This window comes from Curtobacterium sp. SL109 (genome assembly GCF_026672405.1).
Classification (GTDB): domain Bacteria; phylum Actinomycetota; class Actinomycetes; order Actinomycetales; family Microbacteriaceae; genus Curtobacterium.
In genome coordinates this window covers 170,251-227,089 of the sequence record NZ_JAPPRB010000002.1, presented here as the reverse complement: position 1 = coordinate 227,089, position 56,839 = coordinate 170,251, and the positions used below count along the sequence as shown (strand labels likewise).

49 protein-coding genes and 2 pseudogenes (2 of these 51 running past the window's edge) are annotated in these 56,839 nt (G+C 71.6%); 34 read left to right on the top strand and 17 right to left on the bottom strand.

Features of this window, described 5'->3' with window-relative positions:
* On the top strand, positions 1-134 hold the final stretch of the coding sequence (locus tag OVA28_RS02375) for a glycerol-3-phosphate dehydrogenase/oxidase (protein ID WP_194663088.1). It extends 1,738 nt beyond the left edge of the window; the window shows 134 of its 1,872 coding nt (coding positions 1,739-1,872); its start codon lies beyond the left edge, outside the window; the stop codon is at positions 132-134.
* A gap of 90 nt (positions 135-224) precedes the next feature.
* Here OVA28_RS02375 and OVA28_RS02370 read toward each other — a convergent pair whose 3' ends face one another.
* Positions 225-728 (bottom strand): hypothetical protein, encoded by a 504-nt coding sequence (locus OVA28_RS02370; protein WP_268095625.1) that lies wholly within the window; start codon positions 726-728, stop codon positions 225-227.
* A 96-nt stretch (positions 729-824) separates the two neighbouring features.
* Between OVA28_RS02370 and OVA28_RS02365 the strand changes: the two genes are divergently transcribed.
* The 5 genes from OVA28_RS02365 to guaA are packed head-to-tail and all read left to right on the top strand — an operon-like array spanning position 825 to position 5,600.
* Positions 825-1,358, top strand: coding sequence for a cation:proton antiporter regulatory subunit (locus OVA28_RS02365; protein ID WP_194663092.1), 534 nt, complete (start codon positions 825-827; stop codon positions 1,356-1,358).
* Between the two features lie 5 nt (positions 1,359-1,363).
* The gene (locus tag OVA28_RS02360) at positions 1,364-2,773 is read left to right on the top strand and encodes a cation:proton antiporter (protein ID WP_194663094.1); all 1,410 of its coding nucleotides are present in this window, start codon (positions 1,364-1,366) and stop codon (positions 2,771-2,773) included.
* 5 nt (positions 2,774-2,778) lie between these two features.
* Entirely contained in the window at positions 2,779-3,558 is a 780-nt protein-coding gene (locus tag OVA28_RS02355) for an SURF1 family cytochrome oxidase biogenesis protein (protein ID WP_268095624.1), read from the top strand.
* 9 nt (positions 3,559-3,567) lie between these two features.
* Complete coding sequence (locus OVA28_RS02350; RefSeq protein ID WP_194626306.1) at positions 3,568-4,014, top strand: DUF3817 domain-containing protein; 447 nt, start codon at positions 3,568-3,570, stop codon at positions 4,012-4,014.
* Positions 4,011-5,600, top strand: a complete 1,590-nt coding sequence (gene guaA, locus OVA28_RS02345) for a glutamine-hydrolyzing GMP synthase (RefSeq protein WP_268095623.1) — start codon at positions 4,011-4,013, stop codon at positions 5,598-5,600. The genes OVA28_RS02350 and guaA overlap by 4 nt, the downstream gene beginning before the upstream one ends.
* 362 nt (positions 5,601-5,962) lie before the next feature.
* Here the strand turns inward: guaA and OVA28_RS02340 are convergent, their stop codons facing one another.
* The gene (locus OVA28_RS02340; RefSeq protein ID WP_268095622.1) at positions 5,963-6,823 is read right to left on the bottom strand and encodes a Bax inhibitor-1/YccA family protein; all 861 of its coding nucleotides are present in this window, start codon (positions 6,821-6,823) and stop codon (positions 5,963-5,965) included.
* Between the two features lie 296 nt (positions 6,824-7,119).
* On the opposite strand from OVA28_RS02340, the gene OVA28_RS02335 reads away from it, so the two are divergent.
* From OVA28_RS02335 to OVA28_RS02320, 4 genes are read left to right on the top strand one after another with little or no spacing between them, the layout of a single operon-like run.
* The gene (locus tag OVA28_RS02335) at positions 7,120-8,364 is read left to right on the top strand and encodes a Gfo/Idh/MocA family protein (RefSeq protein WP_268095621.1); all 1,245 of its coding nucleotides are present in this window, start codon (positions 7,120-7,122) and stop codon (positions 8,362-8,364) included.
* A gap of 7 nt (positions 8,365-8,371) precedes the next feature.
* Entirely contained in the window at positions 8,372-9,412 is a 1,041-nt protein-coding gene (locus OVA28_RS02330; RefSeq protein WP_268095620.1) for a LacI family DNA-binding transcriptional regulator, read from the top strand.
* Positions 9,413-9,422: 10 nt separating this feature from the next.
* Positions 9,423-10,442: a glycerophosphodiester phosphodiesterase family protein gene (locus OVA28_RS02325; protein ID WP_268095619.1), complete on the top strand. Its 1,020-nt coding sequence runs from the start codon at positions 9,423-9,425 to the stop codon at positions 10,440-10,442.
* A gap of 12 nt (positions 10,443-10,454) precedes the next feature.
* Positions 10,455-12,914 carry an ATP-dependent helicase gene (locus tag OVA28_RS02320; RefSeq protein WP_268095618.1) on the top strand — a complete coding sequence of 820 codons (2,460 nt, stop codon included), beginning with the start codon at positions 10,455-10,457 and terminating at the stop codon, positions 12,912-12,914.
* On the opposite strand, the gene OVA28_RS02315 is transcribed toward OVA28_RS02320, so the two are convergent.
* The 9 genes from OVA28_RS02315 to OVA28_RS02275 form a co-directional block, all read right to left on the bottom strand.
* A complete protein-coding gene (locus tag OVA28_RS02315) occupies positions 12,911-13,408 on the bottom strand; it encodes a GNAT family N-acetyltransferase (RefSeq protein ID WP_268095617.1) in 498 nt (165 codons plus the stop codon). The genes OVA28_RS02320 and OVA28_RS02315 overlap by 4 nt on opposite strands.
* Before the next feature lie 195 nt (positions 13,409-13,603).
* Complete coding sequence (aqpZ, locus tag OVA28_RS02310) at positions 13,604-14,389, bottom strand: aquaporin Z (protein WP_268095616.1); 786 nt, start codon at positions 14,387-14,389, stop codon at positions 13,604-13,606.
* A 221-nt stretch (positions 14,390-14,610) separates the two neighbouring features.
* Positions 14,611-15,243, bottom strand: coding sequence for a pyridoxal 5'-phosphate synthase (locus tag OVA28_RS02305; RefSeq protein ID WP_268095615.1), 633 nt, complete (start codon positions 15,241-15,243; stop codon positions 14,611-14,613).
* Between the two features lie 18 nt (positions 15,244-15,261).
* On the bottom strand, positions 15,262-15,954 hold the full coding sequence (locus OVA28_RS02300; protein ID WP_268095614.1) for an NUDIX domain-containing protein: 693 nt from the start codon (positions 15,952-15,954) through the stop codon (positions 15,262-15,264).
* On the bottom strand, positions 15,951-17,552 hold the full coding sequence (locus tag OVA28_RS02295; RefSeq protein ID WP_268095613.1) for a nicotinate phosphoribosyltransferase: 1,602 nt from the start codon (positions 17,550-17,552) through the stop codon (positions 15,951-15,953). Before OVA28_RS02295 ends, OVA28_RS02300 begins: the two co-directional genes overlap by 4 nt.
* Complete coding sequence (locus OVA28_RS02290; RefSeq protein WP_268095612.1) at positions 17,549-18,394, bottom strand: ribose-phosphate pyrophosphokinase-like domain-containing protein; 846 nt, start codon at positions 18,392-18,394, stop codon at positions 17,549-17,551. Before OVA28_RS02290 ends, OVA28_RS02295 begins: the two co-directional genes overlap by 4 nt.
* Before the next feature lie 44 nt (positions 18,395-18,438).
* Entirely contained in the window at positions 18,439-19,260 is an 822-nt protein-coding gene (locus OVA28_RS02285; protein WP_268095611.1) for an oxygenase MpaB family protein, read from the bottom strand.
* Positions 19,261-19,289: 29 nt separating this feature from the next.
* Positions 19,290-19,583 carry a hypothetical protein gene (locus tag OVA28_RS02280; protein ID WP_194663116.1) on the bottom strand — a complete coding sequence of 98 codons (294 nt, stop codon included), beginning with the start codon at positions 19,581-19,583 and terminating at the stop codon, positions 19,290-19,292.
* A 210-nt stretch (positions 19,584-19,793) separates the two neighbouring features.
* Positions 19,794-21,419 carry a RecQ family ATP-dependent DNA helicase gene (locus tag OVA28_RS02275; RefSeq protein ID WP_268095610.1) on the bottom strand — a complete coding sequence of 542 codons (1,626 nt, stop codon included), beginning with the start codon at positions 21,417-21,419 and terminating at the stop codon, positions 19,794-19,796.
* A gap of 230 nt (positions 21,420-21,649) precedes the next feature.
* Here OVA28_RS02275 and sucC point away from each other — a divergent pair, with 230 nt between their 5' ends.
* The 8 genes from sucC to OVA28_RS02235 all read left to right on the top strand — a co-directional run bounded on the left by sucC (position 21,650) and on the right by OVA28_RS02235 (position 32,838).
* A complete protein-coding gene (gene sucC / locus OVA28_RS02270; protein WP_194663119.1) occupies positions 21,650-22,819 on the top strand; it encodes an ADP-forming succinate--CoA ligase subunit beta in 1,170 nt (389 codons plus the stop codon).
* Positions 22,820-22,830: 11 nt separating this feature from the next.
* Positions 22,831-23,718: a succinate--CoA ligase subunit alpha gene (gene sucD / locus OVA28_RS02265; RefSeq protein ID WP_194663120.1), complete on the top strand. Its 888-nt coding sequence runs from the start codon at positions 22,831-22,833 to the stop codon at positions 23,716-23,718.
* Between the two features lie 83 nt (positions 23,719-23,801).
* The gene (locus OVA28_RS02260; protein WP_268095609.1) at positions 23,802-25,754 is read left to right on the top strand and encodes a cell division protein PerM; all 1,953 of its coding nucleotides are present in this window, start codon (positions 23,802-23,804) and stop codon (positions 25,752-25,754) included.
* A 39-nt stretch (positions 25,755-25,793) separates the two neighbouring features.
* Positions 25,794-26,387, top strand: a complete 594-nt coding sequence (gene purN, locus OVA28_RS02255; protein ID WP_194663122.1) for a phosphoribosylglycinamide formyltransferase — start codon at positions 25,794-25,796, stop codon at positions 26,385-26,387.
* Entirely contained in the window at positions 26,384-28,009 is a 1,626-nt protein-coding gene (gene purH / locus OVA28_RS02250) for a bifunctional phosphoribosylaminoimidazolecarboxamide formyltransferase/IMP cyclohydrolase (RefSeq protein WP_268095608.1), read from the top strand. The genes purN and purH overlap by 4 nt, the downstream gene beginning before the upstream one ends.
* Before the next feature lie 535 nt (positions 28,010-28,544).
* Positions 28,545-30,353, top strand: coding sequence for an ABC transporter ATP-binding protein (locus OVA28_RS02245; RefSeq protein WP_268095607.1), 1,809 nt, complete (start codon positions 28,545-28,547; stop codon positions 30,351-30,353).
* A gap of 134 nt (positions 30,354-30,487) precedes the next feature.
* Positions 30,488-32,296 carry an ABC transporter ATP-binding protein gene (locus OVA28_RS02240; protein ID WP_194663141.1) on the top strand — a complete coding sequence of 603 codons (1,809 nt, stop codon included), beginning with the start codon at positions 30,488-30,490 and terminating at the stop codon, positions 32,294-32,296.
* 116 nt (positions 32,297-32,412) lie between these two features.
* Positions 32,413-32,838, top strand: a complete 426-nt coding sequence (locus OVA28_RS02235) for a DUF805 domain-containing protein (RefSeq protein WP_194663125.1) — start codon at positions 32,413-32,415, stop codon at positions 32,836-32,838.
* Positions 32,839-33,289: 451 nt separating this feature from the next.
* On the opposite strand, the gene OVA28_RS02230 is transcribed toward OVA28_RS02235, so the two are convergent.
* From OVA28_RS02230 to OVA28_RS02220, 3 genes are all read right to left on the bottom strand, one after another.
* On the bottom strand, positions 33,290-33,967 hold the full coding sequence (locus tag OVA28_RS02230) for a hypothetical protein (protein WP_194661312.1): 678 nt from the start codon (positions 33,965-33,967) through the stop codon (positions 33,290-33,292).
* Positions 33,968-34,101: 134 nt separating this feature from the next.
* Positions 34,102-34,482: an MGMT family protein gene (locus tag OVA28_RS02225; protein ID WP_268095606.1), complete on the bottom strand. Its 381-nt coding sequence runs from the start codon at positions 34,480-34,482 to the stop codon at positions 34,102-34,104.
* On the bottom strand, positions 34,482-34,934 hold the full coding sequence (locus tag OVA28_RS02220) for a GNAT family N-acetyltransferase (protein WP_071273916.1): 453 nt from the start codon (positions 34,932-34,934) through the stop codon (positions 34,482-34,484). The genes OVA28_RS02225 and OVA28_RS02220 overlap by 1 nt, the downstream gene beginning before the upstream one ends.
* Positions 34,935-35,019: 85 nt before the next feature.
* Here OVA28_RS02220 and OVA28_RS02215 point away from each other — a divergent pair, with 85 nt between their 5' ends.
* The 10 genes and pseudogenes from OVA28_RS02215 to OVA28_RS02170 all read left to right on the top strand — a co-directional run bounded on the left by OVA28_RS02215 (position 35,020) and on the right by OVA28_RS02170 (position 49,178).
* Complete coding sequence (locus tag OVA28_RS02215; RefSeq protein WP_268095605.1) at positions 35,020-36,261, top strand: ROK family transcriptional regulator; 1,242 nt, start codon at positions 35,020-35,022, stop codon at positions 36,259-36,261.
* 182 nt (positions 36,262-36,443) lie between these two features.
* On the top strand, positions 36,444-38,882 hold the full coding sequence (locus OVA28_RS02210; RefSeq protein WP_268095604.1) for a lamin tail domain-containing protein: 2,439 nt from the start codon (positions 36,444-36,446) through the stop codon (positions 38,880-38,882).
* A 134-nt stretch (positions 38,883-39,016) separates the two neighbouring features.
* Entirely contained in the window at positions 39,017-39,877 is an 861-nt protein-coding gene (locus OVA28_RS02205) for a PhzF family phenazine biosynthesis protein (protein WP_268095603.1), read from the top strand.
* Positions 39,878-39,969: 92 nt separating this feature from the next.
* Positions 39,970-41,325: an extracellular solute-binding protein gene (locus OVA28_RS02200; protein ID WP_194661542.1), complete on the top strand. Its 1,356-nt coding sequence runs from the start codon at positions 39,970-39,972 to the stop codon at positions 41,323-41,325.
* Positions 41,326-41,435: 110 nt separating this feature from the next.
* On the top strand, positions 41,436-42,386 hold the full coding sequence (locus OVA28_RS02195; RefSeq protein WP_442780754.1) for a carbohydrate ABC transporter permease: 951 nt from the start codon (positions 41,436-41,438) through the stop codon (positions 42,384-42,386).
* Between the two features lie 68 nt (positions 42,387-42,454).
* Positions 42,455-43,285: a carbohydrate ABC transporter permease gene (locus OVA28_RS02190; protein ID WP_194661806.1), complete on the top strand. Its 831-nt coding sequence runs from the start codon at positions 42,455-42,457 to the stop codon at positions 43,283-43,285.
* 33 nt (positions 43,286-43,318) lie between these two features.
* Positions 43,319-46,328: pseudogene (locus OVA28_RS02185) on the top strand (alpha-mannosidase).
* Positions 46,329-46,585: 257 nt separating this feature from the next.
* Positions 46,586-47,551, top strand: a complete 966-nt coding sequence (locus tag OVA28_RS02180; RefSeq protein ID WP_268095601.1) for a hypothetical protein — start codon at positions 46,586-46,588, stop codon at positions 47,549-47,551.
* Between the two features lie 24 nt (positions 47,552-47,575).
* Entirely contained in the window at positions 47,576-48,322 is a 747-nt protein-coding gene (locus OVA28_RS02175; RefSeq protein WP_268095600.1) for a histidine phosphatase family protein, read from the top strand.
* Entirely contained in the window at positions 48,315-49,178 is an 864-nt protein-coding gene (locus OVA28_RS02170; protein ID WP_194661538.1) for an NAD(P)H-hydrate dehydratase, read from the top strand. Before OVA28_RS02175 ends, OVA28_RS02170 begins: the two co-directional genes overlap by 8 nt.
* A gap of 189 nt (positions 49,179-49,367) precedes the next feature.
* Here the strand turns inward: OVA28_RS02170 and OVA28_RS02165 are convergent, their stop codons facing one another.
* Positions 49,368-49,805 (bottom strand): YdeI/OmpD-associated family protein, encoded by a 438-nt coding sequence (locus OVA28_RS02165; RefSeq protein ID WP_268095599.1) that lies wholly within the window; start codon positions 49,803-49,805, stop codon positions 49,368-49,370.
* 194 nt (positions 49,806-49,999) lie between these two features.
* Between OVA28_RS02165 and OVA28_RS02160 the strand changes: the two genes are divergently transcribed.
* The 4 genes and pseudogenes from OVA28_RS02160 (at position 50,000) to OVA28_RS02145 (ending at position 54,078) form a co-directional block, all read left to right on the top strand.
* The gene (locus OVA28_RS02160; RefSeq protein ID WP_268095598.1) at positions 50,000-51,154 is read left to right on the top strand and encodes an ABC transporter substrate-binding protein; all 1,155 of its coding nucleotides are present in this window, start codon (positions 50,000-50,002) and stop codon (positions 51,152-51,154) included.
* A 5-nt stretch (positions 51,155-51,159) separates the two neighbouring features.
* Complete coding sequence (locus OVA28_RS02155) at positions 51,160-52,128, top strand: ABC transporter permease (protein ID WP_268095597.1); 969 nt, start codon at positions 51,160-51,162, stop codon at positions 52,126-52,128.
* Entirely contained in the window at positions 52,125-53,012 is an 888-nt protein-coding gene (locus OVA28_RS02150; protein ID WP_268095596.1) for an ABC transporter permease, read from the top strand. The genes OVA28_RS02155 and OVA28_RS02150 overlap by 4 nt, the downstream gene beginning before the upstream one ends.
* A pseudogene (locus OVA28_RS02145) lies at positions 53,009-54,078 on the top strand (ABC transporter ATP-binding protein). Before OVA28_RS02150 ends, OVA28_RS02145 begins: the two are co-directional and overlap by 4 nt.
* Positions 54,079-54,242: 164 nt before the next feature.
* On the opposite strand, the gene OVA28_RS02140 reads toward OVA28_RS02145, so the two are convergent.
* Positions 54,243-54,722 (bottom strand): NUDIX hydrolase, encoded by a 480-nt coding sequence (locus tag OVA28_RS02140; protein WP_268095595.1) that lies wholly within the window; start codon positions 54,720-54,722, stop codon positions 54,243-54,245.
* A 36-nt stretch (positions 54,723-54,758) separates the two neighbouring features.
* Between OVA28_RS02140 and OVA28_RS02135 the strand changes: the two genes are divergently transcribed.
* Entirely contained in the window at positions 54,759-55,388 is a 630-nt protein-coding gene (locus OVA28_RS02135) for a hypothetical protein (RefSeq protein WP_194661532.1), read from the top strand.
* A 74-nt stretch (positions 55,389-55,462) separates the two neighbouring features.
* Positions 55,463-56,248 carry a glucosamine-6-phosphate deaminase gene (gene nagB, locus OVA28_RS02130; protein ID WP_194661531.1) on the top strand — a complete coding sequence of 262 codons (786 nt, stop codon included), beginning with the start codon at positions 55,463-55,465 and terminating at the stop codon, positions 56,246-56,248.
* A gap of 9 nt (positions 56,249-56,257) precedes the next feature.
* Here nagB and OVA28_RS02125 read toward each other — a convergent pair whose 3' ends face one another.
* Positions 56,258-56,839, bottom strand: the final stretch of a protein-coding gene (locus tag OVA28_RS02125) for a MalY/PatB family protein (protein ID WP_268095594.1). 588 nt of this gene lie beyond the right edge of the window; the window shows 582 of its 1,170 coding nt (coding positions 589-1,170); its start codon lies beyond the right edge, outside the window; it ends in the stop codon at positions 56,258-56,260.

Below are 56,839 nucleotides of genomic sequence, written 5' to 3'. Positions count from 1 at the left end.
TCGAGGCCCCGGACATCGCCTTCGGCTTCGACGAGGACGACGTCGTCCCCGGTGGCGGCCGCAGCGACGGCGCCGAGGGCGCCAAGGCGTCCGACGAGCAGGTCATCGGCGAGAAGACGAGCGAACCGGAGTAGACCCGGCCCCGGTCGGACGCGACGAGCGTCGACGAGGGGAGTCGCGCCTCCCGGCTGGTGCTGCCGGGCTGGAGGCGCGACCCGCGTCCGTCAGGCGACCAGCGTCGTCGACGTGGTGCGGAGGGCGCGGCGTCGCTCGCCGAACACGAGCACCACCGGGATCGCGACCAGCGCGACCGCACTCGTGACGAAGAGGACACCGGCCCAGACGGTGTGGGCGCCGCCGCTGACGCCGTAGCCGTCGGCGACGTCCATGCCGAGCTGGAAGCCGGCGACGAAGAAGGGGACCGCGCCCGCGGCGATGATCCCGAGCATCCAGGCGATGACGAAGTGCGGCTCCACGCGCCTGCGCAGCGTCACCGTGGCGACCACGATCGCCAGGGCGACGCCGATCGACGCGGTGACGAGGACGGCCACGACGTCACCGCGGACGTCGAACCCCTGCCGTTCGAGGTGCGCGTGGATCGCGCCGAGCGAGGTGCCGGGCACCGCCGCGAGCGGATCCAGCACGAGCTGCTGCACGGCCAGCAGCGCCGCGTACACCGTGACGACCAGCACCCCGACGACGGCCACGACGATCCGAGTTCTCCCCATGCACAGAACAGTAGACGGCCTCCACAGAAGAGCAGACGGCGGAATGGACGGACCCCTTCGGTGGTTAGCATGGGAGTCCTGGGAAAGGGAGCCATCATGGTCGACGTTCATCGCGTCAAACTCCCCGGAGTCGGCGTACTGCACAGCTTCTACACCGACGACGGTGGCAAGTGCGGGGTCATCACGCACCGGTCGGGTCACTCCGACCTCATCTCCTTCGCCGACGTCTCGGACGGCGCCGACAAGTCGGAGAAGGTCTCGCTGCGCCTCAGCGACGACGAGGCCCACACGCTCGCCGAGCTCCTCGGCGGCACCCGGATCACGGAGGGCCTCGACAAGCTCGACGAGATCCCCGGCCTGTCCATCGACTGGTTCTCCGTCGACTACGACGACGCCATCGCCGGCAAGCCGCTCGGCGACCTGCACGACTCGGGCTTCATCGGCCTGACCGTCGTCGCGGTGGTCCGTGGCGACAGCGCCAACCCGGCCCCCTCGGCCGACTTCGTGGTCTTCCCCGGCGACACCATCGTCGTGGCCGGTTCCCCCGAGAAGGTCACCAAGGCCTTCTCCTTCTACCGCAGCGGTGAGCTCGCGGCGGCTGCTGCTGCCGAGGCGCCGCCCGGAAGGTAACCGGCATGCACCTCGGTGGTGAGCTGCTCACCATCGGTGCCCTGTTCCTCATCGCCTACGTCCTCGGACGCCTGGGCAAGCTGATCGGCCTGCCCGCCATCCCGATCTACATGGTCGTCGGGCTCATCGCGAGCCCGCACACGCCGTGGATCGGGCTGAGTGTCGAGTCGCACACGATCGAGCTGATCGCGACCTTCGGCCTGATCCTGCTGCTGTTCAACCTCGGGCTCGAGTTCGACCAAGAGGAGTTCTACGGCAACGCCGGCAAGCTCCTGGTCTCCGGCGGCACGTACGTCGCGATCAACATGGCCGTCGGCTTCGCGTTCGGGTTCTCCCTCGGCTGGGGCACCCGCGAAGCCCTGGTGATCGCGGGCATGACGGCCACCTCGTCGAGCGCGATCGTCACGAAGCTCCTCATCGAGCTCCGGCGGCTCGCCAACGACGAGACCCCGATGATCCTCGGCGTCACCGTGATCGAGGACGTCTTCATCGCGATCTACCTCGCGATCGTGTCCGTCGTGCTCTCCGGTGACACGAACATCTGGGGCGTGATCGGCAAGCTCGCGCTCGCGTTCGGCTTCCTCATCGTGATGTTCAGCCTGGCGCGGTGGGGCGGCAAGCAGGTCTCCAAGCTGTTCGCCACCCGCGACGACGAGCTCTTCACGGTGCTGTTCTTCGGCCTCGCGGTGATGTTCGGCGGCATCGGCGACCTGCTCGGCGTGACCGACGCCATCGGGGCGTTCGTCATCGGCCTGCTCTGCGGTGCGACGCGCTACCGCGACCGCATCGAGCAGCTCGCGCTCCCGATGCGCGACGTCTTCGCGGCGTTCTTCTTCGTCAACTTCGGCCTCGGGCTCGACATCGCGACCTTCGGCGAGGTGGTCTGGCCGGTGCTCGCCGCGATCGGCATGACCGTGGTGCTGAACGCCGTCGCAGGTCAGCTCGTCGCCCGGATGAACGGCTTCAACGTCCAGCAGGGCATCAACACCGCGGTCATCCTGGTGAACCGTGGCGAGTTCGCGCTGATCCTCGCGACGCTCTCGGCCGCCGCCGGGCTGGAGGACCGGATCACCGCGTTCGCGGGCCTCTACGTCCTGATCATGGCCGTCCTGGGCCCCGTGCTCGCCATCAACTCGGACCGCATCGGGCGCCTCGTGATCCGCCCGGCGCGGGTCCGCAAGCTGCGGGGGCGCGAGCGCGCCGCCGCCGAGGCCGCAGCCGCCCGCAAGGCCGAGCGGGACCGCCGTTTCGCCGACGAGATCGCGCTCGTGGAGGCGGCTGGCAGGGACGAGCGGGAGAATGGGCAGCCTGCGGCGACGCCGGAGCCCGAGACCGTGAGCACCGGGACGTCGTCGATCGAGACCCCCGCCGAGCGCCCCGAACGCCCGGCCCGTCCGCGCGATCCGGAGTACTGATACAGATGTGGGCAGTCGCCCGACGACCGAGGTGGATCGCGCTGCTGTTGCTCGCGCTGGTCCTCGCTGCGGTGTTCGCCTTCCTGGGCAAGTGGCAGCTCGAGCGGAGCATCGAGAACGGCAAGCCGCTGCCCGCCACCACGGAGACCCGCAAGGTGCTCTCCGACGTCTCGAAGCCCGAGCGTGGGGTGGGCGACAGCCTGGCCGGCCAGCGAGTGACCGTCACCGGCCGCTTCGTCGCCGGCGACACGACCGTGCTGACGGGCCGCAGTGGGGGTGGCCGCTACCAGACCGTGGGACACATGGTCGACACGACCACGGGGGCGAGCCTCCCGGTCGTCCTCGGGTGGTCCGACCAGCGGTCAGCCGCCGTCGCCGGTGGTGACCGCATGGCGCACGGCGCGACCGTCACCGTGCAGGGTCGGTACTACCCGTCCGAGTCCCCGGACCAGGACGCCTTCCAGCGGGACGAGTACTCGGCGGTCGCCCCCGCCCGGTTCGTGAACACGTGGAAGGCCTTCGACGACCGGATGTACGGCGGGTACGTCGTCGCCGACGGCACCACCGCATCCGCAGCCGACCTCGGCACCGTCGCCGACCGGGCGCCCACACGCGAGGTCCAGTTCGACTGGCTCAACCTGTTCTACGCGGTCGAGTGGGTCGTCTTCGCCGGCTTCGCCGTGTTCCTGTGGTGGCGCTTCGTGAAGGACACCTGGGAACGAGAAGAGGACGAGCGTCAGCAGGCCGACCTCGCCCCCTCCGGCCTGACCACCGAGCGACGATAGGCTCTCCACATGGCTCTGACCGTCCGTACCCGCGACGTCCCCAAGATCCCGGGGGCCGTCCGGTTCTACCGCGTCTCCGCGTACGTCACGGGCGTGCTCCTGCTCGCCCTGGTCGTCGAGGTCGTCATCAAGTACACGCCGATCCAGCGTGAGATGCAGCTCGGCGGCGGCGCCTTCTTCGTGCCGAACGGCACCGCCGGAGAGGCCCCCGGCACCTTCAACCTGTCGATCGCGATCCTCATCGCACACGGCTGGCTGTACGTCGTGTACCTGTTCGCCGACTTCCGCCTGTGGAGCATCATGCGCTGGCGGCCGTCGCGCTTCCTGCTCATCGCGCTCGGCGGTGTCATCCCGTTCATGTCCTTCGTGGTCGAGCACCGCATGCAGCAGGCCGCCATGACCACCTACCACGAGCTGACCGCTGCCCAGCAGCGTGAGAAAGAGAGCGCTCGGTGAGCGAGACCGACCAGCGACCCGTCCTCGTCGTCGACTTCGGTGCGCAGTACGCGCAGCTGATCGCACGACGCGTCCGTGAGGCCAACGTCTACAGCGAGATCGTCCCGCACTCGATGTCGGCGGAGGAGATCCGCGCGAAGGACCCCGCAGCCATCGTGCTGTCCGGCGGTCCGTCGTCCGTGTACGAGGACGGTGCCCCGGCACTCGACGGCGCCATCCTCGAGCTCGGCGTCCCCGTGCTCGGCATCTGCTACGGCTTCCAGGCGATGGCGACCGCCCTCGGTGGCACGGTCGCGAACACCGGGCTCCGCGAGTACGGCGCGACCGCGGTCGACGTGACCGGCACCGACTCGGTGCTGCTCGGGGGCCAGCCGGCGGCGCAGACCACCTGGATGTCCCACGGCGACTCGGTGTCCGAGGCACCCGAGGGCTTCGAGGTCCTCGCGTCGAGCTCCTCCACACCGGTGGCGGCCTTCGCGTCCGACGAGCGGAAGCTCTACGGCGTGCAGTGGCACCCCGAGGTCAAGCACTCCGCGTTCGGGCAGGCCGTGCTCGAGAACTTCCTGCACCGCGCCGCCGGGCTGCCGGGTGACTGGAACTCCGCGAACGTGATCGAGGAGCAGGTCGAGCGCATCCGTGCGCAGGTCGGTTCTGCCCGCGTCATCGCGGGGCTGTCCGGCGGCGTCGACTCGGCCGTGGCTGCTGCCCTGGTGCACAAGGCCGTCGGTGACCAGCTCACGTGCGTGTTCGTCGACCACGGGCTGCTGCGCGCGGACGAGCGCAAGCAGGTGGAGGAGGACTACGTCGCCTCCACCGGTGTGCGGCTCGTCACGGTCGACGCCGAGCAGCAGTTCCTCGACGCCCTGGCCGGTGTCAGCGACCCCGAGCAGAAGCGCAAGATCATCGGGCGCGAGTTCATCCGCACGTTCGAGGCGGCGGCAGAGGCCCTGGTGCTCGAGGCGAAGTCCGAGTCGTCCGACGACGGCTCCGGCGAGGTCGAGTTCCTCGTCCAGGGGACGCTCTACCCCGACGTCGTCGAGTCCGGTGGCGGTGCCGGCACCGCGAACATCAAGTCGCACCACAACGTGGGCGGTCTGCCCGAGGACATGACGTTCAAGCTCGTCGAGCCGCTGCGCACGCTGTTCAAGGACGAGGTCCGTGCGGTCGGGCGTGAGCTCGGGCTGCCCGAGGTCATCGTCGGTCGCCAGCCGTTCCCCGGTCCCGGGCTGGGCATCCGCATCGTGGGAGAGGTCACCGCCGAGCGCCTGGCGATCCTGCGCGCGGCCGACGCCATCGCCCGCGCCGAGCTCAGCGCCGCCGGCCTGGACGACGAGATCTGGCAGTGCCCGGTCGTGCTCCTCGCCGACGTCCGCTCCGTGGGCGTGCAGGGTGACGGTCGCACGTACGGGCACCCGATCGTGCTCCGTCCCGTGTCGTCCGAGGACGCCATGACCGCCGACTGGACCCGCCTGCCGTACGACGTGCTCGCGAAGATCTCCAACCGCATCACGAACGAGGTCCGCGACGTCAACCGCGTCGTGCTCGACGTCACGTCGAAGCCGCCGGGGACGATCGAGTGGGAGTGAGTCTCCCGTCCTGAAGGGGTCCGACGCGTGAGGCGTCGGGCCCCTTCGTCGTTCCGGGGCTCTCGAGTCGCCGGTGGCCCTCGGTGGGATCGCACTTCGTGTCGGCTCCGCCGGCGCCGAGCCGACACGAAGTGCGATCTCAGCGGGGATGGGGGGCGCGGGCGTCGGGTGCCCGGCGCCGAGTGGTCACGACTTCCCGTCTGCGTGTCGCCGGACGGTCGGAGATCGTCGGACGCGGCATCGTCGAGCGACGGTTCGTGGCCGGTGGACGAACGTGAGCGGGGTGTTGCGACCGGTCGGCGGGCGTGGGGCGGGAACGACGAAGGGCCCCGGCGAGTGCCGGGGCCCTTCGGGTGTGCGTGCTAGTTGCGGGAGCTGCTCGCGATGATGGCGAGGATGCGCAGGATCTCGAGGTAGAGCCAGACGAGCGTCACGATGAGGCCGAACGCGGCGGTCCACCCGTAGATGCGCGGAGCGCCACGCTGGACGCCGGTCTTGATCTGGTCGAAGTCGAGGACCAGCGAGTACGCGGCCATGAGGACCACGAAGATGCCGATCAGGACGCCCCACGGGATGCCGAACAGGAAGCTCGGCTGGCCCATGATGCCGAACGGGGTCTGCACGATCCCGGTGGCGCTCAGGACGAGGTTGATGAGCTGGAACACCATGTAGCCGACGATCGCGATCAGGAAGAAGCGCGTCGCCTTGGGGGTGGCGCGGACCTTGCCGGAGGCGAACAGCGCCAGCGTGATGCCGAAGACGCCGAGCGTGCCGAAGACGGCCTGCGGGACGATGCCGCCGAACGCCTGCTGGTAGTAGCCGGAGATGCCACCGACGAACAGGCCCTCGAAGAACGCGTACGCGAGCACCAGCCCGGCGGACGGCTTCTTCTTGAAGGTGTTCACCAGCGCCAGGACGAACCCGATGACCGCGCCGGCGATCCAGACGATCGGGGGGAGGTTCCACCCGGCCACGGCGCCGACGACGAGCACGCCGAACGCCATGAGCGTCTTGACGATGGTGTCCTCGTACGACATGCGGTCCGTGTCGACGGTGTTCGCCGCCGGACGGTCGTACATGTACTGCAGCTGCTCGGGCGTCATGCCGGCGGACTGCTGCGGCGTCGCGCCCCAGCGGTTCTGCTGCTGCGAGCCGGCGCTCCAAGCGTTCCGGCCCGCGTCGTTGAAGGCGGGGGACTGATCGAAACCGGGCTTGAAAGCCATGGTGTCCTCGTGATTCCTCTGGTCGGATCGTGAGCGGGAACGGCGGATGCGTTCCTTCGCGTCCTCTCAGCCTAGGTGTGCGGCGCAACGAAAGGCTGAGGATTCGCGGCAAGCGGACGGCGGAGGTGCTGCCGTCGCGAGCACTCTACGGGCGCGTGCTGCGGGACCCCCTCGCGATCGACGGGAGTTCGCCGAGAGCGCGGTCGTGACCGCCGACGCAGCAGGGGTTGACACGAGTAAACCCGGGCGCGACGATGGGACCTGCAACGACGCACACCCGCCAGCAAGGAGCCAGCATGACGTTCACCCTCGGCATGGTCGGAGCCGGCCAGTTCTCCAGCCACTTCGCCACCCTCTTCGAGAAGCACCCGGGCATCTCCGCCGTCTACGCCACCGACGTGCTCCCAGAGCGTGCGGACCAGCTCGCCGAGGAACTCCACCTCGCCGGCACGTTCCCGTCGTTCGAGGACATGCTCGCCAGCCCCGACGTCGACGCCGTCGCGATCTTCACGCAGCGCTGGACGCACGGTCCGCTCGTCCTGCAGGCCCTCCGTGCCGGCAAGCACGTGTACTCGGCCGTCCCGATGGCCACGGCGCTGACGGAGATCGAGTCGATCATCGCGGCCGTCGAGGAGACGGGCCTCACGTACATGATGGGCGAGACCAGCCAGTACAACCCGGCGACGGTCTTCGCCCGCCAGAAGGCCGAGCAGGGTGCGTTCGGCCGGGTCTTCTACGCCGAGGGCGACTACGTCCACGACATGGACCTCGGCTTCTACGACGCCTACAGGTACAGCGGCGGCGACGAGTGGAAGGCCACGGCCAGCTACCCGCCCATGTGGTACCCGACGCACGCGATCGGCGGCGTCCTCGGCGCGGTCCCGCGGCACGCCACGAGCGTCAGCTGCATCGGCGTCCACGACGACCGCGGCGACGGGGTCTTCGACACCGAGGTCAGCATGTTCGACAACGACTTCTCGAACATGACCGCGCTGTTCGAGCTCGACGGCGGCGGGTCCATGCGCATCAACGAGTTCCGTCGCGTGGGCTTCCCCTCGTACATCCGCGAGAGCCGCTTCCGCTGGTTCGGCACCGACGGCAGCTTCGAGCAGCTCGTGACGAACTCCGTCTGGCAGGACCGCGAGGGCGTGACCGACGTCTCCGACCAGCTCGAGAACCGTCCGACCATGGAGGACGACGACCCCCGCCTGGCCGACGTGTCCCCGGCGCTCCGCAGCTCGTTCGTCTCCGGACACGCGCCCGTGCACGACGCCCTGACGGACCGCCTGCCCGCGGAGTTCGACTTCGCGCCGAACGGGCACGAGGGCTCGCACCAGCTCCTCGTCGACGACTTCGTCCGCGCCGTGAACGACGGCGTGCTGCCGCCGGTCAACGCCTGGCAGGCCTCGCGGTACACGCTGCCCGGCCTCGTCGCACTCGAGTCCGCCCGTCGTGACGGCGAGCGGCTCCCGATTCCCGACCAGGGTGACGCGCCCGTGGCCGTCGGGGAAGCCCTCCCGGTGGCGCACCGGGTGTCATGATCAGGGCGTGAGCGAAGCACCGGAGCGGCCGACCCGCAAGCCGACCCGGCGCGACGTCGCCCGGCTCGCCGGGGTCTCGGACGCGGTGGTGAGCTACGCCCTCAACGGTGGAGCACCCGTCGCCCCGGACACCCGGCGCCGGGTGCTCGCCGCGGTGGCTGAGCTCGGCTACCGACCGAACCAGGCTGCGCGGGCACTCCGCTCGGGGTCGGCCCGCACCCTGGTGCTCGCGGTCCCCGACCGGGACGACCCTGTGTTCGCGAACCCGTTCTTCGCCGAGTACGCCGCTGCCATCGAGTCAGCAGCACGCGAGCGCGGGTACGCCCTGTACTCCACGGCGACGAGCTTCGAGCCGGACGGTCTCCGCGCGCGGTTCGAGGAGTTCGCCGCCCGCATGGTCGACGGCGTGCTCGTGCTCTCCAGCGGAGCCGCCGACCGATCCGCGATCGACCCGGTCGGGCTGCCGTGGGTCGACCTCAACGCCCCGGCGGCGCGGGACGGCGTCGCGAGCGTCGGGACCGACCTCCGCGCCGGTGCCGAGCGCGCGACGGAGCACCTGCTCGACCACGGGCGGACCCGGGTGGCCTTCGTCGGCCAGCTCGACGACCGCGAACCCCGCCACAGCGGATGGCGAGCGGCGTGCGTGAGCCGGGGCGTGCCTCCCGGCCGGGTGTACGACGGCGGGTACACGCGTGACGGCGGCTACGTGTCCGGACTGCGGATCGCCGACGAGGGCGACCGACCCGACGCGGTGTTCGCCGCGTCCGACCGGACCGCCGTCGGTGTGCTCCGCGCCTTCCACGAGCGCGGGGTGCGCGTGCCCGAGGACATCGCCCTGGTGGCCTTCGACGGCTCGTGGGAGGCCGAGTACACCTGGCCGCCCCTGACGACGGTCCGGCAACCGATCGAGGCGATGGCGGACGCGGCCGTCACCCGCGTGCTCGACCCCACCGGGTCGCGGGCGCACGCCGAGTTCGACGCGGAGCTGGTGCTGCGTGCCTCCTGTGGTCCGCACGACGTCCACGGAGCGGCAACCGGCGGTCAGTAGGGTCGCCCGCATGACCTCGACCCCGACGGTGATCGCCCACCGAGGTGCCTCCGGGTACCGGCCCGAGCACTCGCGGAGCGCGTACGAACTCGCGATCGAGCTCGGTGCCGACGCCATCGAACCGGACCTCGTGCCCACGAAGGACGGCGTCCTGGTGCTCCGGCACGAGAACGAGATCTCGGGCACGACCGACGTCGCTGCGCACACCGAGTTCGCCGACCGGCGGACCACCAGAACGGTCGAGGGGCAGCGGCTGACCGGCTGGTTCACCGAGGACTTCACCTGGGACGAGCTCCGCACCCTCCGCACCCGAGAGCGGCTGCCGCAGCTCCGCCCTGGGTCGGCGGCGCACGACGGGGAGGACCCCGTCCTCCGACTGGAGGACCTGCTCACCCTGTTGGACGATGCCCCTCGTCCGGTCGGGCTGGTCGCCGAGGTCAAGCACGCCACGTACTTCGGCCAGGCCGGGCTGCCGATGGCGCCGCTGGTCGCCGAGGCGCTCGCCGCAGCCGGGTGGCGCGGTGACGACCGGCTCACCGTCGAGAGCTTCGAGAAGACCGTCCTCCGCGACCTCGGCTCGCGGGGCGTGGGCGGCCGGCTCGTCTACCTCCAGGAGGCCCGTGGCAGCGCCGCGGACGAGGTCGCCGCCCACGGGTCGGCCGCCCCGACCTTCGCGGACGAGCGCACGGACGTCGCGCTCCGGACGCTGGCCGAGCAGTTCAACGGGATCAGCGTCGACCTGCGGACGCTGATGGCCGGCGTGGACGCGGTGGCGCTCGACGACCCGCGGCCCGTCCGGTCGGACGTCGTCGATCGGGCGCACGCCGCCGGGCTCCAGGTCTTCACGTGGACCCTGCGGCCGGAGAACCGGTTCCTGCCGGCGCCGCTGCGCCGAGGCGGGGAGGTCGCCGGCCTCGGGGACTGGGAGCGGTGGTACACGTCGGTCATCCGCACCGGTGTCGACGGGGTGTTCGCCGACCATGCGGACCTCGCCGTCCGGGCGCGGGCGGCTGTCGGGGGCCGCGCCTAGACTGTCCCGGACATGACGATCGTGCTCGACCCATTCGACTCGACGCCCGAGCCGGGCGCCGGGGCCCGCTCCTACGAGGACCCGTTCACCGCCGGTCTGAACCCCCAGCAGAAGGAAGCCGTCGAGTACCGCGGCGAATCGCTGCTCATCGTCGCCGGTGCCGGTTCCGGCAAGACGAGCGTGCTCACGCGGCGCATCGCGCTGCTGCTGGCGAACCGCGAGGCCTGGCCGTCGCAGATCCTCGCGATCACCTTCACGAACAAGGCCGCCGCCGAGATGCGCGAGCGTGTCCGTGCGCTCGTCGGGCAGGCGTCGGAGGGCATGTGGATCTCCACGTTCCACTCCGCCTGTGTCCGGATCCTGCGGCGTGAAGCCGAGCGCTTCGGGTTCCCGCAGTCGTTCACGATCTACGACTCCGCCGACTCGCGGGCCCTGCTCAAGCGGATCATCAAGGACCTCGAAGCGGACACCCTCGGGCTGACCGTGGGGGCAGCGGCGTCGAAGATCTCGAAGCTCAAGAACGAGCTGCAGGACGTCGACTCGTACGCGCGCAACATCAACGCGAACGACCCGCAGGAAGTCATGTTCACCGAGGTCTTCCGTCGGTACACGAACGGCCTGCGGCGCGCGAACGCCTTCGACTTCGACGACCTCATCGGGCAGACGGTGTTCCTGTTCCGGGCCTTCCCCGAGGTCGCCGCGCTCTACCAGCGCCGCTTCCGCTTCATCCTGGTCGACGAGTACCAGGACACCAACCACGCGCAGTACTCCCTGATCCGCGAGCTCACCCGACCGGTCCCGGTGGAGCAGGTCGACCGGCTCGAGGACGAGGGCCAGCACGTCGCCAGGATGCGCGAGACCGACGGCTCGATCGCCGGGGCGTCCCTGACCGTCGTCGGCGACTCGGACCAGTCGATCTACGCGTTCCGCGGGGCCGACATCCGCAACATCGTCGAGTTCGAGCGGGACTTCCCGAACTCGAAGGTCATCCTGCTCGAGCAGAACTACCGCTCGACGCAGAACATCCTCGACGCCGCCAACGCCGTGATCGCGAACAACTTCGACCGCCAGGTGAAGAACCTGTTCACCGAGGTCGGTGCCGGCGACAAGATCGTCGGGTTCACGGGCTACACCGGGCACGACGAGGCCCAGTTCGTCGCCGACGAGATCCAGCGGCTGCACGACGACGGCACCGACTACCGCGACATGGCGGTGTTCTACCGGACGAACTCGCAGACGCGTGCGCTGGAGGAGATCTTCATCCGTGCGGCGATCCCGTACCGGGTGCTGGGTGGCACGAAGTTCTACGAGCGCGCGGAGATCAAGGACGCCATGGCGTACCTGATCACCGTCGCCAACCCCGCCGACCCGCTCGCGCTCCGTCGTGTGCTGAACGTGCCGAAGCGCGGCATCGGCTCGGTCACCGAGACCACGCTGCAGCGCTACGCCGACGACCACGACGTCTCCATGCGCGAGTCGCTGCGGCACGCCGACGAACTCGGCTTCGGGCCGAAGGTGCGGAACGCGATCACGGCGTTCGCGGCGCTCCTCGACGAGGTCTCCGCGAAGGCCACCGAGCAGCCGGTCGTCGACACCCTGACCCAGCTCATGGACGGCTCCGGGCTCCTCGAGCAGCTCCGGAAGTCGCCGGACGCGCAGGACTCCGCCCGTGCGGACAACATCGACGAACTCGTGGCCGTGACCCGGGAGTTCCAGAAGAACAACCCGGACGGCACACTGAGTGACTTCCTGACCGAGGTCTCCCTGGTCGCCGCGGCGGACGAGCTGGACGACTCCTCGGGGACGGTGTCCCTCATGACGCTGCACACGGCGAAGGGCCTGGAGTACGACGCCGTCTTCCTGACCGGCATCGAAGAGGACCTGCTGCCGCACCGGATGTCCGCCAACGAGCCCGGTGGGCCGGCCGAGGAACGCCGACTGTTCTACGTCGGGATCACCCGCGCCAAGAAGTCGCTGTTCCTCTCGCTCGCGATGACCCGCGCACAGTTCGGCGACGTCAACGTGGCGATGCCGTCCCGCTTCCTGCAGGAGATCCCCGAGGGGCTCATCGAGTGGAAGCAGTCGCCGGGCATGGCGAACAGCCGCGGCGGGACGCAGCCGCGCGCCCTGAACGCCAAGCGTGACGGTTCCAGCGGTGGTGGCGGAGCCGGCGGAGCCGGCGGTGGCGGGTACCGCGGTGGCGGCGGCTGGGGCAGCGGCTCCTACGACCGCGCAGCCGCAGCGGCGAAGACCCGCCCGAAGACCGAGTGGGCGAACCGGGTGTCCGGGCAGGTCCGCGACAACGGCGACATGGAACTGGCGGCGGGTGACCGCATCAAGCACGTCGACTTCGGCGAGGGCACCGTCGGGGCAGTGACCGGCCAGGGCGCCAAGCGCATCGCCGAGATCGCGTTCGACGCCGCGGGGCGCAAGAAGCTGCTCATCAAGATCGCCCCGATCGAGAAGCTCTAGCGCACCATCCGCACGGCCGTGATCGTGTGCGGCCCGATGGCCTCCACCTTGACCGAGCCGTCGCGGCGGAACCCGTTGCGGCGGTAGAACGCCTCGGCGCGCGGGTTGTGCTCGGCCACCCAGAGGAACGCCGGACAGTCGCCGAGCGAGGCGTCGAGGAGCGCTTGCCCCGCACCCGAACCGTGGGCGGCCGCGAGGACGTAGATGCCCTCGAGCTCCAGCGGGCGGACGGCGTCGGCCTCGCGTCCTGGGCCCGCGGTCGCCCACCCGACGACGGCCGCGTCCACCTCGGCGACGTGCACGGCGACGGTCGGGTCGTCGATGATCCGCCGCCACCGCTCCAGGCGGTCGCGCGGGTCGAGGGCCGCCAGGAACGCCGCCGGGAGCAGGTGTGCGTAGGCCTCCTGCCAGGCGCGGACGTGCACGGTGGCGATCGCCTCGGCGTCCTCGGGCACGGCGGCTCTGACGGTCACGGACGCAGACGGTTCCCCCATGCGCCGACCCTACGACACAGGGCGGGGAGCGGCTGTGGCGCGAGTCGGCGTCGCACAACGCCGAACGGCTCGCGCCACGGACGACCGCGGCTCGAGCCGACTTCGGTTGTGCGAGTCCGAACGCCGACCGCCGAACGCCGACCGCCGCCGACCGCCGCCGACCGCCGCCGCCGGCCGCCGCCGCCGCCGACCGCGCTAGCGGACCGCGCGCCCGCTGCCGAACCGCACGACGACACCGGCGATGGCCGCACCCACGAGCGGCGCGACGATGAACAGCCACAGCTGCCCGAGCGGCTGCGCACCGCCGTAGACCGCCGCGGCGATCGACCGCGCCGGGTTCACCGACGTGTTGCTGACGGGGATCGACACGAGGTGGATCAGCGTCAGCGTCAGGCCGATCGCGATCGGGGCGAGCGCGCGGTACTCCGGCTTCGCGGTCACGGACAGGATCACGCCGAGGAACACCGCCGTCAGCACGACCTCGACGAGCAGGACGGACCACAGCCCGTAGCCGCCGGGCGAGCCCGACCCGAAGCCGTTCGACGCGAAGCCGCTGTCCCTGGCGGCGGAGAGGGCTCCCGGCTTGCCGGCGAGGACCGCCGCCAGGATGCTCGTCGCGACGACGCCGCCGAGGACCTGCGCCACCCAGTACCCGACCAGGTGCTTCGCGTCGGTGCGGCCCGCGACCCACAGCCCGAGCGTCACCGCGGGGTTGAAGTGCCCGCCGGAGATGTGCCCGACGGCGCTGATGCCCGCCACGAGCGTGAGGCCGAACGCGAGCGCCACCCCGAGGTACCCGACGCCGAGGGCGTTGTCCGCGTCGGGGAACGCCGCGGCGAACAGCGCGGTGCCGACCCCGCCGAAGACGAGCAGGAACGTCCCGAAGAACTCCGCGCCGTACAGCTGCAGCACGGGGCGTGCCGGGGCGTCCTCCTCGCGCTGTTCAGAGGTGGAGTCGTCGACGTCGCGGTCGTCTCGCATGGTGCTCCTCGGGACTGGCGGGCGGCGACCGCCCGCTGTGGTCCACTCAGAGAACCAGCGGGGTCGAGTCCTGTCCGCAGAACGCGCCTCCCGACGAACCGACGAACAGACGACCCGCCGAACCGACGACCCGCCGCAACGACGACCCGCCGCAACGACGACCCGCCGCAACGCCGACCCGACGCAACGACGACCCGACCGGCCAGCGACCCGCGTCAGCGTCAGGGCTGCAGCACGCCCGACGACCACCCGTCGTCGGTCAGCCGGTACTGCAGCCGCCGGTGCATCCGGTCGCGGCTGCCGTGCCAGAACTCGACCGACACCGGCTCGAGGCGCCACGCCGCCCAGGACGCCGGCCGCGGGACGTCGTCGCCGGCGTCGTCGAGCAGGGCGTTCGCGTCGTCGATGAGGTCCTGCACGGAGCCGTCGAGCGGTGCCGACTGCGCGGCCACGGCGGTCGCCGCCCGGGACTTCGGCGAACGGGCGGCGAAGAGCTCGTCCGACTCGGCGTCCGACAGGCGCACGACGACCCCCTCGAAGCGGAGCTGCTGCATCGTCTCGCGCCAGTAGACCTGGAGTGCGGCGGCGGGGTTCGCGGCGAGCTGGCGGCCCTTGGGGCTCTCGGTCGAGGTCCCGAACAGCAGGCCACGGTCGTCGATCGTCTTCACGTCGACGGTCCGGGCGGTGACGATCCCGTCGGCGGCGGTGGCGAGGGTCATCGAGAGGGGTTCGGCGACGTCGTCCTGCTCGGCCCCGGCGAGCCAGGCACGGGCCACGTCGAAGGGGGAGGCGGGCGGGTCGTCGAACTCGGGGAACGCGAACGAGGTGTCACCGGAGAGCGGAGCAGAAGCCATGCCCCCAGCCAACGCCCGTCAGTCCGTCCACGTCCAGACGGCCGGGGGACGTCCACCGCGCGAGCCGGTCGACGCCGGTTCCGCCAGGCGCTCCAGCGCCGGGTTCGTCCGCAGCGCCCGGTTGAGGTTGCCGGGGTCCGGCGCGGCACCGGACAGCGCGGTCTGCAGCCGCGACGCGTCCGCCGTCGTGAACCGCGGCCCGAGGAGCGCGCGGGTCAGCGGCAGGTCGCGCCACAGCCGGGTCCGCACGTCGTCGACGGCGGCCTCGATGATCCGGTCGTGGTCGAACGGGAGGCTCGGCTCGGCCCCGGTTGCCTCGCGCCAGACCGGCGAGGGGCCACCGGCAGGGCCGTCGGTCGCCGCGCGCGTGTCCGTCGCGTCGGCGCCGGCGACGTCCACCACGGCGACGAACGCGATGCTGATCGCCGCGCTGCGGGGGTCGCGGTCGGGTCCGTCGAACGCCCCGACCTGCGCGAGGTGCCGGACCGCCGGCCGGCTGATCCCGGTCTTGGTCTCGAGCGCGCGCCGTGCCCCGTCGACCAGGAGTTCCGTGGGCTGCAGGAGCACGCCGGGGAGGGCCTCCCGGCCGGCGTACGGGTCGTACAGCCGACGCGCGGTGGCGACCCGCAACCCGCCGCTCGCCGTGAACGACATCGGGACGACGTCGATCGCGATGAGCGGCTGGTCGCGGGTCAGGGACGGGTCGGTCACGCCGACGCCGCCGCCCGTCGTGCCGCGCGCTCCGTGCGCTCGCGCCGGAGCGTCGCGCGGACGTCGGCAAAGGACTGGTGCACGAGGAACCGGCCGTCGACCCAGACGGGCTGGAGGAGGCTCGTGTCCTCGTCCGCGGTGCTCGCCTGGTCGGACTGGCGGATCTCGCCGGTCGCGTCCCGGTGCAGGGCGATGCGGCCCTTCGCGCTCTTCTTGCCGCTGCCGGTCTTCGGGTCCTTCTGGATGTCGACGGGTTCGCCGTCCACCAGGGCCCAGGTCGCCTTGACCGCGCTGCCGAGGTTGTCGCGGGTCATGTACTGGTACGTGTACGACCCGATGCCGAGCACGATGTTGTCGCTCGAGTACCCCTTGGCGGCCAGGCGTTCGTAGATGCGACGGGCCCGGTCGAGGGTGATGCTGTCGCCGTAGATGACCCCGATGTGCTGGTCGAGGACCTTGAAGCCCTGCGCGTTGACGGTGTGGCCGAACAGCTCGTCGAGCAGCTCGACGACGCCCTTCTCCTCGTGGCTGCGCGCCGGGTCGGTGAGGGCGGTCTCGTCGACGTCGTGCACGGTGCCGGTGACGATGTCGACCGGGTCGCCGGAGTCGGGGCGGATGACGAGCTTGCCGTCGCGGGCCATGATGCGGTCCTTGAGCTGGGGGAGCGTCTCGGTGAGGACCTTGAACAGGTCGAAGCCGTCGCTGACCGCGGAGACGATGCCCGTCGGGTACACGTCGAGGATCTGCTCGAAGGTCGCGAGCTCCCCCTCGGCCCCGCGGACGCACATCACGCTGTGCTCGGTGGCGGGGACGCTGGCGGCGACCATCCCGTTGTCGCCCGGGTAGTAGCGGTCGACGAAGTCCAGCGTCGGCATCGAGTCGGTGCCGAGGAACGAGAGGAGGTGGCCGGCGCCGCCGGCGGCGGCCGACTCGATGCTCGACTGCCCGCGGAACGAGAAGTCATGGGCCGCGAAGTCGATGCCCTCGGGGACGGCGCCGGTGCGGGCTGCCCAGTCCTCCATCAGGTCGCGGTACTCGAGCGCCTTCGTGGCGACGGTGGACGGGTGCCAGATCGACGCCGACAGCGCGGTCTCGATGTAGTTCGGCAGCCAGAAGAACTCGTCGACGGTGTTCTCGACGGTCAGGGTCGCGACGCCGATCGGGGCGAGGGTGCCCTCGGGGAGCGCCCGGATCACGAGCGGCAGGTACCCCAGGCGGTGCAGGGCGCGGACGTGGTCGACGCCGATGTGGTTCGGGCCGAAGTACCCCTGCAGCGCCTGCGCGAACAGGTCGCAGACGAGGTCCTCGTCCGCCGCGAAGAACGGCGCCCAGGACTCGACGAGCGTGCGCTGGATGAAGGCCTGCAGCCCGAAGACCACGGCGTGCGTCGACTCGGGCATGTGCGCGTTCGAGCGGTTCGTCCAGTTGATCAGGATGCGGGTGGTGCCCTCGGGGTAGACCTGCCGGTGCGAGTGCTTGTAGCCGTCGACGGCGAGCAGCGGGGCGATGGGGCTCGGCGCGGTCATGCGGGGCGCGATGCCCGCGGCGGTCGTGCCGGTGTCGGTCGTGGTGCCGATGGTGGTGGTCTGGTCGGTCATCGGATCTGCTCCGTCAGGAAGGGGGTGAGGGGGACGGTCACGAGGCCGGGGACCTCGGACTGCGCCGGGTAGGAGTCGGTGGTGACGATCTCGCCGAAGTGCTCCGCGAGCGCCGTGGCCCGGCCGGAGAAGACCCCGTGCGAGACCCAGAGGCCCAGGCGGTCCTTGCGCAGGCCGGTCGAGCCGGCGAGGCCCATGAAGGTGCCGCCGCCGTCGCAGATGTCGTCGACCACCAGGAAGCGGCCGGTGTCGGGCAGCGGCTCACAGCTGAACCCGTCGAGCTTGCCGGTGTCGGGGTTGCGGTGCTTCTCGGCCTTGTACACGGGCAGGTCGCACGCCTCGGCGACGGCGGTGGCCCGGGCGACGGCGCCCTTGTCCGGGGCGATGATGCCCTGGTATCGCTGCTCGGTGCCGGGAGCGCCGACCACGGCGTCACGCACGACCCGCTCGCTGGTGACCACGGTCAGGTGCTCGACGAGCCCGACGATGACCGGGGAGTGCGGGTCGAACGCGATGACCTGGTCGATGCCGAAGCCGTTGAGGACGTCGGCGTAGACCTTCGCCCCGAAGGGGATGCCGCGGTCCTGTCGTGCGCCGGGCAGGTACGGGACGAGTGCGACGGACTTCGAGCCGCGCTGTCGCACGGCGTCGGCCCACATGCCGAGCATCATCAGGTCGTCGCCGCTCGCGCCACGGAGGGTCGCGATCTCGATGAGGTCCCCCGCGTCGGCGTGGTCGTCCGACACCTTGACGTGGGCTTCACCCGCGGGGAACCGCATCGTGGAGAACGTCGGTGTCGTCTGGGTGCCCCGGCTGTCCCGGGTGCTGAGTTCGACTGCCATGACCCGACCGTAGCACGGTACTTGTCAGACTGACAAGAACTTGGTCAGTGTCGGTCGGCCATCCGCCGCATCGCGCGGAGCAGCAGCGGTCCCGGCAGGCGCAGGAGCGCACCCGGCACGACCGCACGCACCCGGCGCAGCCCGGTCGTCACCCGGCGGAAGCGGCGTTCCTCCCGAGGGCCCCAGGCGAAGCCGTACTGCACACGCACGGGGTCCGGCAGCAGCCCGACGGTGACGATCCGGACGAGGGGCATCGCGGCGCGCACCCAGAACGGTGCGAACCGCGGGTGCAGCAGGTCGCGGACGACCCCGCGGGCGTCGTCCGTGACGCGGAGTCCCGCCAGGGTGCGGTCCCAGTAGGCCTCGAAGGCGGAGACTGAGTCGGGCCAGCGGTCCGCGGGGACACGCAGCGCGACGCCGAGGGGTGCGTAGGCATCGAGCACCCGCTGGGCCAGGTCGGCGGGGACCTGGTCGCCGAAGGCGTCGTGCGCACGGAGCGCCGAGTCGTAGAGCGTCGCCGCGACCCAGAGCTGCCGGTCGACGTCGTCCGCGCCGGCGACGGGCACGTGCGCCCGGTCCACGAACGCGGTCGCCATGGCCGCGTCCACCGACGAGCCGATCACCACCGCGTACACGTACATCAGCGTGTGGGCGAGCCGCTGCTGCGGGCGCCTGGCGAAGTCGGAGTGCCGGCGGACGCCGGCTGCGACCACCGGGTCCGCGATCTGCAGCAGGATCGCGCGCCCGCCGGCGAGGACGGGCGTGCTGTCGGCGAGGAAGCGGGCGAGGGCGTGGTCCCGGCCACGCACCGGACGGGAGGCTCGGTGCGCGTCCGGCACCGAGCCTCCCGACTGGTCTTTGCTCACGGCACCGTCATCACGTGCCGGGGTGGCGCTCAGAGCGGCTTCGTGCCGAGGTCGTTCCCGAGGTCGGGGCGCTCGGAGTCGTCGTCGTGCTCCCACAGGTCGGCCGAGGCCTCGCGCGGTGCACCACCGGTGGGGCCGTCGTCGGTGCCGTCACCCGGCTGCGGCTCGACGGTCTCGCCCGCGACGGCGTCGTTCGTGACGGTCTCGAGGGACTCCTCGGTCTCGTCGACCTCGTACGGGCCGACGTGTTCGCGGTCGATGTCGTCGTCGCGGCGTGCCTGGGAGTCGAAGTCGTCGACGGGGCTGATGCCGGGGTCGCTCATGGTGGTTCTCCTTCGGTCGGGCTTCCTGGATACGCCCCGGGCACTGGACGCACCCCGAACGCCGCGGACCCGGGTGCGTCGTCGCCCGGCGTTCACCGGCGCGTCACCGGGTGGTCATGACGACCGGGCACACTCGCCTCTGCTCGGGGGAGTGGAGCGCGGTCGCCGCCGTCTGGTGGAGCGACCGCGCGTCCCCCCGTGGGCGTCGTCTCAGACCCGTTCGAGCAGCCCGCGCTCCTCGACGTCCGCCAGGGCGAGGGTGCGGTAGCCGGCCGACTCGAAGAAGACCGTCAGTCGGTCGTCCTCGGTGCTCATGACGGTGCCGTGGCCCCACTGCGAGTGCTCCACCGCGGCGTCCGGCGGCCACTCGGCGTCGTGGCTGCCGTCGGCCGCGTGCGTCTGCTCCGCCGTGCCGGACGTGCACGTGTCGCAGTTGCCGCAGGGCTCGGGCAGCTCGTCGCCGAAGTACCCGAGCAGGAACTGGCGACGGCAGCCGTTCGTCTCGGCGAACTGGCGCATCATCGCGATCCGGGACTCCTCGATCTGCTCCCGCTCCCGGGCGCGCTCCTTCGCGGCGCTGACGGCGGCGTCGGCGCTCGCCGGTGCGTCGTCGGCACGGGCGATGCCGTCGTGCCCGTCGACCAGGACGCCGGCGTCGATGAGGGCGTTCGCGGCGCGGCCGGCGGTGCGGGCGGCCATGCCGGACGCGTCCGGCAGTGCCGAGCGGGCGATCGCGCCGTCCTCGGGCACCGCGTCGAACACCGCGCGCAGGGACTTCGGCGCGGGGCTGCCGGAAGCGAAGAACCGGCGCAGGCCGAGGTCCTCGGCGCGGTAGTGCAGGGTCGCGAGGGCGGCGTCGCCGTCACGGCCGGCGCGACCGACTTCCTGGTAGTAGGCGTCGACCGACTCGGGCACGTCCGCGTGCACGACGAAGCGGACGTCGGCCTTGTCGATCCCCATGCCGAACGCGCTCGTCGCGACGACGACCTCGACGGACCCGTCGCGGAACCCGGCGAGGACGCGCTCGCGGTCCTTCACCCGGAGACCCGCGTGGTACGGCTGGGCGACCCGCCCGCTCTCCACGAGCTCGTCCGCGTAGACGAGGGTCTCGGCCCGGGTGGCGACGTAGACGATGCCGACGCCCTGGAGACCGGCGACCTGGTCGACGACGGCCTCGCGCTTGGCGTCCTCGTCCTGGTGACGGCGCACCTCGAGCCGCAGCTCCGGCCGGTCGAACCCGGCGGCGAGCACCAGCGGGTCCCGCATGCCGAGCCGGGCGACGACGTCGTCCCGCACGGGGGCGGAACCCGTCGCGGTGAGCGCGAGGACCGGCGGGCGTCCGAGACGCTCGATCGCCTCGCCGAGCCCGAGGTAGTCCGGGCGGAAGTCGTGCCCCCACGAGGACACGCAGTGTGCCTCGTCGACGGCGACCAGAGCGACCCCGGCTGCGCGGAGCCGCTCCTGCACGTCCTCCTTCGCCAGCTGCTCGGGTGCGAGGAACACGTAGCGGACCTCGCCCGCCGTGACCGCGTCCCACGCCTCGGTCAGGTCGCGGGAGCGCTTCGTGGCGTTCACCGTGACGGCCCGCGGGGCGTCGGGGTGCTCCGCGAGGCCGACCACCTGGTCCTCCTGCAGGGCGACGAGCGGCGAGACGACGAGCACGAGCCCGTCGAGCGCCAGACCGGCCACCTGGTAGGTGGCGGACTTGCCGGAGCCGGTCGGCATCACGGCCAGGGCGTCGCGCCCCTCGAGGACGGCGTCGATGACCGTCTGCTGGTCCGGGCGGAGCTGCCAGCCGAAGACGTCGGCGGCCTGGGAGCGGAGTGCGTCGTGCATCGGTCCACCGTGCCGAGCGGCTGCTTGCGGTCTGCTCGGCAGTGCGCGACACGGCCACGGGTGCGCGTCGTGGCCATCGGACGGCTCGGGTCCGGGCGCACCCGGCGTTCACCCGCCACCGCTAGGCTCGGTCACGGCCGTTGTCTCGACATCGAGCGACCCTCGATGCTGAGCGCTGCGACCGGATGACCGATGCCGATCGCACGACACCGTGCGGGAAGAAGAACAGCGTGGATCTTTTCGAGTACCAGGCCAGGGACCTCTTCGAGTCCTACGGCGTCCCTGTGCTGCAGGGCATCATCGCCGACACCCCAGAGCAGGCGAAGGCAGCAGCCGAGCAGATCGGCGGCGTGGTCGTCGTCAAGGCGCAGGTGAAGGTCGGTGGCCGCGGCAAGGCCGGCGGCGTCAAGGTCGCGAAGACCCCGGACGAGGCCTTCGAGCACGCGCAGGCGATCCTCGGCCTCGACATCAAGGGCCACACCGTGCAGCGCGTCATGGTCGCCCAGGGCGCGGACATCGCCGAGGAGTTCTACTTCTCCGTGCTCCTCGACCGCGCCAACCGCTCCTACCTGTCGCTCGTGAGCGTCGAGGGCGGCATGGAGATCGAGCAGCTCGCGGTGGAGAAGCCCGAGGCGCTCGCCCGCGTCGAGGTCAACCCGCTGACCGGCATCAACCAGGAAGCAGGCGAGGCCATCGCCCGCCAGGCCGGCTTCCCCGACGAGCTCGTCGAGCAGGTCGCGAGCGTCTTCGTGAAGCTCTACGACGTCTTCGCCGGCGAGGACGCCACCCTCGTCGAGGTCAACCCCCTCGTCCGCACGGGTGACGGCCAGATCGTCGCGCTCGACGGCAAGGTCACCCTCGACGAGAACGCCGACTTCCGGCACGCGAACCACCAGGCGCTCGAGGACACCGCGAGCGAGGACCCGCTCGAGGCCAAGGCGAAGGCCCACGGCCTCAACTACGTCAAGCTCGACGGCCAGGTCGGCGTGATCGGCAACGGCGCGGGGCTCGTCATGTCGACGCTCGACGTCGTCGCCTACGCCGGTGAGCGCCACGGCGGCGTGAAGCCCGCCAACTTCCTCGACATCGGCGGCGGCGCCTCGGCCGAGGTCATGGCCAACGGCCTCGACGTCATCCTCGGCGACCCGCAGGTCAAGAGCGTCTTCGTGAACGTCTTCGGCGGCATCACCGCCTGCGACGCCGTCGCGAACGGCATCGTCGCCGCGCTGGGCATCCTCGGCGACGCGGCCACCAAGCCGCTCGTCGTCCGCCTGGACGGCAACAACGTGGAAGAGGGCCGACGGATCCTGGCGGAGGCAGCGCACCCGCTCGTCACCGTCGCCGCGACCATGGACGACGCGGCCGAGAAGGCCGCCGAACTCGCCGCTGCCGCGGCCTGAAGGGACTGACCATGTCGATCTTCCTCACCAAGGACTCCAAGGTCATCGTCCAGGGCATCACCGGCGGCGAGGGCACCAAGCACACCGCCCTGATGCTCAAGGCCGGCACGCAGGTCGTGGGCGGCGTCAACGCCCGCAAGGCCGGCACGACCGTCACCCACGGCGACGTCGAGCTGCCCGTCTTCGGCTCGGTGCGCGAGGCCGTCGACACCACCGGTGCCGACGTCTCGATCGTCTTCGTCCCGCCGGCGTTCGCGAAGGACGCCGTGATGGAGGCCATCGACGCCGAGGTCCCCCTCGTCGTCGTCATCACCGAGGGCATCCCCGTGCAGGACTCCGCGGAGTTCTGGGCACACGCCAAGGCGCTCGGCGAGAAGACCCGCATCATCGGGCCGAACTGCCCCGGCATCATCACCCCGGGGGAGTCGCTCGTCGGCATCACCCCGGCGACGATCACCGGCAAGGGCCCGATCGGCCTCGTCTCGAAGTCGGGCACCCTGACCTACCAGATGATGTACGAGCTGCGTGACCTGGGCTTCTCGACCGCCATCGGCATCGGCGGCGACCCGGTCGTCGGGACGACGCACATCGACGCGCTCGCCGCGTTCGAGGCCGACCCCGAGACCGAGGCCATCGTGATGATCGGCGAGATCGGTGGCGACGCCGAGGAGCGCGCGGCCGAGTACATCAAGGCGCACGTCACCAAGCCGGTCGTCGGCTACGTCGCGGGCTTCACCGCGCCGGAGGGCAAGACGATGGGCCACGCCGGAGCGATCGTGTCCGGTTCCGCCGGCACGGCCGAGGCGAAGAAGCAGGCCCTCGAGGCCGCTGGCGTCAAGGTCGGCAAGACGCCGTCCGAGACCGCCGCGCTGCTGCGCGAGGTGGTCGCCGCTCGCTGAGCGGTGTGCTGCCGGGAGGCTCGGTGCGGGTTCCGCGCCGAGCCTCCCGTCGTTCCCGTGGCCGGGCACGTATCCTCGCTGCGATGAACCGCCTGGGAACCGCTCTGCTCGCCGCCGTCGAGGCGCTCGTGACGGTCGGCGTGGGCGTCGGCATCGCGCTGGTGCCGCTGACCCTGCTCTGGGGCTTCGAGTACGGCCTGCAGGTCGACTGGGACGTCTTCTGGAAGGCCGCCGGCAGCGTGTGGCTCGTCGGGCACGGCGTCGACGTGACGTTCCTGCTCGGCTCGGCGGTCGCGAAGGCCTCCGGCGTGAACGGCGCCGCGGCCCCGATCCCGGTGACGCTCGCGGCGCTCGGCTTCGCCGTCGTGACGGTCTGGCTCGGCGCCCGTGCCGGCCGACGCTTCGCCGAGACGGAGCACCGCGTGACCGGGGTGCTCGTCGGCACGGCCGCGGTGGCGCTGCTCGGACTCGGACTGGCGCTGTCCTCGACCTCCGCCGCGACGCAGCCGAGCGTGTGGCAGGCCGTCGTGTTCCCCGCGCTGTGGTTCGGGATCCCGGCGCTCGTCGCGGCCGAGGTCTGCCGTCGGCGCCGCGGGCTCGGCCCCGACCCCGTCACCGCCCGCGTCCTCGACCAGCTCGACCGGGTGCCCGCGGTGTGGCGCTCGATCGCGGGCTTCGGGCTCCGTGCCGGAACGGCCGCGACCGCGTGCGTGGTCGCCGTCGCCGGGGTCCTGGTCGGCTTCCTGCTCCTCGGGTCCTTCGCCGAGGTCATCACGCTCTACGAACGCTCGCACGCCGGATTCCTCGGTGGCATCGCCCTGACCGTCGGGCAGCTCGCGTTCCTGCCCGACTTCGTCGCCTGGGCCACCGCGTGGCTCGTCGGTCCGGGCTTCGCCATCGGCACCGGGTCGAGCGTCTCGCCGATCGGCACCGCCCTCGGCCCGATCCCCGGTCTGCCCGTGTTCGGTGCCCTGCCGGCGTCCGGGCACACCTTCGGCCTGCTCTGGGTCCTCGTGCCGGTGCTGGCGGGCTTCGCGGCCGGCGGGCTCATGCGTCCGCGGCTCGTCCGTGCGCTCGGGTCCGCCGACAGCGCCCTGCACCGGGCACTCGGGGGCGTGGCCACCGGCATCGTCGCCGGGCTGCTCACGGGTGCGGTCGCCTGGGTGTCGTCGGGGTCGTTCGGACCCGGGCGTCTCGCCGACGTCGGACCTCACGCCCTGGTCGTCGGTGCCTTCGCCGCGCTCGAGGTCGGCGTGCCCGCGGTGGTCGCCCTCGCCGTCGGGCAGGACCTCGTCCGACTGCCTGAGCGCTCCTGGAGCCGGGAGCGTTGGCACGAGAGCGACGAGCCCGTCGAGGTGCCGTCGGAGGGCTCGCTCCTCGACGCCCTCGAACGAGCCGGGGCCGGACGCACCACCGGTACGCACCGCTTCGTGGTCGAGGAGGCGCACCACCCGGTGGGCCGGACGACCGCGTCCGAGTCCGACACGGGCACGGAGACACCCACGACCGCACCCGCACTCGCAGCCGCCGACACGGACCGCCACGTCGAGCTGCCGGACTGGGCGCGCACGGGCGGCGTCGCCGACGTGCCCGCGGACACGACCGAGCGCGCGGGCGGCATGCGTGACCGGCTCCGAGGTGCCGCGGACGGTGTGCGCGACCGTGCCGGGGGACTCAAGCAGCGCGCGGGTGGGCTGCGGAGCCGCGCCAGCGACCTGCGCGAGCGAGCCGGGGGCCTCCGCGACCGCGTCACCGGAGCCGACGCCGAGCGCGCGGACACGACCCCGGACGACCGCCCGGACCGGCACCGCCCCGCGGCGCCCCAGGCAGCGGGGGCCCGTGACGAGCAGCCCGCCTTCCCCTGGAGCACCGAGGAGTTCGTCGCCGGACGCGACGACGTCGACGAGCAGCCGGCAGCGCCGACGACCCCGGCCACCTCGACGACCCCGACGACCCCGACGAAGCGCTGGGACCAGACCGACCAGGTGCCCGAGGACGAGCTGCCGTGGTGGCGCCGTCCACAGGGCGACCGCTGACGGCGTCGCACGGCGCACCCCGCCGCTAGGCTGGTGGACGTGCTCGAACTGGTCGTCCTGATCTCCGGTACCGGCTCGAACCTCCGGGCCCTGCTCGAGGCGACCCGGCACGCCGACTACCCCGCCCGCGTCGTCGCGATCGGTGCCGACCGCGACGCCGAAGGACTCGGCCTCGGCGAGGAGTACTCGATCCCCACGTTCTCGGTGCCCTTCGCGCGGTACGACTCCCGCGCCGCGTGGGGTCAGGCGCTCGCCGAGCAGATCCGGCCCTGGTCGCCGGACCTCCTCGTGCTCTCGGGGCTGATGCGCCTGCTGCCGCCGTCGGTCGTGTCCGAGTTCGGCCCCGGGATCATCAACACCCACCCCGCGTACCTGCCCGAGTTCCCCGGGGCGCACGGTGTCCGCGACGCCCTCGCCGCCGGGGTCACCGAGACCGGCGCCAGCGTCATCAAGGTCGACGACGGCGTCGACAGCGGCCCGATCCTGGCGCAGGAGCGCGTCCCGGTGCTGCCGGGCGACTCCGAGTCGACGCTGCACGACCGCATCAAGCCCGTCGAGCGGCGCTTGCTCATCCAGACCGTCCTCGACATCGCCACCGGCACCACCGACCTGAAGGGCACCACGAGCGCATGAGCGTCCACGCCGCCGACCCCAGCCTGTACCGCGAGCGGGACGTCGTCCCCGTGCGTCGTGCCCTCATCTCCGTGAGCGACAAGTCCGGCCTGCTCGAGCTCGCCGGTGCCCTGGCCGACAGCGGCGTGGAGCTGGTGTCGACCGGGTCCACCGCGCAGACCATCCGCGACGCCGGGTACGCGGTCACCGACGTGGCGAGCGTCACGGGCTTCCCGGAGTCGCTCGACGGCCGCGTGAAGACCCTGCACCCCGCCGTGCACGCGGGGCTCCTCGCCGACCTGCGGCTGGCGTCGCACGAGCAGCAGCTCGCCGACCTGGGGATCCAGGCCTTCGAGCTCGTCGTGGTGAACCTGTACCCGTTCGTCGAGACGGTGGCGTCCGGTGCCGACACCGCGACCGTGGTGGAGAACGTCGACATCGGCGGCCCGGCGATGGTCCGCGCGTCCGCGAAGAACCACCCGAACGTGGCGATCGTCGTGTCGCCTTCCTCGTACGCCGAGGTGGTCGAGGCCGTCCGCGCCGGGGGCACCACCCTCGCGCTCCGCAAGCGCCTCGCTGCGCAGGCCTTCGCGCACACCGCTGCGTACGACACCGCCGTGGCGTCGTACTTCGCGTCCGACGTGGTCGACGCCGAGCCGGTCGGGCACGACCTCGAGACCCCGGGGACCTTCGAGTCGCACCTGTCGTTCGGCGCGGACCTCGCCGCGACGCTCCGCTACGGCGAGAACGCCCACCAGGCCGCAGCGCTCTACACGCAGGCCGGCGGCACGGGGATCGCGCAGGCGACGCAGCTGCACGGCAAGGAGATGTCGTACAACAACTACGTCGACGCCGACGCAGCGGTCCGCGCCGCGTACGACTTCACCGAGCCCGCGGTGGCGATCATCAAGCACGCCAACCCCTGCGGCATCGCGGTGGGTGCTCCCGACGCGGTCGACCCGATCGCGTCCGCACACGCTGCCGCCCACGCCTGCGACCCGCTGTCGGCCTTCGGCGGGGTCATCGCCGCCAACCGTCCCGTCACCGTGGCGATGGCCGAGACCGTGAAGGACATCTTCACCGAGGTCGTCGTCGCCCCGGGCTTCGATCCCGAGGCCCTCGAGATCCTGTCGCGGAAGAAGAACATCCGCCTGCTCACGCTGCCCGCCGACTTCGCTCTGGCCCCGCGCGAGGTCAAGCAGATCTCCGGCGGCTTCCTGGTGCAGGACGCCGACCGCTTCACGGCCTTCGACCAGTCGACGTGGGACCTCGTCGCGGGGGAGCCCGCCGACGACGCCACCCTGGCCGACCTGGCGTTCGCGTGGAAGGCATCCCGCGCGGTCAAGTCGAACGGGATCCTGCTGGCGAACGCCGGCGCGAGCGTCGGGGTCGGCATGGGCCAGGTCAACCGCGTGGACTCCTGCCACCTCGCGGTGAACCGTGCCGGCGACCGCGCTGCCGGGTCCGTCGCGGCGTCGGACGCCTTCTTCCCGTTCGCCGACGGCCTGCAGGTGCTGCTCGACGCCGGGGTCCGCGCGGTCGCCCAGCCCGGCGGCAGCGTCCGCGACGAAGAAGTGATCGCCGCGGCCACGGCTGCCGGCGTCACGATGTACTTCACCGGGGAGCGCCACTTCTTCCACTGAAGTGAACAAATCGCGACACCCCATTGCGCTGCTGACTCCCTCTGAATATCCTGTAAGGCTCCGCGACAGCACCGCCGACGGCCCCCTGGGGTCGGTGGCACCGCGGACACAACGGTGACGATGACGACGACTGGAGTGACGATGGACGACATGACCCGATCCGAGGCGACGCCCGCCCGTGCAGGTCTGGCGTCCGCCGTGGGGACCACTCCCGCACGTGGGACCACTCCCGCGCCGCGACGACGAGTGGCGGCCGCCGTCTAGTCAGGCCGTTCCCACGGCCGCGCGTCGCTGCAACCACGACGACGCGTACCACCCGCTGGATCCCCGAGGGACGACGAGTCCCCCGGTGCCCTCCGGCCCGACCGACGTCACGCGAGTGACGGCGGAGGCGCCACCACGCGCCCGGCCGATGATGACCACGCAACGCACACCGAGCCTCCAGGCCGGTGCCGGATCGACGACGCCCCCCGACACGGGCGGCGTCCGGACGGCCCGACCCGGGGTACCCGGCTGACGCATGAGGACGCAACGCATGTCCAAGTCGCCCACCACGGCGCGCCCGTCCACCTTCCGCGCGATCGCGCGGATCCACCCCTACGTGAAGCCCTACCAGGGCCGCATCATCGCCGGCATGGCCGCCGCGATGGGTGCCTCCCTCGTGGCGCTCGCCATCCCCTACGTGCTGCAGTGGCTCGTCGACGGCCCGATGTCGTCGAAGGACTCGTCGCAGATCTGGCCCGCCGGGCTCGGTGTGCTCGCCCTCGGTGTGCTGGAGGCCTTCTTCATCGCCTCGCGCCGCCGCCTGGTGATGCGTCCGTCCACCCGCATCGAGACCAGCATGCGCAACGCGCTGTACGCCAAGCTGCAGGACCTGCCGGTCGCGTTCCACGACCGGTGGGAGTCCGGGCAGCTGCTGTCCCGGTCCGTGTCCGACCTGTCCCTGATCCGCCGGTGGCTGGCGTTCGGCGTCGTGCTGCTCGTCGTGAACCTCGTCACGATCGTCGTCGGGTTCGTCGTGCTGTTCACCTTCGGGTGGCTGCTCGGCCTGATCTTCCTGATCGCGTCGATCCCGCTCTGGATCAACGGGCTGCTGTTCGAGCGTCGGTACTCCGTCGTCGCGCGCCGCAGCCAGGACCAGGTCGGTGACCTCGCGACGAGCGTCGAGCAGTCGGTGCACGGCATCCGCGTGCTCAAGGCGTTCGGTCGCGGCGGCTACAAGCTCGAGGAGTTCAGCGAGCAGGCCGAGGCCCTCCGCGGCACCGAGATCAAGAAGGCGAAGGCCGTCGCGAGCATCTGGCTGTGGCTGCTGCTCGTGCCGGACGTCGCGTTCGCGCTCTGCCTGCTCGCCGGCATCTGGCTGGCGTCGCAGGGGCAGCTCAGCGTCGGCCAGCTGTTCGCGTTCTTCGCCACCGCGACGGTGCTCCGCTTCCCGATCGAGTCGATCGGGTTCCTGCTCTCGATGACGTTCGACACGCGCACCGCGGTCGACCGCTTCTTCGAGGTCATGGACTCCGAGAACACGATCACCGACCCGGAGCACCCGAAGACGATCGTCGAGCCGCACGGGGCGCTCGCCTTCAACGGCGTGCACTTCCGGTACCAGGACTCGGCCGCGCAGTACCCGGACCTCATCAACGGGGTCGAACTGCGGCTCGAGCCCGGTGAGACCATGGCGCTCGTCGGCCTGACCGGCTGCGGCAAGACGACGCTGCTCTCGCTCGTGCCCCGGCTGTACGACGTGACCGGCGGCTCGGTCACGATCGACGGCGTCGACATCCGCGACCTCACCCGCGAGGAACTGCGACGCCACGTCGGCGTCGCCTTCGAGGACGCCACCCTGTTCTCGACGACCGTGCGGCAGAACGTGCTGCTCGGTCGCCCGGACGTGACCGGTGACGAAGCCGAGACGCTGATGCGCGAGGCGCTCGACATCGCGCAGGCGTCCTTCGTGGACGACCTGCCCGACGGCGTCGACACCCGAGTCGGGGAAGAGGGCCTGTCCCTCTCCGGCGGGCAGCGGCAGCGGCTGGCGCTCGCCCGTGCGATCGCTGCGCGGCCGTCGGTGCTCGTCCTGGACGACCCGCTGTCGGCACTCGACGTCGACACCGAGGCCCGGGTCGAGGCCGGCCTGCGCCGGGTCCTCGCCGAGACCACGTCGCTCATCGTGGCGCACCGTCCGTCGACGGTCACGCTCGCGGACCGCGTCGCGCTCATGGAGAACGGCGTCATCACCGCCGTCGGCACCCACTCGGAGCTGATGGCCACGAACGACCACTACCGCTACGTCATCTCGTCGCTCGACGACGACGACGCGACCGCACGAGAGGAGGCGATGGCATGAGCCAGCAGGGAGACACCAACCAGACCCTCGGCACCCCCGCCCAGCCCATCGGCACCACCGACCGGCCAGGAGGCACGGACCCGGAACTGCAGGACACCGCGGCCGCGCAGGCTGCCGCACCCGTCACCGCCTCGATCACCACGCTCGGGGTGCGCGGCGAGGAGCGCGAGGACTTCACCAAGGCGGAGAGCAAGCGCCTGCGGCGCCGGTCCCTCGCCCTGCTCGGGTCCCTCGCAGCACCGTTGAAGATGCGCCTGGTCCTGCTCGGGGTCGTCGTGGTCATCTCGACCGCGGGCACCGTCGCCGGCCCGGCGCTCATCGCGTGGGGCATCGACAACGCCCTGCCGGCGGTCCTCGACCAGAACGACTGGGTCCCGGCGTTCGCGGTCGTGGCCACGTACATCGTCGTCGCGGTCCTCGGTGCCGTCCTGACCGCGTGGTACACCGTGCTCGCGGCCCGGATCAGCCAGGCGATCCTGTTCGACCTGCGCAAGCGGGTGTTCCTGCACACGCAGCGGCTGTCGCTGGAGTTCCACGAGACCTACACGTCGGGCCGGATCATCTCGCGCCAGACGAGCGACCTCGACTCCATCCGCGAGCTGCTCGACTCCGGGCTGAACCAGCTCATCCAGGGCGTGCTCTACATGGCGTTCACCGCGGTGGCGCTCGTGGTGCTCGACCCGACCTCGGGCCTGGTGCTCGCGGTGTCGCTCGTGCCGCTGTGGTTCCTGATCCGCTGGTTCCAGACGAACTCGCAGACGCTGTTCCGTGCCACCCGGGTGGCCTCGGCGCGCGTCATCGTGCACTTCGTCGAGACCATGACGGGCATCCGCGCGGTGCAGGCCTTCCGCAAGGAGTCCCGCAACCGCGACGAGTACGGCGGGTTCGTCGAGGACTACCGGGTCTCGAACACGAAGGTGTTCAACCTGTTCGGGACCTTCGACCCGGTGCTCGTGCTCATCGGCAACGCCACGCTCGCCGCGGTCGTCATCGTCGGCGGCTTCCGGGTCGTCGGCGGGACGCTCGAGGTCGGTGCGCTGCTCGCGGTCGCGCTGTACGCCAAGCGCTTCTTCGACCCGGCGCAGGAGCTCGCGATGTTCTACAACGGGTACCAGTCGGCCTCGGCCGCGATGGAGAAGATCTCCGGCGTGCTCGAGGAACGGCCCAGCGTGCCGGACCCCGTGAAGCCGACGAAGCTGGCGGACGCCCGCGGCAAGATGGACTTCGACGACGTCGTGTTCGCCTACAACAAGGGCAAGGTCGTGCTGCCGGCGTTCGACCTGCACATCCCGTCCGGGCAGACGATCGCGCTGGTCGGGTCGACGGGTGCGGGCAAGTCGACGCTCGCCAAGCTGATGGCGCGCTTCTACGACCCGACCCAGGGTTCGGTGAAGCTCGACGGCGTGGACCTGCGCGACCTCGACACGAACGACATGCGCCGCGCGATCGTCATGGTCACACAAGAGGCGTACCTGTTCTCCGGCACCGTCGCGGACAACATCGCGCTCGGCAAGCCCGGGGCGTCCCGCGCGGAGATCGAGGCCTCGGCCAAGGCGGTCGGGGCGCACGAGTTCATCATGGCGCTGCCCGACGGATACGACACGGACGTGAACAAGCGCGGTGGTCGCGTCTCGGCGGGCCAGCGGCAGCTGCTCTCGTTCGCGCGGGCGTTCATCGCGGACCCGAAGGTGCTCATCCTCGACGAGGCCACGGCGTCGCTCGACATCCCGTCGGAGCGGCTGGTGCAGGAGGGCCTCGAGACCCTGCTCGCCGACCGCACCGCCGTGATCATCGCCCACCGCCTGTCCACCGTCGCGATCGCCCACCGGGTGCTCGTGATGGAGTACGGCGAGATCGTCGAGGACGGCACCCCCGCCGACCTCATCGCGGGCACGGGGCGCTTCGCCCAGCTGCACGCGGCCTGGCGCGACTCGCTCGTGTAGGTCTCGCTGTGGTCCCTCGTGGATCGCGCCCGCACCACACATCGCGCCCCGTCCTGACGGGGCGCGATGTGCGTCCGGGGCGCGAACGCCCGAGCGCACGTGGTTGGCTTGGCGGCATGAGTGACGACAGCCCGCAGCCCGGCGGTGTGGCCCTCCGGGACCCCTTCGTCGGTGCGCCCTTCACCGAGGCGCTCCGACGCTTCTGGCGGAAGTACACCGTGTTCACCGGACGGGCCTCGCGCTCGGAGTTCTGGTGGTGGTGGATCACGTCGCTCGGGATCGGCCTGGTGCTGCAGCTCGTCCCGCAGGCCTTCACGCCCGACAGCCCGCTGCTGGAGAACCCGGTCGGGTCCTACCTGTTCGTGCTCTGGGTCGTGGTGACGCTGGTCGGGTCCCTGGCGCTCGGTGCCCGTCGGCTGCACGACACGAACCGCTCCGGCTTCTGGCAGTTCCTGCACGCGGTGCCCGGCATCGGGTCGCTCGTGCTGTTCGTGATGTTCCTGTTGCCGTCGAACCCGGAGGGCGCCCGCTTCGACGTCTGACGCCCGTGCAGTCGGTCGTCCCGCGCCTGGCGGGTCGTTCATCCCGTCGCGGGTCCTTCCGCGCGGAGGGGTCCTTTCGCGCGTCGGCAGTCCTTTCGCGCGTAGGGGGTCCTATGGCGCGTCGCGGGTCGTTCCGCGCGTAGGCGGTCGTTCGTTCCGACCTCCGACGCGCGTTTCCGCTTCCCATCACGTGCGTCATGGGTGGATTCGTGCGGAGCGAGGTCTTCCATCGGCGCGCTGTCCGTCGGCGAGGTGGTTCTGCCTGCGGGGTGACGGATCTGGTTCGGGGATCTCGGGCGGAGACGACCGGATTCGTCACCGCCGCGGAGGGGAACCAGCATCGGATGCGCCCGTGACGCCGGAACTCCCGTGCAACGCAGAGAACGCCGCCCCCGTGATCGGGGCGGCGTTCTCGTGTGTGGTGCTGCTGTGCGGGTGGCCCCGCGGGGTGTTACTTGATCTGGGCGGTGATGGTGGCGGTCCCGACGAGGAGGCCTGCCTTGACGGCGTCGGTCTTGAAGGTGCTGTTGAGCAGCTTCGCGGCGTCGGCGGAGACGTGGACGGTGGTGCCGGTCAGGATCGCGTTGTCACCCTCGAGCTGCAGGGCCTTCAGCGAACCACCGTGGAGGGAGAACAGGTACGCGTTCGGGGCTGCGACCTCACCGTTGACGAGGACGTCGCCGTAGAGCTTGGAGGAGCCGGGGTTCACGACGAAGTTCTCCAGCGTGACGGTCGTGTCGCCGGCCTTCAGGGTCAGACCGGAGTCGTCGTGGTTGAGCAGGCCCTGCACGTAGGGGCGGTAGTTGCCGTCCGGGCTCCAGTACGTGACCGACCCGGCGGTGATCGGGAACGACACGGCGCCGTCGGCGAGCTTCGCGGTGCCGGAGACGCCGGGGGTGAGCTTGAGGGAGGTGAGGGCGTCGGTGAAGCCCTTGTCGAGGGCGACGGAGGTGTCGCCACCGAGGACCTCGGGGACCGACGCGACGGGGGCGGGGATCTTGGAGGAGGACGAGGCGACCGTGTGGATCGTGGGGGTGGCCTGCGCGGCGGAGACGCCGAACCCGGCACCGGTGAGGATGATCGCGCCAGCGGCGGCGAGGGAGACCGTGGTCTTGGTGATCTTGCGCATGGTGGGTCCTTTGCTGATTACACGCCGAACACACCCCGCTTGAGGGTGGAGAACCAGCGTTGTGCGGCTGGTGAGCGCCCCGGGTGTTTCCCGGTTGTGACAGTGATTCGGCGCCCCTGCCGCAGCGGTTTGGATCAGTTCGGCTCCGTTATCGGTTCGTGACCGAACGGCTCCGGAGACCAGCGCGCACGGGGCATGTCGAGCCTCCAGGCCGTGTCTCGCCAGCGCAGCGGCGTGCCCTCGACGCGGTAGTGCTCCAGCGCGCGTGCCTCGTGCCGGACCGGCGGCAACCCGCCGGACCGGACCACGCGCCACCACGGCAGGTCGGAGCCCTCGTGGGCCATGACCTTGCCGACGGCACGCGACGCACGGGAGCCGAGCGCTGCGGCCACGTCCCCGTACGTCATGACACGACCGGGCGGGGTGGCACGCACGACCTCGGCGACGGCGGCACCGAAGTCAGCCGGGTCCGGGCGCTCGTCGTCGGGGTGTGGGCCGACGGCGGCCGGGGGCATCAGAGGGAGAGGACCGCGAAGTGGTCGCCGTACTGGGTCTCGCGGACGACCTCGAAGCCGACGGCGCGGAAGAAGTCCTCGGGGGAGCCCTCACCGGGTTCGTAGACGACGGTGAGGCGTTCGAAGCCGCGCTTGCGGGCCTCGTCGGCGAGGCCGTGCACGGCGAAGCGCCCGACGCCACGGCCCTGGGCGGTGCCCGAGACGTTGACGCGCCAGATGCAGGCCTGCAGTTCCTCTTGCGCGTTGTCGGCGTCGAAGCTGCCGATGATGAGGCCGACGACCTCGTCACCGTCGAGCACGACCCGGGGCCACGAGGCGCTCGGCTTGACGTCCGACTCGGCGACACCGTACGTGGTGGGCTGCACGAACTGTTCCTGCCCTGGCTTGAGCGTCAGGGAGTTGGCCGCGGCGGCGGTCGAGGCGGAGAGTTCTTCGAGGCGGAGGTCCGTCATGCGGTCAGGCTAACGGTGCGAGCACTGCTGGGGCCAGTCGTGTCATCCTCCCGGGGGAGGACGGGCTGCGCGGTATGGTCGCGACATGGCGGAACACCGGCGCGGCGCGAACCTGCCGTCGATCGGCGGCTTCAACCGCACGGTCGTGCTCGACGCCGTCCGCCGCTCGCCCGACGGGCTGAGCCGCGTCGAGCTCGCCGGGCGCACGGGCCTCAGCGCGCAGACGGTCTCGAACGTCACGCGCTTCCTCATCGAAGCGGGCATGATCGTCGAGTCCGGCACGGTCGTGTCCGGCCGCGGGAAGCCCCGCACGATCCTGCGCCTCGAGCCGGGCAGCCGGTTCGCCGTCGGCGTGCACATCGACCCCGCCGTCGTGACGTACGTGCTGCTCGACCTCGCCGGCACCGTGGTCGCCTCCACCACGACGTCGACACCCACGGCGGACGACCCCGAGCAGGTCGTGCGGACGATGGCCTCGGCGGTCGAGGACCTCGTGCGGACCTCCGACGTCGACGCCGACGCGGTCCTCGGGGTCGGCATCGCCAGCCCGGGGCCGATCGACGTCGACGCCGGCATCGTGCTCGACCCCCCGTTCCTGCCGCGGTGGAAGGACGTGCCGCTGCGGGACGCCCTCGCCGAGGCCACCGGCCACCCGGTGCTCCTGGAGAAGGACGTCACCGCAGCCGCCGTCGGCGAGATGTTCCTGGCGGGGGAGTCCTCGGCGCGGAACTTCGCCTTCGTGTACTTCGGCACGGGGTTCGGCGTCGGGCTCGTCGTCGACCACGAACCCGTGCGCGGGACCGGGGGCAACGCGGGCGACGCCGGCCACATCATGGTCGAGCAGGGACCCTTCGCCGGCACCCCGGACGGACAGGGGGACCGCGGCGAGGTCGGCGCCGCGGTGGCACCCGAGCGCATCGTGCGGATCGCGGCCTCGCGCGGGCTCGACCTGGGGGACGTCACGGACCTCGGCTCGGTCGACCGGGCCTGGGACGCCTTCGCCGCCGCCATCGACGCGGGTGACCCGACCGCCCTCGAGCTCGCGGCCGAGGCGGGCACCGTGATGGGCCGCGCGGCCGTCGTCATCGTCAACCTGCTCGACATCGACCGCGTCGTGTTCGGCGGGCCGTTCTGGTCGCGGGTCGCCGCCGCCGCACTGCCGGCAGCACGGGCGGCGATCACGGAGTCGCCGATCCTCGTGCCGAAGCACCCGGTGACCGTGGTCGAGACCGACCGTGGGGCCGACGTGGCCGCCGTCGGCGCGGCCTGCCTGGTGCTCGACGCGGCGCTGTCGCCGCGGGCGAGCGCGCTGCTGATCCGGCGCTGACGCGCGTCACGACAGTTCGGCCCGCCGGACGGGAGGCTCGGTGCCGGACCGGTGGGGAGCCTCCCGTCCGTCGTCGGTGCGGGACGCCGCGGCCACCGCCCGTTCACCTCCGGGCCACCGGCCGGACGCCCGGATGCTGAACAGTCATGCAGGCCCGACCCGCTCCCCTCGAAGGATCCTGCATGCCCTCCCCGTCCCTGCGCCTCGGCGCCGCCGTCGCGACCTGTGCCGTGCTCGCGGCATGCGTCCTCGCCAGCAGCCCGGCGACCGCCGCCCCCGCTCCCGCCACTGCCCTCGCTGCCGCTGCTGCCCCCGCCGGGCTGGTCGTCAACGAGGTCGAGTCGAACGGCGACGACGTCGACTGGGTCGAGCTCGCGAACACGTCGACCGCTGCGATCGACATCAGCGGCTGGTCGATGCTCGACAGCGACGACACGCACACGCCGTACGTGCTGCCGATGGGGTCCGTCGTCCCCGCCGGCGGGTACTTCGTGCTGAACCAGGAGTCGACGACCGCGCCCGGCTTCGACTTCGGTCTCGGCAACCCCGACTCGGTCCGGATCTCGGACGCCAGCGGTGCGCAGGTGCTCGCGTACGCGTACCAGGAGCACGCGAAGGTCACCTACGGGCGCTGCCCCGACGGCGTCGGTGACCTCGTCGACACCACGCGCTCGACGAAGGGCGCCGCGAACGACTGCTCATCGCCGGTCCGCATCAACGAGGTCGAGTCGCAGGACGGCGTCCCCGGCGACTGGGTCGAGCTGGTGAACACGGGCACGACGACGGTGGACCTCGGCGGGTTCGTGTTCCGTGACGGCGACGACACGCACGCGTACGCGATCCCGGCCGGCACCACGATCGCCGCGGGTGGCTTCGCGGTGCTCGACGAGGCCGACTTCGGCTTCGGACTCGGCAAGGCGGACTCCGCGCGGCTGTCCAGCCCCGGCGGCACGCTCGTCGACACGTACTCCTGGACCGCGCACGCCGCGACCACGTACGGCCGGAACCCGGACGGGACGGGCGACTTCGCCGAGACCGCCGAGGCCACCAAGGGGGCGACCAACCGCTTCGCCGGCGTCGTCACCGCCGAGGCCTGGCCCGGTGGTCCGGACGAGACCGTGCTCGACGACACCGACACCTTCGCGGGTGACCTGAGCGGGCTCGACTGGCAGTCCTCGTCCACCGCGGAGGACGGCGGCGTGCTCTGGGGTGTGCAGAACGGCGACGGGCTGCTCTACCGCATGGTCTCCGACGGTGCGGGCGGCTGGGCGCCGTCGAACGCCGCGGGCACGGACCTGCGCTACGCCGACGGCTCCGGGACCCCGGACGCCGAGGGCGTGACCGTGACCACCGACGATCCCGGCGCCGTCTACGTGTCGACGGAACGCGACAACGACGTGTCCTCGACGAGCCGCCCGTCCGTGCTGCGCTTCGCCACGACCGACGGCGCGCAGGCGACCCTGCGCGCGACGGACGAGTGGAACCTGGCGGCGGACTTCCCCGGGCTCGGTGCGAACGCCGGCCTCGAGGGCGTCACCTGGATCCCGGACACCTGGCTGACCGCGCACGGCTTCCGTGACGAGCACACCGGCGCCGCGTACGCGCCGTCGACCTACGCGGACCACGGCGCCGGGCTGTTCCTGGTCGGTGTCGAGGGCACCGCGAGCACGTACGCCTACGCGCTGATGGGTGACGGGTCCGCGCAGCGCGTGGCCACCATCGCCTCCCCGTTCAGCGTGGTCGCCGAGGTGCAGTTCGACCCGACGCTCGACGCGCTCTGGGTGGTGTGCGACGACGCCTGTGCCGGCCGCACCGCGCTGTACACGATCACCGACGGCGTCTTCACGCTCGACACCGTGTACGAGGCCCCGGCCGACGCGTCCCGCACGCTCGCCAACGAGGGCTTCGCGATCTCCGACGTCTGCACTGCGGGTGCGCGCGCCACGTTCTACGCCGACGACAACGACACGGACGGCTTCTCGCTCCGGACGGGCACCTACCCGTGCACGGTGGAGACGCCGACGCCGACGCCGACGCCGACGCCGACGCCGACGCCGGGCGACGGCGGCAGCCCGGTCCCGACGCCCGGTGACGGGGGCGCGACGCCCACCCCGACCCCTGCGCCGGCCCCGGGTGGTGGCTCCACCCCGAAGCCCGGTGCCACTGCGCCGACTCCGCCCACGTCGCCCGCTGCTCCGTCCGAGTCCGCACTCACCTCGGCGAACCGCACCCTGACCGGGCCGGCCAGCGCACGCGCGGGCGACACGATCACGATCGGCGTCGGCCGCGAGCACGCCGGTGAGCGCGTGCACGTCTGGATGACCTCGACCCCGGTGCTGCTCGGCACGGAGACGGTCGCGGCGGACGGCACGGTCCGCCTCACCGTCCCCGCGGACGCCTCGGCTGGTGCCCACCGCATCGTCGTCACCGCGCTGGACGGCACCGTGCTGGGCTGGACGACCATCACGATCGACCCCGCGACGGGGGCGGCGGCCGTCGGTGGCCTCGCGTACACGGGGACCGACATCGCCGGGGGCGTCGCCGCAGCGCTGCTCCTGCTCGCCGCCGGCGCCGGCGTGCTGGCCGTGCGTCGTCGCGCCGTGGCAGCACGCGTGGACTAGCGCGCGTCGCGACACCCGACGGACGGGAGGCTCGGTGCCAGCTGGCACCGAGCCTCCCGTCTGCTCCATCGATGCGGGCCACGGACCGCGGAGTGGACCGCGAGGGGTCTCGAGCGCTCCGCTAGCGTCGGGCCATGGAACCCGACGTGCTCCGGTACACCGCCTTCGCTGCCGGACCGGACGGCGGGAACCCCGCCGGGGTGGTGCTCGACGCCGCGGCGCTCTCGGACGCGGACATGCTCGCGATCGCCGATCGGGTCGGGTACGCAGAGACCGTGTTCGTCACCGGGGTGACCGACGACCGCGTCCTCGTGCGGTACTTCTCGCCGGCCGCCGAGGTCCCGTTCTGCGGGCACGCGACCGTGGCCCTCGCGGTGGTGCTCGCCGAGCGGGACGGCATCGGACCGCGGGTGTTCGTGACCGCCGCGGGGGACGTCGCCCTCGACACGACCCTGGACGAGCACGGCGCCGTGCAGGTCGCGATGACGAGCGTCGAGCCGGACCTGCGCGAGTTCGACCCCGCGCGGCTGCTGGCGCTCCTCGGACTCACCCCGGACGACGTCGCGGACGGGTACCCCGTGCTCGAGCCCTACGCCGGCAACTGGAACCCGGTCGTCGTGCTCGAGGACCGCGAGCTCTTCCACCAGTTCCGCTTCGACCCCGTGGCGCTGGCCGACCTCAAGCGCGAGCGCGGCTGGACCGGGACGGTGACCGTGCTGCACCCGACCGGGCCGGGGGAGTACGAGGCGCGGAACCTGTTCCCCGTCGGCCGCATCACCGAGGACCCGGCGACCGGGTCGGCTGCAGCGTCGACGGGCGCCTACCTGCGGGCGATCGGGCGCGCTCGGGCTGGGGACCGCGTCGTGATCCGGCAGGGGCGGCACGTCGGGCGGCCGAGCATCCTGCTGGTGGACGTCACCGCGAGCGGCGGGATCACGGTCCGCGGTGGGGCCACGCCCATCGCGGGGTGGTCGGACACTGCGCCCGAACCGTGACGCGGCAGGTCTTGACAGGGGTTAAGTCAATACGGTGGACTAACTGCGCAGCGCGGGCACTGTAGCCCGCGAATCCGTGCAAAGGAGCACCGATGAAACGCACCCGCATCATCGCTGGACTCGCAGCCGTGGCAGTCGCCGCAGTGGGTCTCGCAGGCTGCTCGAGCTCGGGGTCCGCCTCGAGTGACACCATCAAGATCGCCTACCAGAAGTTCGGCGCCTTCCAGCAGCTCGACGCCCAGATGAAGGTCGTCAAGAAGCAGTACGAGAAGGCGAACCCGGGCAAGAACGTCACCCTCGTCCCGATCCAAGCCCAGGGCAACGACTACTACACGAAGCTCGCGCTGATGAACAAGGCGCCGGCGACCGCACCCGACGTCATGTACGAGGACACCTTCCTCGTCAAGGCCGACGCCCAGGCCGGGTACCTCCTGCCGCTGGACAAGTACACGGCGAAGTGGAAGGACTGGGACCAGTTCTTCGACAACGCCAAGCAGGCCGGCGAGGGCGTGGACGGCAAGACCTACGGCGTCCCGATGGGCACCGACACCCGAGCCCTCTGGTACAACAAGGACATCTTCAAGAAGGTCGGCCTGCCGGTCCCGTGGCAGCCCAAGACCTGGGACGACGTGCTCGCCGCCGCGAAGACCATCAAGCAGAAGTCCCCGGACACCATCCCGTTCAACGTCTACTCCGGCAAGGCCCAGGGCGAAGCGTCGACCATGCAGGGCTTCGAGATGCTCCTGTACGGCGCGGACGGCTCGGGCAACACGCTGTACAAGGACAAGAAGTGGGTCACCGGCTCGAAGCAGTTCGAGGACTCGCTCCAGTTCATCAAGGACGTGTACCAGGGCGACCTCGGCCCGACCCCGCAGCAGGCGCTCGACACGAACGTCGGTACCACGATCGCCCAGACCTGGCTGCCGAAGGGCAAGCTCGCGATCGACCTCGACGGCTCGTGGCAGTCGGGCACCTGGCTGAAGAGCGGCACCGCCCCGTGGCCGGAGTGGAACGACGTGATGGGTCAGGCAGCGATGCCGACGCAGAACGGCCAGGCTCCGGGCTACAACAGCATGTCGGGCGGTTGGACGCTGGCCGTCGGCAGCAAGTCGAAGAACCCGCAGGCCGCGTTCGACTTCATCACGACGTTCCTGAACAAGGACGGCTCGCTGAAGTACGACACCGAGAACAGCCAGATCGCGGTCCGCAAGGACGTCGCTGAGGACTCCGCCTACACGGACGCCAACCCGACGTTCAAGTTCTTCTCCGGACTGGTGGAACACACCAACTTCCGCCCGGCGACGAGCGACTACTCGCAGATCTCCAACGCCGTCCAGGTCGCCATGGAGTCCGTGATGACCGGGCAGCAGTCACCGAAGCAGGCCGCCGCCGCGTACGACGACGCCGTCGTCCAGACGGTCGGCAAGGACCACACCGTCTCGGGCTGACGCAGCCGGACCATCTGACGGCCTGGAGGCGCGGTGCCGTCCCGCACCGCGCCTCCCGACCGCTCTCTCCCCACCTTCGGAACCCTCTCCGCACCCGGAAGGCAACCAGCGTGTCCACCACCCCCCTCGCGCCGACCCTGTCGGCGCCCGGTGCGCCCAATCGCACCGATCCGCCGGTCCCGCGCAAGCGGCGACCGCTGCGCAACGCCACCCGAGCCGTGCCCCTGCTGCCGGCCGTCGTCCTCCTCATCGTCTTCCTGCTCGGCCCCGTCATCTCGTCGTTCTACGGGTCGTTCACCAACTCGGCGCTCACCGGCGCCGGCGCTGCCGACCAGCAGTTCGTCGGGTTCAAGAACTACGTCGAGCTGTTCCAGGACCCGGACTTCCCGAAGTCCGTCATCCTGACGATCGTCTTCCTGTTCGCCTCGGCGGTCGTCGGGCAGAACGTCCTCGGGCTCGGCCTCGCGCTGCTCATGCGTTCGGCCAACAAGGTCGTCCGGTCGATCGTCGGCACCTTCGTCGTCGCGGCCTGGGTCCTGCCGGAGATCGTCGCCTCGTTCGCGGCCTACGCCTTCTTCAACGACGAGGGCACGCTGAACTCGTTCCTGTCGGTGTTCGGGATCAGCGGCGCGAACTGGCTCTACACGTACCCGATGCTGGCGATCATCCTCGCGAACATCTGGCGTGGGACGGCCTTCTCGATGCTCGTCTACTCGGCCGCCGTGCAGGAGGTCCCCGAGGAGATCACCGAGTCGGCCGAGGTCGACGGCGCGACCGGCTGGCAGCGACTCGTCTACATCACGCTGCCGGTGATCCGCCGGAGCATCTCCACCAACCTGATGCTGACGACGCTGCAGACCCTGTCGGTGTTCACGCTCATCTACGTGATGACCGGTGGTGGGCCAGGGACGAACTCGTCGACCCTGCCGATCCTGGCGTACCAAGAGGCGTTCAAGTTCTCGCAGCTCGGCTTCGGGACCGCGATCGCCACCATCCTGCTCGTGGTGGGAGCGGTCTTCTCGATCATCTACATCAAGGCACTGAAGCCGGAGGTGGACTGATGGCACTCACTGCTGACCGTCCCGTGTCCAACGTCACCCGCTCGGTGACCGCCCCGGGCGCGCTGCACATGACGTCGCCGCGCGGTCGCACCATGCGGTGGACGGCGAACGTCGTCCTGCTCGTCATCGCCGCGTGCTTCGCGGTCCCGCTGCTCTGGCTGGTGTTCGCCTCGCTCGACGCCCAGGCCTCGCTGTCCGTGAAGATCCCGTCGCAGTTCACGCTCGACAACTTCGCCAAGGTGCTGACGCCAGAGCTGTCGTTCATCCCGCTCGCCAACAGCCTGCTGCTGTCCGGGGGCACCGCCGTCGTCACCGTCGTCGTCGCGCTCCTGGCGGCGTACCCGCTGTCCCGGTACAAGATGCGCGTGAACAAGCCGTTCCTGTACAGCATCCTGTTCGGGACCGGCCTGCCGATCACCGCGATGATGGTGCCCGTCTACGCGCTGTTCGTGTCGCTCAACCTCATCGACAACATCTACGGCTGCATCTTCTTCCTCGCCGCGACCAGCCTGCCGATGGCGATCTGGATGGCGAAGAACTTCATGGACTCGGTCCCGATCTCACTCGAGGAAGCGGCCTGGACCGACGGTGCGTCCATGTTCACCACGCTGACGCGGATCGTCATCCCGCTGATGCGCCCGGGCATCGCCGTCGTGTTCATCTTCGTGTTCATCCAGGCGTGGGGGAACTTCTTCGTCCCGTTCGTCCTGCTGCTGTCGCCCGACAAGGTGCCCGCCGCGGTGAGCATCTTCAACTTCTTCGGGCAGAACGGCGCCGTCGCCTACGGGCAGCTCGCGGCGTTCTCCATCGTCTACTCCGTACCGGTCATCGCGCTCTACGTGGTCGTGTCCCGCGGCCTCGGCGGGGGCAACGCCCTCGCCGGCGGCATCAAGGGCTGACCGGACTCCACCGCTGGGAAGGAACCCATCTCCATGCACCATGACGAACCGCTCGTCCACGCCCGCATCGCTCGTCTCGTCCGGGACCGGGTCGACCCCGCGGTCCACCGGCGCTCGGCCCCCGTCACCATCGAGGCCTGGGAGGTCCCGGGCGAACCGGTGCCGTTCGGCTCGGCGGTGACGCAGTCGTTCACCCCGTTCACGGTCGGTTCCCCGTGGGGTGGCCGGCCGTGGGGCACGACGTGGTTCCGGGTGACGGGCACCGTGCCGGCCGACTTCGGCACCGCCGAGGGAACCGCGGCGGAGCTGTTCGTCGACCTCGGCTTCACGAAGCGGCACCCGGGCTTCCAGGCCGAGGGGCTCGCGTACCGCCCCGACGGCACGACGATCAAGGCCATCGAGCCGCGGAACAACGCCGTCCCGCTCGAGGTGGGTCCGGGGGAGTCGTTCGAGCTCTACGTCGAGGCCGGCGCGAACCCGGACATCGGCGGCGACGACTTCCAGGGGGCGACGCCCCTCGGGTCGCGATCGACCGCCGGTGACGAGCCGATCTACCGGTTGGCGGCGCTGGAGGTCGTCGAGCGTGACGACACCGTGTGGGAGCTGCAGCAGGACCTCTGGGTCCTCCGCGGCCTGATGGCGGAGCTGCCCACCGACGGCACCCGGGGCGCGGACATCCTCCGCGCGCTCGAGCGGGCGGCCGACGCGCTCGACCCCGACGACGTCGCCGGTTCGGCCGCGGCGGCCCGGTCGGTGCTCGAACCCGTGCTGGCCGTGCCCGCCTCGGCAGCCGCGCACCACGCGATCGCCGTCGGACACGCGCACATCGACTCCGCCTGGCTGTGGCCCGTGCGCGAGACGAAGCGCAAGTGCGCCAGGACGTTCTCGAACGTGCTCGACCTGATGGACCGCGACCCCGACTTCACGTTCGCGTGCTCGTCGGCACAGCAGTACGCCTGGATCCGCGACGAGTACCCCTCCGTCTTCGCCCGGATCAAGGAGCGCGTCGCGGAGGGCCGGTGGATCCCGGTCGGCGGCATGTGGGTCGAGTCGGACACGAACCTGCCCGGAGGCGAGGCCCTGGCGCGGCAGTTCGTCGCCGGCAAGCGCTTCTTCCTCGAGGAGTTCGGCATCGACACCCCCGAGGCCTGGCTCCCCGACTCGTTCGGGTACACCGGCGCCCTGCCGCAGATCATCCGCGCCAGCGGGTCGAAGTGGTTCGTCACGCAGAAGCCGTCGTGGAACGAGACGAACGTCATCCCGCACACGTCCTTCCACTGGGAGGGCATCGACGGCTCCCGTGTCCTGACGCACCTGCCCCCCGGCGGACACGTACAACTCCGACGTCTCGCCCGCCGACCTGCACCGCGGGGAGCGCCAGAACAAGGAGCGCGGCACCGCGAACACGTCGATGCTGCTCTACGGCTTCGGCGACGGCGGTGGTGGACCCACCCGCGAGATGGTCGGCGCCGCCCACCGGCAGCACGACCTCGACGGCTCACCCCGCGTGACGCTCGGCACGCCCGCCCAGGTGTTCGAGCAGCTCGAGCAGGAGCTCCCGACGCCCGGTGTCTGGTCGGGGGAGATGTACCTCGAGTTCCACCGCGGCACCTACACGTCGCAGATCCGCACGAAGCAGGGCAACCGCCGCTCGGAGCACCTGCTCCGCGAGGCCGAGCTCTGGGCAGCCACGGCAGCGGTCCGACTCGGCGCCGACTACCCGTACGACGAGCTCGAGGAGGCCTGGCACACGGTGCTGCTCCAGCAGTTCCACGACATCCTGCCGGGGTCCTCGATCGCCTGGGTCTACGAGAACGCCGAGGAGCAGTACGCCCGCGCGGCCACGGTGCTCAACGGCCTGATCGGGACCGCGACGACGGCGCTCGCCGGCGGCGACGACGGCGGATCCGTCGTCCAGTTCAACGCCGCGCCCGTCACGGCCGGCGACGTGACCGCGCTGGGAGGTTCCGTCGGCGTGCCAGCGCGAGCGGTGCCTCCCGTCCGGTCCGGTGACGGCTTCGTCTTCGACACCGGCGTGGTCCTGGCGACCATCGACGGCGCCGGCCACGTCGTGTCGTTCGTCGAGCGCGCGTCCGGGCGTGACGCGATCGCCCCCGGATCGGCCGCTGCCGAGTACACCGTCTTCCGGGACACCCCGAACCAGTGGGAGGCGTGGGACATCGACCGCGCCTACCAGCGCAACGGGAAGCCCCTGGCCGCGACCTCCGTGACGATCGACGGAGACGCCCTCGTCGTGGTCCGTCCGACCGGAGGATCCACCGTCACCACGCGGTACTCCGCCGTCGAGGGCGAGCCGGAGCTCGTCGTGGAGACCGAGGTGGACTGGCACGAGCAGCAGAAGCTCCTGAAGCTGGCGTTCCCGCTCGACCTCAAGGCCGACCAGGCCTCGAGCGAGATCCAGTTCGGCCACATCGACCGGCCGACGCACCAGAACACCTCGTGGGACTTCGCCCGCTTCGAGACCGCGGCGCACCGCTGGGTGCACGTCGCGGAGCCCGGCTTCGGCGTCGCCGTGGCGAACGACTCCACCTACGGGCACGACATCACGAGAGCGACCCGGCCGGACGGCGGCACGACGACGCTCGTGCGCGAGTCGCTGCTGCGTGGCCCGACGTTCCCGGACCCGCACGCCGACCAGGGGCACCACGTGTTCCGCACGGTGCTGCGCGTGGGTGCCTCGGTGCTCGACGCCGCGGACTCCGGCTACCGGCTGAACCTGCCGGTGCGGTCGGCTCCCGGGACGGCTGTGGTGGAGCCCCTCGTCGTGGTGTCCTCGCCGCAGGTGTTCGTCGAGGCCGTCAAGCTCGCGGAGGACCGATCGGGGGACCTCGTCGTCCGGTTGTACGAGGCGCTCGGCGGTCGGGCGACCGGCGTCGGCGTGGACTTCGGGTTCGCCGTCGGCTCGGTGACCCAGGTGGACCTGCTCGAGCGGCCGCTCGGGGCGACGTGGGACGCGGGCTCGCCGGTGTCGCTGACGCTCCGCCCGTTCGAGATCGTCACGCTGCGGGTGCAGCGGGCGTAGGGCCGCGACGCCGGACGGGCTCGGGTGCGTCCGTCCGGCGTCGTGTGGGGGTGGGGAGTGCGGTGGTTTCGCGCGTGGGGGGTCGAAACGCGCGTAGGAGGTCGTTCGTTCCGACCCCCTGTGCGCGTTCTCGCTGTGCATCGCGGGTGGTGTGGGAAGGAAGGGGATCTCCTCCACAGGGGGGCGGACGGGAGGCTCGTCCCCAGACCGGTCCATCGGCCCGCCTGGTGCTGGTGGGAGTGGGCATCGTGGTCGTCATGGACAGACCACTCCCCATCCACCGCGCCACACCGACACGAGAAGCCGGACGGACCGGTTCGGCGATGCGCCGCCGAACAGCCCGCGAGGGGCCGGACCGACTCGTCCGCGTCGGCCCGAACGCCTTCGTCCGAGCCGCCGAATGGGACGCCGCCGGGCCTCGCACCCGTCACGTCACCCGCGTCCACACGCGTCTGGCGCGGCTCGGGGAACCGGCGACCGCCTCCCACCTGTCAGCGGCGGCCCTCCTCGGGCTCCCCTCGCTGCACGGGTGGCCGGACGAGGTGCACGTGACCGTGCCCAGGTCCCGCTACCGCAGCCGAACCACGGGCCTCGTCCTGCACACGCGGTCCCTCCACCCGACCGAGTCCTTCCGAAGCGGATCCGCCCTCGTCACGACCGTCCCGCGCACGGTCGTCGACGTCGCCCTGAGCGGGGACGTCCGCGCCGCCGTGGTGCTGACGGACTCGGCGCTGCGGAACGGGGCCACACTGACGGACCTCCGGTGGGCACTCGACACCCATCCGAGTGCACGCGGACGTCGAGTCGCTGAGCTCGTGTTCGACCTGGCCGACGGACGGTCGGGGTCCGTGGCGGAGTCGTTCGCTCGGGTCGTCTTCCGCGAGCTCGGCCTGCCGGAGCCGGTCCTGCAGCAGGAGTTCGTCGTGGACGGTCGGCGGATCATCGTCGACTTCTGGTTCCCGGAACAGGGCGTGGTGGTCGAGGTCGACGGCCGGGCGAAGTACACGCAGCCGCGGTACCTCGCCGGGCGGTCACCGACCGAGGTCTTCCTCGACGAGAAACGGCGGCAGGAGGCCCTGCTCACGGTGCCCGACGTCCGCCGGGTCGTCCGGACCGAGTGGCGGGACCTCCACGAGCCCGCGTCCCTCGTCCACCGTCTGCGCGCTGCCGGTCTCCCGTGCGCGGTCCGCCCCGGCCCGAGCGCGATCCTGGCTGTGGCGTGAGCCGACACGGCCTAGCGTGGCGGCATGGCAGTCACCGAGATCTGGCTCGTCCGCCACGGGGAGTCCACCGCGAACGTCGCAGCCGGTCGAGCGGAGGCCGCCGGCGCGGACGTCATCGAGGTCGACCACCGTGACGCCGACGTGCCGCTGAGTCCGCTCGGCGAGGAACAGTCGCGGGCCCTCGGGTCCGAACTCGCCGAACGTGGCGTCGACGACGTGCCCGTCGCGCTGTGGGTCTCGCCCTACCGCCGGGCACAGCAGACGATCGGCATCGCGCTCGAGGCCGGCGGCCTGGCGGAACCGACGAAGCGGGTCGACGAACGGCTTCGTGACCGGGAGCTCGGCGTGCTCGACCGCCTCACCCGCACCGGTGCCCAGAACCTGCACCCCGACGAGGAACAGCGTCGCCAGTGGCTGGGGAAGTACTACCACCGTCCGGCCGGCGGGGAGTCCTGGGTCGACGTCATGCTCCGGCTGCGTTCCGTGCTCTCCGACGTCGACCGCATCGACGGAGCCGAGCGGCTCGTGGTCGCTGCACACGACGCCGTCGTCATGCTCGTCGTCGCGGTCTGCCTCGACCTCGACGAGACCGCCCTCATGGACTTCGCGGCGACACACACGGTCGCCAATGCCTCGCTGACCCGACTCCGCCGTGACGTTGTCGGCGGTCCGTGGACGCTCGAGGAGTTCTCGGGCACCGGGCACCTCGAGGAGGACCCGGCGGCAGAGGTCACCGAGCACGAAGGACGGAAGGACGACGTCCATGTCTGATCCCACCCCGGTCACCCCGAACCTGCTCCGCGAGTGGTCGCTGCCCGACACCGGCGGCAGCAAGTACGGCCGCGGCCAGGTGCTCGTCATCGGCGGCGCCGCGAAGACCCCCGGCGCCGCGATGCTCTCCGCCACCGCGGCCCTGCGCGTCGGCGGTGGACGACTGACGCTCGCCGTGGCCCGCAGCGTCGCCCTGCACGTCGCCGTCGCGCTGCCGGAGTCGGGCGTCCAACCACTCGACGAGGACGAGGACGGCCACGTCGCCGTCGGCGCGATCCAGAGCCTGACGGACGACCTCGGCAGCGCGGACGCCGTGCTCGTCGGACCCGGCCTGGACGAGCCCGAGGGCAGCCGCGACCTCGTGGCCGGACTCGCCGCCGCCGTCGGGGACGAGACCGTGGTGGTGCTCGACGCCTTCGCGCTCGGGGTCGCGTCCGACCTCGTCGACGAGCTCGCACCGCTCCGCGGGCGTCTGGTGATGACGCCCAACTCGGGAGAGGCCGAGCGCCTCCTCGGGCACGACACCTCCGACGACCACACCGACGCGGCCGAGATCGCCGAACGCTACGGTGCCGTCGTGTCCCTCGGCGGGGTCGTCGCCGCGCCGGACGGCCGAGCGTGGGCGAAGGGGACCGGGGCCGGTGGACTCGGGACCAGCGGGAGTGGCGACGTCCTCTCCGGCGCCATCACCGGGTTGCTCGCCCGCGGTGCCGACGTCGCACAGGCCACCGTGTGGGCGACCCAGGTGCACGCTGCCGCCGGCGACCGCCTCGCCGTGCAGGTCGGACCCATGGGGTACCTGGCGAGCGAGCTGCTGAACGAGATCCCGCGCGTCCTGGTCGAGTTCGGCGCCTGACCCTCGGGCCCCTCGGTCCTCGACCCGCGGCGGGACGACGGGCGCGCGTTCCTTCCCACGACGTCCGCGATGGGAAGTCCTTCCGTGCGGAGGCGGTCGGAACGAACGACCTCCTCCGCGCGGAACCACTCGCTCCGCGCGAAAGGACCCGCGAAGGCGAGGGGGCGAGGGGGCCAGGACCCGCGCTTCCTACCCCTGGAGCGACTCCACCGCCTTCGCCACCCGGCGCGCACGGGTCTCCGGGGCCTTCGCCTGTGTCACCGGGTCGACCAGCGCGCGCTGCCGCGAGGCCGACAGCGTGTCGAACGCCGCACGGACCCCGGCCTCGGCGAACGCCGCCGACAGGTCCTCGGGCACGTCGACCGACCGCGGCAGGGTGTCGAGCGTGAGGGTCACCACGACGGAGTCCCCGGCGGCGACGCCTGACCCCTCGCGGTGTTCGGCGGACAGGGGCACCAGGAACTGCTCGTTCATCACGCCGACCGTCGAGCGGTAGGTGTAGCCCCCGTCCAGCGTGACCACGACGGCGGGGCGTTTCCCCGACCCCAGCGCCTCGATGACGTCGGACGGCACGGGGAGTCCTGTCGCCGTCTTCCGCGCCTGCAGGACCGTCGTCGTGAACTGCATCCGAGCCTCCAGGCTGGTCCGAGCGCTGCCAGCGCTGCCCGCGCCGGCATGAAGAAGTGGACAGAACCGTACAACCGCACGCGCTGTTCCGCCACCGTTCACCGTCGGAGCAGCCGCCGGAAACCGACCGCGCCCACGATCGTCGACGAACCCGATCCCTCGGGCTCACCCCTGAGCACCCGAAAGGCACCACCGTGCAGTACAAGCGCACCATGGCCGGCCTCGCGCTGGCCGCAGCGGCCGTCGTCACCCTCGCCGGCTGCTCCGCCACGAGTTCCGCATCGACCGGCGGCGCCGGCAGCACGAGCGACACCGACTGGAAGACCGCCACGAGCGCCGAGAGCGCCGGCGGCATGGACGCCCTCGTGAAGGCCGCGAAGGCCGAGGGCAAGCTCAACGTCATCGCCCTCCCGCCGACCTGGGCCAACTACGGCAAGATCATCGACGGCTTCCAGAAGCAGTACGGCATCACGGTCTCCTCGGCCAACCCGAACGGCTCGAGCGCCGACGAGGTCGCCGCGGTGAAGTCGCAGCAGGGCCAGGACACCGCCCCCGACGTGCTCGACCTCGGCAACGCGGTGCTGCAGCAGAACCTCGGTCTGCTGACGGACTACAAGGTGGCGAACTGGGACGACATCCCGACCACGCTGAAGGACGAGAAAGGCGCCTGGACCCGCGACTACACGGGCCTGATGTCGATCGGCTACGACTCGAGCAAGATCACGACGGCGCCGAAGGACCTGGACGACCTGCTCGACCCGCAGTACAAGGGCAAGGTCTCGATCGCGGGCGACCCGACCCAGGCGAACCAGGCCGCGAGCGCGGTCTACCTCGCGGCGCTGGAGAACGGTGGCTCGGCCGACGACGTCACGAAGGGCGTCGACTACTTCGGCAAGCTCAAGTCCGCCGGCAACTGGCAGAACGTGCTGCCGACGCAGGCGACGGTCGCCTCGGGTGAGACCCCCGTCGTCGTGCAGTGGTCGTACAACAACCTCGCCTGGGGCCCGGCCGCCGGTGCCAGCGGGAACAAGAACTGGAAGACGGTCGTGCCGAAGGGCGACGCGCTCGGCTCGTACTACGCGCAGGCCATCAACAAGGACGCCCCGCACCCCGCCGCGGCCCGCCTGTGGCAGGAGTACATCGCCAGCCCGACGGCGCAGAACCTGTACCTGCAGGCCGGTGCGTTCCCCGCCACGCTCGCCGCGATGGAGAAGTCCGGCAAGGTCGACCAGGACGCCCTCGACGCTGCCGGAGGCGCGCCGAAGGACTACGTCGAGCTGAGCGACGACCAGGTGACCGCGGCCGCGAAGGTCCTCGCTGCCAAGTGGTCCGCCACGATGGGGTCCTGACCAGCATGACCACCGCATCGGCACCGGCTGCGCCGCCGGCCCCCGTGTCCACCGGTGCCGATGCGCCCCGCCGCGACACCGGCACGAGCACCCCGGCCAGCTCCCGGGGTGCCGTCGGACCCCTTCGTCGTCGGCCCGGCCTCGCCTGGCTCGGCCTCGCCCCGTTCGGCGTCTACGTCGTCCTGTTCCTCGCCGTCCCCGCCCTCATCGCGGTCGGCAGCGGGTTCTTCGACGCCGCCGGACGTCCGACGCTGGCGAACCTCGCCGCGTTCACCGACCCGAGCATCCTCCGCGCCTTCGGGGCATCGGCTGCGCTCTCCGCGGTCTCCGCGGTCATCGGCGCCGTCGTCGGCGCGGTCGTCTGCTGGGCGCTCTCCGCGCTCCGGCCCGACGGCCTGGTCCGGTCGATGATCGACTCGGTCGCCAGCGTCCTCGCACAGTTCGGCGGGGTGATGCTCGCGTTCGCGTTCATCGCCACGATCGGCGCGCAGGGCCTCGTCACGACCTGGCTCATCACGACGTTCCACTGGGACGTCAACGCGAACGGGGCCTTCCTCTACACGGTCCCCGGGCTCGTGATCCCGTACCTCTACTTCCAGGTGCCGCTCATGGTCCTCACCTTCATGCCGGCGTTCGAGGGCGTGAAGACCCAGTGGGGCGAGGCCGCCGCCACCCTCGGTGCCTCCCGGGCCACCTACTGGCGCCGGATCGCGCTCCCCGTGCTCGCCCCGGCGTTCTGGGGATCGCTGCTCCTGCTGTTCGCGAACGGGTTCTCGTCGTTCGCCACGGCCGCGGCGCTCATCTCGCAGGGTGGCATCGTCCCGTTGACGATCCGGCAGCAGCTCACCAGCGAGACGATCATCGGCCTGCAGAACGTCGCCGGGGTGCTCGCCCTCGGCATGGTCGTCGTGATGGCCGTCGTGATGAGTGCCTACGCGCTCCTGCAGCGCCGGGCCGCCAGGTGGCAGCGATGAGCGCCGCGGCTCCCTCCGCGCCGGTGGCCGGGGCGACACGGCCAGGAGGCCCGGCTCGCCTCCGCCGCTTCGGCGCCGCCCCGTCACGGGTCACCGCCACGGTCGTCCTGGTGCTCGTCGGCCTCGTCTTCGCGGTGCCGCTCCTGGCCCTGGTGCAGTTCACGTTCCGGCAGGGCACCGACGGCAGCCTGACGGGTGCGCACTACGCCGCGCTCGCCGACCCGGTCAACCGTGCGACGTACCAGCCGGTGTTCGACGGACTCGGGGCGTCGCTCGTCATCGCCGTGATCACCGTGGCGATCATCCTGCTGGTGCTCCTGCCCGCGCAGCTCATCACCGCACTGCGGTACCCCCGGCTCCGTCGGCTGCTCGAGTTCGTCTGCATCGTGCCGATCACCGTCCCCGCGGTGGTGCTCGTCGTCGGGTTCGTGCCCGTCTACCAGGTGGTCTCGCGGATCGCCGGGTCGGGCGCATGGACGCTGGCCTTCGCGATCGGCATCGTCTCGCTGCCCTTCGCGTTCCGCCCGATCGCCGCCGCGATCACCGCGACCGACCTGACGACGCTGTCCGAGGCAGCCAGGTCGCTCGGCGCCTCGTGGTGGACCGTCACGTGGCGCGTGCTCCTGCCGAACGTCCGCCGTGGCGTCCTCGCCGCCTGCTTCCTCGCGATCACCGTCGTCCTCGGCGAGTACACCCTCGCCTCCTTCCTCTCCCGCACCACCTTCCAGACCGCACTCGTGCTCGTGCAGCAGACCGACCCCTACGTGGCCGCGATCTTCTCGCTCGGCGCACTGCTGTTCGGCTTCGTGCTGCTCGTCGCCATCGGCCGGATCGGACGGCGCCGCACGCGTGCCGGACGCTCCCGCACCAAGGAGTCCGCATGACCGTCACCGCCCCGGCCGCCCCCGCGTCGCTCGTCGCGACCGGCGCCGCCGTCGAACTGCAGGCCGTCGAGAAGCGCTACGGCACGCACCGTGCCCTCGCCGGACTGTCGCTCCGGGTCGAACCGGGGAGTTCCTCTCGCTCCTCGGCCCGTCCGGCTGCGGCAAGACCACCGCGCTCCGGGCGCTCGCCGGGCTCGAGGCCGTCGACGCCGGCGCGATCCGCATCGACGGCGTGGACGTCGCGAGCGTCCCCGCGAACAAGCGCGACATGGGCATGGTGTTCCAGCAGTACTCGCTGTTCCCGCACATGACCGTGCGGCAGAACGTGGCGTTCGGCCTCGAGATGCGCAAGGTGCCGTCGTCCGAGCGGCGGTCCCGGGTCGTCGACGCGCTCGACATGGTGCACCTCGCCGACTTCGCCGACCGCTTCCCGCACCAGCTCTCCGGCGGCCAGCAGCAGCGCGTGGCCCTCGCACGTGCCCTCGTCACCCGTCCCCGTGTGCTGCTCCTCGACGAGCCGCTCTCGGCGCTCGACGCGAAGGTGCGGGTGTCCCTCCGCGAGGAGATCCGTCGCATCCAGTCCGACCTCGGCATCACGACCGTCTTCGTCACCCACGACCAGGAGGAGGCGCTCGCCGTCTCCGACCGCATCGCCGTGATGAACGCGGGCGACGTGGAGCAGATCGGCACGCCCGAGGAGCTGTACCGCTCCCCGTCGTCGGCGTTCACGGCGGACTTCGTCGGGCAGTCGAACCGGATGCGCGGCGACCTGCGCGGCGGTGACGTCTTCGTGTACGGGTTCCGCGTGCCGGCCCTCGCCACCCGGGTGGCCGATGGCCCCGTGCTCGCCATCGTCCGACCGGAGGACATCGCCTTCGCGCCCGAGGGCGTCACCGGCACCGTCGTCTCGTCGAGCTTCCTCGGCTCGATCCGGCGCACGACCGTCCGCCTCGACGACGACACCGTCGTCACGGTCCAGCACGAGGTCGGTGACCGCCGGACCGCTGGTCAAGCCGTCGCGGTGCGCCTGCTCGGCGCGCCGGTCGCGGTCGCCCCGCTCGCGTAGGCCAGCGGCCGGCCCGCCGGGCCGACGGCCCGACGGGGCGAGTCTCGGTCTGGCGGACAGATCGCGCGGTCTCGAAGGCGCGCGACGTCCGCCCAGCCGAGTCTCGCCGGACAGGAGGCCCGTGGCGGGGCCGCCACGAGCCTCCCGGCCGGCAGGCGGAGCGGTCAGCGCTGGAAACGCGCCTGCTGTTCGTCGGCCAGACCGGCGTCGACGCGCCGTCGCATGTCCGCCGACATCGGGGGCAGGTCGGTGACGGGAGCCCAGAACGCCTCGGTGTTCTCCCCGTCGGCGGGGGCTGGGTGCCCGGACACCCAGCGGCACGCGAAGACCAGGTCGAGGTACTGCGCCCGGTCGCCGTTCGGGTAGGTCATCTCCGGCAGCGCCTGCACCCAGACCAGGCGTTCGGCCACGGCGACGACGTCGGCTTCCTCGAGCACCTCGCGTTCCGCGGCGACGGCCGGTTCCTCGCCCGGGTCGACGATCCCGGTCACCGGGGTCAGCGCGCCGGTGTCCGCGCGGCGGACGACCAGGAGCTCGCGGGCGTCGCCCGCACCGCGGGTCACGACGGCGGTGACCCCGGTCAGCCAGAGCAGGTCCGTGCCGATCTTCTCGCGGAGGGACAGGACGAAGTCGGGCGTGGGCATGCGGCCACGGTACCCAGGCGTGGTTACGCTCAGGGCATGGCACGCGGCGACAGGGCGCTCGAGGTGCGGTCCGACCACGGTGTCTGGGCCGCGGGGTGGCGACTCGCGGTCGCCGGGGTCGCGCGTGCGGTGACGCCGCGGCGGCGACGTGTGCTGTTCGTGTCGCTCGGCCTCGTCGCCCTCGGGCTCGTCGTGGCGGTCGTCGTCGGGCTCGTGCGCGGGATGACCTCGCCGGTCGTCTCGGTCGTGGTGCTCGTCGGGACCGCGGCGCTCGTGGCGTACCTGGTCGTGGCCGTCGAGCTCGTGCTGTGGACGATGGCTGATCGTCGACGTGTGGCGCCGTCCGAGGTCGACCCGGAGCAGCTGGCCCGTGTCCACCAGACGATCGCCGCCGGGAACGCCGCATCGGTCGATCCCGCGGACCGCCGAGCGCTGGTACGGTTCGCCCGCGTCCAGCAGACCGCTCTGCCGGCGACCGTGCTCGTGCACGCGCTCGGGGTCAGCGTGGGGGTGCTGCTCGGTGCGCTCGAGGCCGTCGCCGGGTCGGCCGGCATCGTCGTCCTGGTGCTCGCGGTGCTCATCGTGGCCGTGTCCGCGTGGTCGCTCCGCGGGGCGCTGCGGGCGCTCGGGTCCACGCCGGAGCTGGTGGCGCTCGACGCGTCCTGAGTCGGCGTCCCGACCTGGTCCCGTGTTGCGCAACACACTGCCGCGGACTGGTCATGACCAGTAGGGTGTGATCCGTGGAGATCATCATCCTGCCCACGCCGGCGGAGGTCGGTCGCGTCGCCGCGGCCAAGATCGCGTCGGTCGTCGCCGAGAAGCCGTCCGCCGTCGTCGGACTCGCCACGGGGTCGAGTCCCCAGGGCATCTACGCCGACCTGCAGCGCCGCGTCGCCGCCGGGGAGGTCTCGTTCGCCCAGGCGCGCGGGTTCGCCCTCGACGAGTACGTCGGCATCCCCCTCGAGCACCCCGAGTCGTACGCGAGCGTCATCGCCCGCGACGTCGTCGGCCCGCTCGGCTTCGACCCGTCGCGGGTCCGCGTGCCCGACGGCCGCGCCGACGACATCGAGTTCGCCGCCAAGGAGTACGACGGGGCGATCCGGGCTGCCGGCGGCATCGACGTGCAGATCCTCGGCATCGGCGCGAACGGCCACATCGGGTTCAACGAGCCGACGTCCTCGTTCGCCTCGCGCACCCGCATCAAGACCCTCGCACCCTCGACGCGCGAGGCCAACGCCCGCTTCTTCGACTCGCTCGACCAGGTCCCGACGCACTGCATGACGCAGGGCCTCGGCACGATCCTCGAGGCCCGCCAGCTCGTCCTCGTCGCCCAGGGCTCGTCGAAGGCCGACGCCGTGGCCGCCGCGGTCGAGGGGCCCCTGTCGTCCTTCGTGCCGGGGTCGGCGCTGCAGCTGCACGAGCACGCGACCGTCGTCGTCGACGAGGAAGCGGCCGCCGGGCTGCGGCTCGCCGACTACTACCGCTACACGTACGCGAACAAGCCGTCCTGGCAGCGGTTCGAGTAGGGGCTGCCGTCAGCGGGCGCTCGCCAAGCGCGCCAGGCCCTCGCGCAGCGTGTCCTCGGAGCAGCCGAAGTTGAGCCGCGCGTGCCCCACGCCCTGCCGCCCGAAGTCCCGCCCGTTCGACAGCGCCACCTTGGCCTCGTCCACGAGTCGCAGGGCGGGGTCGTCGCCCCACGGCAGCGCGCGCAGGTCGAGCCACGCCAGGTACGACGCCTGCGGCTGCCGGTAGCCCACCCCGGGCAGCACCTCGCCGAGCTCCTCCGCCAGGATCCGTCGGTTCGCGGCGAGCTCGGCCAGCAGCGACGCCAGCCACGGCCCGCCCTCGCTGAACGCGGCGACGCTCGCGGTGTACCCGAGGATCCCGGTGCGCTCGACGACCTCACCCGGCATCCCGTCGAACCAGCCACGAGCCCGGTCTGACGCGCCGACCATCAGCGCGCACTTGGTGCCCGCCAGGTTCCACGCCTTGCTCGCACTCGTCAGGGCGACGCCGATCGCCGCGGCTTCGGGGCAGGAGTCGAGGAACGGCGTGAACGTGGCGTCGGCGTGGACCAACGGCGCGTGGATCTCGTCGGAGACCACCACGGCGTCCCA

What these genes read in the sequence shown, in the direction of transcription:
- OVA28_RS02245 (WP_268095607.1), top strand. Translation starts at nt 28,545, where the DNA reads ATGTCCAAGTCGCCCACCACGGCGCGCCCGTCCACCTTCCGCGCGATC.
- OVA28_RS02370 (WP_268095625.1), bottom strand. Translation starts at nt 728, where the DNA reads ATGGGGAGAACTCGGATCGTCGTGGCCGTCGTCGGGGTGCTGGTCGTC.
- OVA28_RS02205 (WP_268095603.1), top strand. Translation starts at nt 39,017, where the DNA reads ATGGAACCCGACGTGCTCCGGTACACCGCCTTCGCTGCCGGACCGGAC.
- OVA28_RS02295 (WP_268095613.1), bottom strand. Translation starts at nt 17,552, where the DNA reads ATGACCGACCAGACCACCACCATCGGCACCACGACCGACACCGGCACG.
- OVA28_RS02220 (WP_071273916.1), bottom strand. Translation starts at nt 34,934, where the DNA reads ATGACGGACCTCCGCCTCGAAGAACTCTCCGCCTCGACCGCCGCCGCG.
- OVA28_RS02235 (WP_194663125.1), top strand. Translation starts at nt 32,413, where the DNA reads ATGAGTGACGACAGCCCGCAGCCCGGCGGTGTGGCCCTCCGGGACCCC.
- OVA28_RS02155 (WP_268095597.1), top strand. Translation starts at nt 51,160, where the DNA reads ATGACCACCGCATCGGCACCGGCTGCGCCGCCGGCCCCCGTGTCCACC.
- OVA28_RS02365 (WP_194663092.1), top strand. Translation starts at nt 825, where the DNA reads ATGGTCGACGTTCATCGCGTCAAACTCCCCGGAGTCGGCGTACTGCAC.
- OVA28_RS02320 (WP_268095618.1), top strand. Translation starts at nt 10,455, where the DNA reads ATGACGATCGTGCTCGACCCATTCGACTCGACGCCCGAGCCGGGCGCC.
- OVA28_RS02170 (WP_194661538.1), top strand. Translation starts at nt 48,315, where the DNA reads ATGTCTGATCCCACCCCGGTCACCCCGAACCTGCTCCGCGAGTGGTCG.
- OVA28_RS02275 (WP_268095610.1), bottom strand. Translation starts at nt 21,419, where the DNA reads ATGCACGACGCACTCCGCTCCCAGGCCGCCGACGTCTTCGGCTGGCAG.
- OVA28_RS02190 (WP_194661806.1), top strand. Translation starts at nt 42,455, where the DNA reads ATGACGTCGCCGCGCGGTCGCACCATGCGGTGGACGGCGAACGTCGTC.
- OVA28_RS02305 (WP_268095615.1), bottom strand. Translation starts at nt 15,243, where the DNA reads ATGGCTTCTGCTCCGCTCTCCGGTGACACCTCGTTCGCGTTCCCCGAG.
- aqpZ (WP_268095616.1), bottom strand. Translation starts at nt 14,389, where the DNA reads ATGCGAGACGACCGCGACGTCGACGACTCCACCTCTGAACAGCGCGAG.
- OVA28_RS02315 (WP_268095617.1), bottom strand. Translation starts at nt 13,408, where the DNA reads ATGGGGGAACCGTCTGCGTCCGTGACCGTCAGAGCCGCCGTGCCCGAG.
- OVA28_RS02280 (WP_194663116.1), bottom strand. Translation starts at nt 19,583, where the DNA reads ATGAGCGACCCCGGCATCAGCCCCGTCGACGACTTCGACTCCCAGGCA.
- OVA28_RS02165 (WP_268095599.1), bottom strand. Translation starts at nt 49,805, where the DNA reads ATGCAGTTCACGACGACGGTCCTGCAGGCGCGGAAGACGGCGACAGGA.
- OVA28_RS02355 (WP_268095624.1), top strand. Translation starts at nt 2,779, where the DNA reads ATGTGGGCAGTCGCCCGACGACCGAGGTGGATCGCGCTGCTGTTGCTC.
- OVA28_RS02200 (WP_194661542.1), top strand. Translation starts at nt 39,970, where the DNA reads ATGAAACGCACCCGCATCATCGCTGGACTCGCAGCCGTGGCAGTCGCC.
- OVA28_RS02150 (WP_268095596.1), top strand. Translation starts at nt 52,125, where the DNA reads ATGAGCGCCGCGGCTCCCTCCGCGCCGGTGGCCGGGGCGACACGGCCA.
- OVA28_RS02335 (WP_268095621.1), top strand. Translation starts at nt 7,120, where the DNA reads ATGACGTTCACCCTCGGCATGGTCGGAGCCGGCCAGTTCTCCAGCCAC.
- OVA28_RS02210 (WP_268095604.1), top strand. Translation starts at nt 36,444, where the DNA reads ATGCCCTCCCCGTCCCTGCGCCTCGGCGCCGCCGTCGCGACCTGTGCC.
- OVA28_RS02290 (WP_268095612.1), bottom strand. Translation starts at nt 18,394, where the DNA reads ATGGCAGTCGAACTCAGCACCCGGGACAGCCGGGGCACCCAGACGACA.
- OVA28_RS02260 (WP_268095609.1), top strand. Translation starts at nt 23,802, where the DNA reads ATGAACCGCCTGGGAACCGCTCTGCTCGCCGCCGTCGAGGCGCTCGTG.
- OVA28_RS02225 (WP_268095606.1), bottom strand. Translation starts at nt 34,482, where the DNA reads ATGCCCCCGGCCGCCGTCGGCCCACACCCCGACGACGAGCGCCCGGAC.
- OVA28_RS02135 (WP_194661532.1), top strand. Translation starts at nt 54,759, where the DNA reads ATGGCACGCGGCGACAGGGCGCTCGAGGTGCGGTCCGACCACGGTGTC.
- sucD (WP_194663120.1), top strand. Translation starts at nt 22,831, where the DNA reads ATGTCGATCTTCCTCACCAAGGACTCCAAGGTCATCGTCCAGGGCATC.
- OVA28_RS02360 (WP_194663094.1), top strand. Translation starts at nt 1,364, where the DNA reads ATGCACCTCGGTGGTGAGCTGCTCACCATCGGTGCCCTGTTCCTCATC.
- OVA28_RS02175 (WP_268095600.1), top strand. Translation starts at nt 47,576, where the DNA reads ATGGCAGTCACCGAGATCTGGCTCGTCCGCCACGGGGAGTCCACCGCG.
- OVA28_RS02140 (WP_268095595.1), bottom strand. Translation starts at nt 54,722, where the DNA reads ATGCCCACGCCCGACTTCGTCCTGTCCCTCCGCGAGAAGATCGGCACG.
- purH (WP_268095608.1), top strand. Translation starts at nt 26,384, where the DNA reads ATGAGCGTCCACGCCGCCGACCCCAGCCTGTACCGCGAGCGGGACGTC.
- OVA28_RS02180 (WP_268095601.1), top strand. Translation starts at nt 46,586, where the DNA reads ATGGACAGACCACTCCCCATCCACCGCGCCACACCGACACGAGAAGCC.
- OVA28_RS02340 (WP_268095622.1), bottom strand. Translation starts at nt 6,823, where the DNA reads ATGGCTTTCAAGCCCGGTTTCGATCAGTCCCCCGCCTTCAACGACGCG.
- OVA28_RS02325 (WP_268095619.1), top strand. Translation starts at nt 9,423, where the DNA reads ATGACCTCGACCCCGACGGTGATCGCCCACCGAGGTGCCTCCGGGTAC.
- OVA28_RS02215 (WP_268095605.1), top strand. Translation starts at nt 35,020, where the DNA reads ATGGCGGAACACCGGCGCGGCGCGAACCTGCCGTCGATCGGCGGCTTC.
- OVA28_RS02230 (WP_194661312.1), bottom strand. Translation starts at nt 33,967, where the DNA reads ATGCGCAAGATCACCAAGACCACGGTCTCCCTCGCCGCCGCTGGCGCG.
- OVA28_RS02350 (WP_194626306.1), top strand. Translation starts at nt 3,568, where the DNA reads ATGGCTCTGACCGTCCGTACCCGCGACGTCCCCAAGATCCCGGGGGCC.